This window comes from Aeromonas sp. Lyrl_2, from assembly GCF_051948815.1.
Lineage (GTDB): Bacteria > Pseudomonadota > Gammaproteobacteria > Enterobacterales > Aeromonadaceae > Aeromonas > Aeromonas veronii.
Genome location: NZ_JAYJLJ010000007.1, coordinates 1 through 57,355 on the forward strand (window position 1 = coordinate 1; position 57,355 = coordinate 57,355).

51 protein-coding genes (1 of these 51 cut by a window edge) are annotated in these 57,355 nt (G+C 59.2%); 21 read left to right on the forward strand and 30 right to left on the reverse strand.

Annotated features, from left to right (window positions below):
• Positions 1-251: 251 nt before the first annotated feature.
• The gene (gene nifJ / locus VF684_RS07735; RefSeq protein WP_376899888.1) at positions 252-3,797 is read left to right on the forward strand and encodes a pyruvate:ferredoxin (flavodoxin) oxidoreductase; all 3,546 of its coding nucleotides are present in this window, start codon (positions 252-254) and stop codon (positions 3,795-3,797) included.
• A gap of 111 nt (positions 3,798-3,908) precedes the next feature.
• Here the strand turns inward: nifJ and VF684_RS07740 are convergent, their stop codons facing one another.
• The gene (locus VF684_RS07740; protein WP_193558154.1) at positions 3,909-5,285 is read right to left on the reverse strand and encodes an MDR family MFS transporter; all 1,377 of its coding nucleotides are present in this window, start codon (positions 5,283-5,285) and stop codon (positions 3,909-3,911) included.
• Positions 5,286-5,458: 173 nt separating this feature from the next.
• Here VF684_RS07740 and VF684_RS07745 point away from each other — a divergent pair, with 173 nt between their 5' ends.
• Positions 5,459-6,061, forward strand: coding sequence for an HAD family hydrolase (locus tag VF684_RS07745; protein WP_139441866.1), 603 nt, complete (start codon positions 5,459-5,461; stop codon positions 6,059-6,061).
• A gap of 84 nt (positions 6,062-6,145) precedes the next feature.
• On the opposite strand, the gene VF684_RS07750 is transcribed toward VF684_RS07745, so the two are convergent.
• The 19 genes from VF684_RS07750 to tapM all read right to left on the reverse strand — a co-directional run bounded on the left by VF684_RS07750 (position 6,146) and on the right by tapM (position 24,454).
• Complete coding sequence (locus VF684_RS07750) at positions 6,146-6,406, reverse strand: hypothetical protein (RefSeq protein ID WP_139441865.1); 261 nt, start codon at positions 6,404-6,406, stop codon at positions 6,146-6,148.
• Positions 6,407-6,640: 234 nt separating this feature from the next.
• Positions 6,641-7,438, reverse strand: a complete 798-nt coding sequence (locus VF684_RS07755; RefSeq protein ID WP_139731434.1) for a DUF1338 domain-containing protein — start codon at positions 7,436-7,438, stop codon at positions 6,641-6,643.
• Between the two features lie 59 nt (positions 7,439-7,497).
• A complete protein-coding gene (gene astD, locus VF684_RS07760) occupies positions 7,498-8,967 on the reverse strand; it encodes a succinylglutamate-semialdehyde dehydrogenase (protein ID WP_139441863.1) in 1,470 nt (489 codons plus the stop codon).
• 72 nt (positions 8,968-9,039) lie between these two features.
• A complete protein-coding gene (gene astA / locus VF684_RS07765; RefSeq protein ID WP_005334994.1) occupies positions 9,040-10,059 on the reverse strand; it encodes an arginine N-succinyltransferase in 1,020 nt (339 codons plus the stop codon).
• 76 nt (positions 10,060-10,135) lie between these two features.
• Complete coding sequence (locus VF684_RS07770; protein WP_139441862.1) at positions 10,136-11,353, reverse strand: aspartate aminotransferase family protein; 1,218 nt, start codon at positions 11,351-11,353, stop codon at positions 10,136-10,138.
• 276 nt (positions 11,354-11,629) lie between these two features.
• A complete protein-coding gene (locus VF684_RS07775) occupies positions 11,630-12,211 on the reverse strand; it encodes an aminodeoxychorismate synthase component II (RefSeq protein WP_139441861.1) in 582 nt (193 codons plus the stop codon).
• Between the two features lie 21 nt (positions 12,212-12,232).
• Positions 12,233-12,448, reverse strand: a complete 216-nt coding sequence (locus tag VF684_RS07780) for a hypothetical protein (RefSeq protein WP_005334997.1) — start codon at positions 12,446-12,448, stop codon at positions 12,233-12,235.
• 118 nt (positions 12,449-12,566) lie between these two features.
• Positions 12,567-13,571, reverse strand: a complete 1,005-nt coding sequence (gene trpS / locus VF684_RS07785; RefSeq protein WP_005362251.1) for a tryptophan--tRNA ligase — start codon at positions 13,569-13,571, stop codon at positions 12,567-12,569.
• Between the two features lie 42 nt (positions 13,572-13,613).
• Positions 13,614-14,282 (reverse strand): phosphoglycolate phosphatase, encoded by a 669-nt coding sequence (locus VF684_RS07790; protein ID WP_042082626.1) that lies wholly within the window; start codon positions 14,280-14,282, stop codon positions 13,614-13,616.
• A complete protein-coding gene (gene rpe, locus VF684_RS07795; protein WP_005335006.1) occupies positions 14,269-14,943 on the reverse strand; it encodes a ribulose-phosphate 3-epimerase in 675 nt (224 codons plus the stop codon). The genes VF684_RS07790 and rpe overlap by 14 nt, the downstream gene beginning before the upstream one ends.
• Positions 14,944-15,132: 189 nt before the next feature.
• Entirely contained in the window at positions 15,133-16,005 is an 873-nt protein-coding gene (locus VF684_RS07800; protein ID WP_005335008.1) for a Dam family site-specific DNA-(adenine-N6)-methyltransferase, read from the reverse strand.
• A 70-nt stretch (positions 16,006-16,075) separates the two neighbouring features.
• Positions 16,076-17,656, reverse strand: coding sequence for an SPOR domain-containing protein (locus VF684_RS07805; protein WP_139441860.1), 1,581 nt, complete (start codon positions 17,654-17,656; stop codon positions 16,076-16,078).
• Positions 17,646-18,728, reverse strand: a complete 1,083-nt coding sequence (gene aroB / locus VF684_RS07810) for a 3-dehydroquinate synthase (RefSeq protein WP_139441859.1) — start codon at positions 18,726-18,728, stop codon at positions 17,646-17,648. Before aroB ends, VF684_RS07805 begins: the two co-directional genes overlap by 11 nt.
• 14 nt (positions 18,729-18,742) lie before the next feature.
• Entirely contained in the window at positions 18,743-19,261 is a 519-nt protein-coding gene (gene aroK / locus VF684_RS07815) for a shikimate kinase AroK (protein ID WP_005335014.1), read from the reverse strand.
• A 191-nt stretch (positions 19,262-19,452) separates the two neighbouring features.
• Positions 19,453-21,684 carry a type IV pilus secretin PilQ gene (gene pilQ / locus VF684_RS07820; RefSeq protein WP_376899882.1) on the reverse strand — a complete coding sequence of 744 codons (2,232 nt, stop codon included), beginning with the start codon at positions 21,682-21,684 and terminating at the stop codon, positions 19,453-19,455.
• 16 nt (positions 21,685-21,700) lie between these two features.
• On the reverse strand, positions 21,701-22,234 hold the full coding sequence (locus VF684_RS07825; RefSeq protein ID WP_005335020.1) for a pilus assembly protein PilP: 534 nt from the start codon (positions 22,232-22,234) through the stop codon (positions 21,701-21,703).
• On the reverse strand, positions 22,231-22,830 hold the full coding sequence (gene tapO / locus VF684_RS07830) for a PilO family type IV pilus biogenesis protein TapO (RefSeq protein ID WP_019446350.1): 600 nt from the start codon (positions 22,828-22,830) through the stop codon (positions 22,231-22,233). Before tapO ends, VF684_RS07825 begins: the two co-directional genes overlap by 4 nt.
• Positions 22,827-23,405, reverse strand: coding sequence for a PilN family type IV pilus biogenesis protein TapN (tapN, locus tag VF684_RS07835; protein WP_376899880.1), 579 nt, complete (start codon positions 23,403-23,405; stop codon positions 22,827-22,829). Before tapN ends, tapO begins: the two co-directional genes overlap by 4 nt.
• Positions 23,393-24,454, reverse strand: a complete 1,062-nt coding sequence (gene tapM / locus VF684_RS07840; RefSeq protein WP_376899878.1) for a PilM family type IVa pilus assembly protein TapM — start codon at positions 24,452-24,454, stop codon at positions 23,393-23,395. Before tapM ends, tapN begins: the two co-directional genes overlap by 13 nt.
• 301 nt (positions 24,455-24,755) lie before the next feature.
• Between tapM and VF684_RS07845 the strand changes: the two genes are divergently transcribed.
• A complete protein-coding gene (locus VF684_RS07845; protein WP_376899876.1) occupies positions 24,756-27,227 on the forward strand; it encodes a penicillin-binding protein 1A in 2,472 nt (823 codons plus the stop codon).
• A 49-nt stretch (positions 27,228-27,276) separates the two neighbouring features.
• Here VF684_RS07845 and oxyR read toward each other — a convergent pair whose 3' ends face one another.
• The 4 genes from oxyR to VF684_RS07865 form a co-directional block, all read right to left on the reverse strand.
• Positions 27,277-28,176 carry a DNA-binding transcriptional regulator OxyR gene (gene oxyR, locus VF684_RS07850; RefSeq protein WP_047437957.1) on the reverse strand — a complete coding sequence of 300 codons (900 nt, stop codon included), beginning with the start codon at positions 28,174-28,176 and terminating at the stop codon, positions 27,277-27,279.
• Positions 28,177-28,332: 156 nt separating this feature from the next.
• Positions 28,333-29,973, reverse strand: coding sequence for a methyl-accepting chemotaxis protein (locus tag VF684_RS07855; protein ID WP_376899874.1), 1,641 nt, complete (start codon positions 29,971-29,973; stop codon positions 28,333-28,335).
• A gap of 172 nt (positions 29,974-30,145) precedes the next feature.
• Positions 30,146-30,790, reverse strand: a complete 645-nt coding sequence (locus VF684_RS07860) for a DsbA family protein (RefSeq protein ID WP_139441856.1) — start codon at positions 30,788-30,790, stop codon at positions 30,146-30,148.
• Between the two features lie 74 nt (positions 30,791-30,864).
• Positions 30,865-31,725 (reverse strand): Vmh family MBL fold metallo-hydrolase, encoded by an 861-nt coding sequence (locus VF684_RS07865; protein ID WP_110302660.1) that lies wholly within the window; start codon positions 31,723-31,725, stop codon positions 30,865-30,867.
• Between the two features lie 126 nt (positions 31,726-31,851).
• On the opposite strand from VF684_RS07865, the gene VF684_RS07870 reads away from it, so the two are divergent.
• Positions 31,852-32,751 carry a LysR family transcriptional regulator gene (locus VF684_RS07870; RefSeq protein ID WP_128835130.1) on the forward strand — a complete coding sequence of 300 codons (900 nt, stop codon included), beginning with the start codon at positions 31,852-31,854 and terminating at the stop codon, positions 32,749-32,751.
• Between the two features lie 66 nt (positions 32,752-32,817).
• Here the strand turns inward: VF684_RS07870 and VF684_RS07875 are convergent, their stop codons facing one another.
• Positions 32,818-33,597 (reverse strand): BPSS1780 family membrane protein, encoded by a 780-nt coding sequence (locus tag VF684_RS07875; RefSeq protein WP_376899869.1) that lies wholly within the window; start codon positions 33,595-33,597, stop codon positions 32,818-32,820.
• 303 nt (positions 33,598-33,900) lie between these two features.
• Here VF684_RS07875 and VF684_RS07880 point away from each other — a divergent pair, with 303 nt between their 5' ends.
• Entirely contained in the window at positions 33,901-34,722 is an 822-nt protein-coding gene (locus VF684_RS07880; RefSeq protein ID WP_376899867.1) for a peptidoglycan DD-metalloendopeptidase family protein, read from the forward strand.
• 88 nt (positions 34,723-34,810) lie between these two features.
• Here the strand turns inward: VF684_RS07880 and VF684_RS07885 are convergent, their stop codons facing one another.
• Positions 34,811-36,148 carry an MATE family efflux transporter gene (locus VF684_RS07885; protein ID WP_335833857.1) on the reverse strand — a complete coding sequence of 446 codons (1,338 nt, stop codon included), beginning with the start codon at positions 36,146-36,148 and terminating at the stop codon, positions 34,811-34,813.
• Positions 36,149-36,303: 155 nt separating this feature from the next.
• Here VF684_RS07885 and mscM point away from each other — a divergent pair, with 155 nt between their 5' ends.
• The 10 genes from mscM (at position 36,304) to VF684_RS07935 (ending at position 48,722) form a co-directional block, all read left to right on the forward strand.
• Positions 36,304-39,585, forward strand: a complete 3,282-nt coding sequence (mscM, locus tag VF684_RS07890; protein WP_376899864.1) for a miniconductance mechanosensitive channel MscM — start codon at positions 36,304-36,306, stop codon at positions 39,583-39,585.
• 24 nt (positions 39,586-39,609) lie between these two features.
• Positions 39,610-40,293, forward strand: coding sequence for a glycerophosphodiester phosphodiesterase (locus tag VF684_RS07895; RefSeq protein WP_376899862.1), 684 nt, complete (start codon positions 39,610-39,612; stop codon positions 40,291-40,293).
• Positions 40,294-40,447: 154 nt separating this feature from the next.
• Positions 40,448-42,325 (forward strand): methyl-accepting chemotaxis protein, encoded by a 1,878-nt coding sequence (locus tag VF684_RS07900; protein ID WP_106842805.1) that lies wholly within the window; start codon positions 40,448-40,450, stop codon positions 42,323-42,325.
• Positions 42,326-42,834: 509 nt separating this feature from the next.
• Entirely contained in the window at positions 42,835-44,619 is a 1,785-nt protein-coding gene (frdA, locus tag VF684_RS07905) for a fumarate reductase (quinol) flavoprotein subunit (RefSeq protein ID WP_047437968.1), read from the forward strand.
• Positions 44,612-45,346, forward strand: a complete 735-nt coding sequence (locus VF684_RS07910; RefSeq protein ID WP_005335057.1) for a succinate dehydrogenase/fumarate reductase iron-sulfur subunit — start codon at positions 44,612-44,614, stop codon at positions 45,344-45,346. The genes frdA and VF684_RS07910 overlap by 8 nt, the downstream gene beginning before the upstream one ends.
• A gap of 16 nt (positions 45,347-45,362) precedes the next feature.
• On the forward strand, positions 45,363-45,761 hold the full coding sequence (locus tag VF684_RS07915) for a fumarate reductase subunit C (protein WP_139441849.1): 399 nt from the start codon (positions 45,363-45,365) through the stop codon (positions 45,759-45,761).
• A 10-nt stretch (positions 45,762-45,771) separates the two neighbouring features.
• Positions 45,772-46,128 carry a fumarate reductase subunit FrdD gene (gene frdD, locus VF684_RS07920; RefSeq protein WP_005335059.1) on the forward strand — a complete coding sequence of 119 codons (357 nt, stop codon included), beginning with the start codon at positions 45,772-45,774 and terminating at the stop codon, positions 46,126-46,128.
• Between the two features lie 251 nt (positions 46,129-46,379).
• Positions 46,380-47,108 carry a nucleoside recognition domain-containing protein gene (locus VF684_RS07925; protein ID WP_005335061.1) on the forward strand — a complete coding sequence of 243 codons (729 nt, stop codon included), beginning with the start codon at positions 46,380-46,382 and terminating at the stop codon, positions 47,106-47,108.
• Positions 47,105-47,572 (forward strand): YjiG family protein, encoded by a 468-nt coding sequence (locus tag VF684_RS07930; RefSeq protein WP_005335063.1) that lies wholly within the window; start codon positions 47,105-47,107, stop codon positions 47,570-47,572. Before VF684_RS07925 ends, VF684_RS07930 begins: the two co-directional genes overlap by 4 nt.
• A gap of 25 nt (positions 47,573-47,597) precedes the next feature.
• The gene (locus tag VF684_RS07935; RefSeq protein ID WP_139441848.1) at positions 47,598-48,722 is read left to right on the forward strand and encodes a M20 family metallopeptidase; all 1,125 of its coding nucleotides are present in this window, start codon (positions 47,598-47,600) and stop codon (positions 48,720-48,722) included.
• An 88-nt stretch (positions 48,723-48,810) separates the two neighbouring features.
• On the opposite strand, the gene VF684_RS07940 is transcribed toward VF684_RS07935, so the two are convergent.
• The 3 genes from VF684_RS07940 to VF684_RS07950 form a co-directional block, all read right to left on the reverse strand.
• On the reverse strand, positions 48,811-49,560 hold the full coding sequence (locus VF684_RS07940) for a substrate-binding periplasmic protein (RefSeq protein WP_103250772.1): 750 nt from the start codon (positions 49,558-49,560) through the stop codon (positions 48,811-48,813).
• A gap of 91 nt (positions 49,561-49,651) precedes the next feature.
• Positions 49,652-50,878, reverse strand: coding sequence for a winged helix-turn-helix domain-containing protein (locus VF684_RS07945; RefSeq protein WP_164536250.1), 1,227 nt, complete (start codon positions 50,876-50,878; stop codon positions 49,652-49,654).
• A gap of 106 nt (positions 50,879-50,984) precedes the next feature.
• Entirely contained in the window at positions 50,985-51,578 is a 594-nt protein-coding gene (locus VF684_RS07950; protein ID WP_139441847.1) for a TetR/AcrR family transcriptional regulator, read from the reverse strand.
• Positions 51,579-51,685: 107 nt separating this feature from the next.
• Between VF684_RS07950 and VF684_RS07955 the strand changes: the two genes are divergently transcribed.
• From VF684_RS07955 to VF684_RS07965, 3 genes are all read left to right on the forward strand, one after another.
• Entirely contained in the window at positions 51,686-52,351 is a 666-nt protein-coding gene (locus VF684_RS07955; RefSeq protein WP_376899858.1) for an ABC transporter six-transmembrane domain-containing protein, read from the forward strand.
• Between the two features lie 87 nt (positions 52,352-52,438).
• Positions 52,439-52,609 (forward strand): hypothetical protein, encoded by a 171-nt coding sequence (locus VF684_RS07960; RefSeq protein ID WP_376899856.1) that lies wholly within the window; start codon positions 52,439-52,441, stop codon positions 52,607-52,609.
• 28 nt (positions 52,610-52,637) lie between these two features.
• On the forward strand, positions 52,638-54,026 hold the full coding sequence (locus tag VF684_RS07965; protein WP_139441845.1) for an NAD(P)/FAD-dependent oxidoreductase: 1,389 nt from the start codon (positions 52,638-52,640) through the stop codon (positions 54,024-54,026).
• Positions 54,027-54,067: 41 nt separating this feature from the next.
• Here the strand turns inward: VF684_RS07965 and VF684_RS07970 are convergent, their stop codons facing one another.
• Positions 54,068-54,715, reverse strand: coding sequence for a class I SAM-dependent methyltransferase (locus tag VF684_RS07970; protein ID WP_139441844.1), 648 nt, complete (start codon positions 54,713-54,715; stop codon positions 54,068-54,070).
• Between the two features lie 144 nt (positions 54,716-54,859).
• Between VF684_RS07970 and VF684_RS07975 the strand changes: the two genes are divergently transcribed.
• The 3 genes in view from VF684_RS07975 to VF684_RS07985 are tightly spaced (each overlapping or abutting the next) and all read left to right on the forward strand, a layout consistent with a single transcriptional unit that may run on beyond the window.
• On the forward strand, positions 54,860-55,534 hold the full coding sequence (locus VF684_RS07975; RefSeq protein ID WP_139410765.1) for a thermostable hemolysin: 675 nt from the start codon (positions 54,860-54,862) through the stop codon (positions 55,532-55,534).
• Entirely contained in the window at positions 55,531-56,997 is a 1,467-nt protein-coding gene (locus tag VF684_RS07980) for an AMP-dependent synthetase/ligase (RefSeq protein ID WP_139441843.1), read from the forward strand. The genes VF684_RS07975 and VF684_RS07980 overlap by 4 nt, the downstream gene beginning before the upstream one ends.
• A protein-coding gene (locus VF684_RS07985; protein ID WP_005362310.1) for a TenA family transcriptional regulator crosses the window boundary here: on the forward strand, positions 56,994-57,355 show its 5' portion. It continues 292 nt past the right edge of the window; the window shows 362 of its 654 coding nt (coding positions 1-362); its start codon is at positions 56,994-56,996; its stop codon lies beyond the right edge, outside the window. The genes VF684_RS07980 and VF684_RS07985 overlap by 4 nt, the downstream gene beginning before the upstream one ends.

The window sequence follows — 57,355 nt, forward strand, 5'->3', positions numbered from 1 at the left end:
GCTGCAAGTGGAGCAGGGTTAACCCCGTGTTGACGGGCCATAGCAATGGCCCGTCAATCGCCACCCCACCGGCTACTAGCAGAAAATCACGTCCCCACGTAACGGGATTAAATTAACCACTATTACTGACTTATTAATTGATTATTTATCCCGTTTGATACGCTCTTATTGCCCCTCTTACTATGCCTGCGACCTATCCATTGCCGATGCAACTATCGGCCTTCAAACTGGCATAGCAAAGTGGAAAACAGATGATCACCACAGACGGGAATAACGCAGTCGCCTCGGTGGCGTACCGCACCAGCGAAGTCATCGCCATCTACCCCATCACCCCCAGCTCGGCCATGGCTGAGCAGTCGTCGGCCTGGTCGAGCGAGCGGGGCAAGAACCTCTGGGGGGATGTGCCCCGGGTTGTCGAGATGCAGTCGGAAGGGGGCGCCATCGCCGCCGTCCACGGCGCCCTGCAGACCGGCGCGCTGGCAACCTCGTTTACCTCATCGCAGGGGTTGCTGCTGATGATCCCCAACCTCTACAAGCTGGCGGGTCAGCTCATCCCCTTCGTGCTGCATGTGGCGGCGCGCACCGTGGCGACCCATGCGCTATCGATCTTTGGCGATCACTCGGACGTGATGGGGGTGCGCCAGACCGGCTGCGCCATGCTCTGTGCCAGCAATGTGCAGGAGGCGCAGGACTTTGCCCTGATCTCCCAGATAGCGAGCCTCAACAGCCGCCTCCCCTTTATCCACTTCTTCGACGGCTTTCGTACCTCTCACGAGATCGCCAAGATAGCGCCGCTCGCTGACGACACCCTGCGTGCCCTGCTGCCGGCAGATGCCATCCGTGCCCATCGTGACCGGGCACTCACCCCCGACAAACCGGTCATTCGCGGCACCGCCACCAACCCGGACACCTACTTCCAGTGCAGGGAGGCGAGCAATCCCTGGTATGACGCCGCCTATGGCCATGTGAGCGAGGCGATGCAAGCTTTTGGCAAACAGACCGGCCGCCACTACCGGCCGTTTGAATATGTCGGCCACCCGCAGGCGGAGCGGATTGTGGTGCTGATGGGCTCGGCCATCGGCACCTGTGAAGAGGTGATCGAGCGCCTGCTGGCCCAAGGGGAGAAGGTAGGTCTGGTGAAGGTGCGGCTGTTCCGCCCCTTCTCGGCCGAGCACCTGTTGGCCGCGATTCCCGAGAGTGCCCGCACCATCGCCGTGCTGGATCGCACCAAGGAGCCGGGCGCACAGGCCGAGCCCCTCTATCTCGACGTGATGACAGCGCTGGCCGAAGCGGTCAGCCGGGGCGAGCGGGCAAGCCTGCCGCGTGTCATCGGCGGCCGCTACGGCCTCTCCTCCAAAGAGTTCGGCCCCGCCTGCGCGCTGGCGGTGTTTGCTGAACTGGCACAAGAGAACCCGCGCCCGCGCTTTACCGTCGGCATCTTCGATGACATCACTGGTCTCTCGCTACCGCTGGCCGCGCTGAATTCGCAAAGCCTCATCCACGGCCAGCAACACAAGCTGGAGGCACTCTTCTACGGCCTTGGCAGCGATGGCACCGTCTCGGCGGCCAAGAACAGCATCAAGATCCTCGGCAACCACACCGACCTCTATCCGCAGGGCTATTTCGTCTACGACTCCAAGAAGGCGGGCGGCCTCACCGTCTCTCACCTGCGGGTGGGCGAGCGGCCGCTGCAATCGGCCTATCTGGTGGAAGAGGCGGACTTTATCGGCTGCCATCAGTGGCAGTTTGTCGACAAGTACCGGATGGCGGAGCGCTTGAAAGCGGATGGCATCGTCCTGCTCAACACCCCCTACAGCGAAGCGGAGATCTGGCAACGACTACCCAGCGAGGTACAGCATGCCCTGCGCGAGAAAGAGGCGCGCTTCTACATCATCAACGCCGCCAAAATTGCCCGCGACTGCCAGCTCGGCAACCGCATCAATACCGTGATGCAGATGGCCTTCTTCCAGCTCAGCGCCATCATTCCCCCCGCAGAGGCGACCAGCCTGCTGAAGCAGGCCATCGCCACCAGCTATGGCAGCAAGGGGCAGACACTGGTCGAGCGCAACTGGATGGCACTGGAGGCAACCTGCGCCGCCCTGACCCGGGTGCCGCTGGGGGAGCTGGATCCCGCCAGCCACCCCCGCCCGCCGGTGGTTTCCGCCAAAGCCCCCGATTTTGTCCAGACCGTCACCGCCGCCATGCTGGCGGGGCTGGGTGATAGCCTGCCTGTCTCCGCCTTCCCGCCGGATGGCACCTGGCCGGTCGGCACCACCCGCTGGGAGAAGCGCAACATCGCCAAGGAGATCCCCATCTGGGAGGCGAAGCTCTGTACCCGGTGCAACTACTGCGTCGCCGCCTGTCCCCACTCGGCCATTCGCGCCAAGGTGGTAGAACCCGATGCGCTGGCCGCAGCTCCCGCCACCCTCGATGCGCTGGATGTGAAATCCCGCGACATGCGCGGCCAGCAGTACGTGCTGCAGGTAGCGCCGGAGGATTGCACCGGCTGCAACCTCTGCGTCGAGGTGTGCCCGGCCAAGGATCGCAGCAACCCGGACCGCAAGGCGATCAATATGGCTTCACGCCTCGATCACCTCGACGAGCAGAAGGCCAACTACGATTTCTTCCTCGACCTGCCAGAGCGCAGCGCCGAGCAGCTGGAACGCATCGACATCCGCACCTCCCAACTCATCTCGCCGCTGTTTGAATACTCGGGCGCCTGCTCCGGCTGTGGCGAGACCCCCTACATCAAGCTGCTGACCCAGCTCTATGGCGATCGGCTACTGATTGCCAACGCTACCGGTTGCTCGTCCATTTATGGCGGTAACCTGCCTACTACCCCCTATACCACCAACGCCGAGGGGCGCGGTCCAGCCTGGGCCAACTCGCTGTTTGAAGACAACGCCGAGTTCGGACTGGGCTTCCGTCTTACCGTCGATCAGCACAGGGAGCGGGTGCGCCGTCTGCTGGCGAGCCTAGGCGACACCATACCGGCAGCGCTGCGCGAGGCGCTCGGCGATGCCACCCTGCCGGTTTCCGAGCAGCGGGCCCATATCCAGCAGTTGCGGGAGCTGCTGCAACAGAGCAAGGCTCCGGCAGCCCACGAGCTGGCTCGCGATGCGGACTATCTGGTGGAAAAATCGGTCTGGCTCATCGGCGGCGATGGCTGGGCCTACGACATCGGCTTTGGCGGACTCGACCATGTGCTGAGTCTGGGGGAGAACATCAATGTGCTGGTGCTCGATACCCAGTGCTACTCCAACACCGGCGGCCAGCAGTCGAAGGCAACCCCGCTTGGGGCCATCACCAAGTTTGGCGAGCAGGGCAAACGCAAGGCACGCAAGGATCTCGGGGCCAGCGTGATGATGTATGGTCACGTCTATGTGGCGCAGATCTCCCTCGGCGCCCAGATGAACCAGACTGTGAAGGCGATTCAGGAGGCTGAAGCCTATCCGGGGCCGTCGCTCATCATCGCCTACAGCCCCTGCGAGGAGCATGGCTACGACATGGCCGAGAGCCATGAGCAGATGAAACAGCTGACCGCCACCGGTTTCTGGCCCCTCTACCGCTTCGACCCGCGCCGCGCTGACGAGGGCAAACTGCCGCTGGCGCTCGACTCGCGGGCGCCCAGCGCCTCGCTGGCCGAGACCTTGCGCCACGAGCCCCGCTTCCAGCGGCTGGAACGCCAGCTGCCGGAGGTGGCCAGCCAGCTCTATGAAGAGGCGGAGCAGGAGGCCAATCGCCGCTTCGCCTGGCTGAGCCAACTGGCGGGCAAGGAGAGTCCAGTGCAGGAGTAACTTACGCATGGCTTGATGGCAGCAGCCACTCTATTCGCCAAATAACGATCAGGGCTCCCCGCGGGGAGCCCTGATGCTATCTATGGTGAGCCAATGTCGGCACAGACCAAATCAGGCGCTGATAGAGGCCAGCTCGTGGCGTTTCAACGCCAGCAGGGTGATGAGCAGCGCCAGCGTGGCGATCAGTGCCATGCCGATATAGGTTGCGCTAAAGCCCGGGGCCAGCAGATCGGGGGCAAGTCGGCTCAGATCGCCATCGCTGCCGGCTGGCAGGCGGAAGTGGAACAGCATGGAACAGATGGCCACGCCGACGGCACCGCCAAGCTCCCGCCCGAAGTTGAACAGCGACATGCCGATGCCGCGATCCTGCCGTAGCAGGGCATTCTGTACCACCACCGAGAGGGCGGGCAGCACCAGACCCAGACCGATACCGGCAAACCCGAGCGCCAGTCTGACCCAGGCATCGAAGTGGATCTGCCACAGCGCCACCGCCGCGAGGCCAAAGCCCACCGCGACAAAACTCTTGTAGTGACCGGTGCGCCCGATGAGCTTGCCGCCGACAAAAGCCCCGGCGGTGATGCAGATCATGAAGATGACCATGATGGCGCCGCTCTCGCTGGCGCTCATCCCCTTCTGCCACTGCATCTGCAACGGCAGATAGACCAGCACGGCAAACATCAGCAGCTGGGAGAGCATCACCAGCAGCACGCTCACCAGATAGCCGGGCAGCCGTGCCAGATGGGCGGGCAATATGGGGTCGTGGGCACGCCGTTCAATCAGAATGAGCAGCAGCAGTGCAACGCCCAGCGCCGCCGAGAGCCAGACGGCGGGCAGCGCCGCCTCCGGCGAGAGCAGCAACAGGGTGAGCGTGGTGACGGTAATCAGCAGACCCGCCCCCTTCCAGTCGAAGCGACTGTGGCGACGGACGTTGAGCTGCTTGAGGTTGCGGTTGATGAGAAAGACCGCCAGCGCCCCGAGCGGCAGATTGATCCAGAAGATCCAGCGCCAGCTGAGCTGCTCGGTGAAATAACCGCCAAGCAAGGGGCCAGCGATGCTGGAGACCGCATAGACCGCCGAAATGTAGCCCTGATACTTGCCCACCTCTCGCGGCGGAATGGTATCGGCAATCACGGTAAACGCGAGGGCAATCAGACCGCCGCCCCCCAGCCCTTGCAGCACCCGTGCTGCCAGCAGGGTCGGCAGATCCTGGGAGAGCGCACAGGCCACCGAGCCCGCCAGAAACAGGCCGATGCCGATATTGAGCATCCGCACCCGGCCAAAGAGATCGCTCAGCTTGCCGTAGAGGGGCAGCACGGCGGTGGCCGCCAGCAGGTAGGCGGTGACCACCCAAGTGAGGGCGGCCCCAGCGTGCAGCTCGGCGCCAATCATGGGCAGCGGGGTGGTGACTATGCTCTTTTCCAGTGAACCGAGCGCGATCACCAGCGCCACACTGGAGAAAATAGTTTTGGGGGATATTTTCGAGGTCATAAGCGGACTCGCTGATCTGATATGCCAAAGTATCCGGCAATGAACGGATTATTGTCTCACAAATCAGCAAGAGATAGAAAAAACGGCGGCCACAATCTGCCCAACCATGAGGCCGATCCCACAAAACGCCGACCGTTTCTGCTAGCCTGCTCTATTTGATTCGAGGAGCCCCCATGAGCGAGCGTGAGCAGTACGGGTTTGATCACTACGATGCCCTGATTTTCGATATGGATGGCACTTTGGTAGATTCCATGCCCCTCCATCTGGATGCCTGGGAGCTCACCTGCGCCGAGTTCGGCATCCCCTTCGAGCGGGATCAGCTCTATCAGTACGGCGGCATTCCCACCCGCAAGATCATCGCCATGCTGGCCGAGCAGCAGGGGCTGACGGTGGATGTCGAGGCTTTTACCCGTCGCAAGATTGCCCTCTATATGGCACACATCGACAAGGTCAGCATCTTTCCCAAGATGTGGGAGCTGGTCAGGCACTATCACGGCAAGGTCAAGATGGGGATTGGCACCGGCTCACCGCGCAATCAGGCGGACTCCATCCTCAAAAGCACCGGACTCGACGCCTATATCTCGGTGGTGGTGAGCGCCGATGATGTCACCAACCACAAGCCGCACCCTGATACCTTCTTGCAGGTGGCCGAATTGCTCGGCGCCAATCCGGCCAACTGTCTGGTGTTTGAAGATACCCGCATCGGGCTTGAGGCTGGCAAGGCGGCAGGGATGGATACCGTGCTGGTTATCGAAGGTGACCTGCACCAGCGGTAAAGTACTCAGGGCAAGCAGGCAAACCGATAAAATGGTGTCACGACAGTGGCACCATTTTTTATTCAGGTGAGCATGGCGGCAGCGTCAGTGCCCGGACAGAGTTGCGATCGCAGCCGGAATAGCGGCAACCGTCAGACAAAGGGCGTTGGCCTGCGCCTCATCCTGTAGTGCCTGATGAGTGCGAAGCAGCTCAAGAGCTTCGGCCGGGGTATCTGCAAAGGTGGGGGCGGCGATGGCGGCAAATCCCTGTTCGACCAGTTGACGACGCTCATCGCTATAGCTGGGCGCATTGGCATCTAGATAGGTAAGCACCTGACCCTGCTTGAAAAAGTGATAGTTAGGCATCGATTGGCCCCGCAAAAATAAAGCGCCATTCTACTCCTTTTTGCTCCACCGCCAGCGTCAATCTGTGTCGTCTCAAGTGATCTATTTCACATTTTTATCAACACACCTTTACCGGTTGGGCGCCGTACAAATCCCCTTCCCACGCGGCGTCAGACAACACCCGATACCGTCACTCGGCGCCAAACAAAACGCCTCCACAGAGGAGGCGTTGCGACTGAAACAGGGTGGCTCCCGTTACATGGCATTCGTCGATTCGAAGATCTTGTCCGCCGAGGCCTCGACGAAGCCCGGATAGAGCACGCCATCGGCTTGCGGATAGCGCAGGGCAAACTCGTAGAAGCAGCTCGGGATGGTACGCACCCCATCGCTGAACGGCACCTCTGCTTTGTCCGCCATGGTGGAGGATTGCTCCAGCATCACCTGCGGGTCCCCTTTCACCTCGCCACCCACGCTGTTGAGGACGAAACCCGCCGCTTTCAGCGCAGCATTGACCTGATGGATGGTGTCGAAATCCTTCAACTTGTTGATATTGACCGTGAAGTGGTTGGCACGATAGCCCCATGCTGCCATCCATGCCGCGTACTCGCTCTCCGCCAGCAGAGTCTGATAATCGGCATAGGAGACCTGCCAGGGGGCGCCGGTGTAGAGAAATGCCGGGGTATCGGTCAGATGATCGGGCACCTGATCCGCCAGCTTGTGGATGATGGCCTGGGCAGCCGAAGAGAGCTCTTCCACCTTCAGCTCACTGATAAACACCTTGGGAGCGTCCGGATCTGTATGCTCGAAGTGCTTGGCGTAGAGCTTCTTGGCCTTGAAGACATACTCGCCCTTCTGCTCGTAACCGAGCGCCAGAAAGTGGGCTGCCAGCTTCTCCAGCCCCAGCTTGGGCAGGTTGTAGGTACGAAACGCCACGTGATCGTTGACGATGGGCTCGCCGCCACCCAGCAGGGTGTGCACCTTGAGGGCGCTCGGGGTCACCTTGATGTAGTTGTCCCACAGATGGCTGAACAGGGTGTCGATATCCTTTTGCATCTCTCTTTCCTTTGATTGCGGGTACAGATGGGGGCACCGCTGGATGCCCCGTGTCGTTATTAGAAGCGCAGGCCGGGCGACAGTTGATCCGGCATGGCGGCCTTGCTGTCTTCAACGGAGGCAACCGGGTAAGCACAGTAGTCAGCAGCGTAGTAGGCGCTCGCTCTGTGGTTGCCGGAAGCGCCGATACCACCAAACGGCGCGGCACTGGATGCACCGGTAATGGGCTTGTTCCAATTGACGATGCCGGCGCGGATCCGCTTGAAGAAGTGATTCCAGTCCGCCTCCTTGTCACCCAGCAGACCGGCCGAGAGACCATAACGGGTAGCATTGCCCTGATCGATGGCGACATCGAAATCGTCATAGCGAATGAGTTGCAGCAGCGGGCCAAAGTACTCTTCGTCCGGCAGCGCGCTGACTGAGGTCACGTCGATAATACCCGGGGAGACAAAGCCGGTACCCGCTTCCAGGTGCTTGAGGGTAAGCAGGTTCTCACCACCGAGGCGCTGCAGGTTGGCTTGTGCTTCGACCATGCCAATCGCAGCCTTCTCGCTTATCATCGAGCCCATGAACGGCTGTTCGGCGGCGTCATAGAGGCCGACCTTGATCTGGCTGACCACCTCGACCAGTCGCTTGACCAAGGCATCGCCCCGCTCGCCGCGCTCGACAAACAGGCGGCGCGAGCAAGTACAGCGCTGACCGGAAGTGATGAACGCCGACTGGACGATGGCATGGACGGCGCCGTCGATGTCGCTCACATCTTTCACAATCAGCGGGTTGTTGCCGCCCATCTCCAGCGCCAGAATTTTGCCCGGCTGACCGGCAAACTGCTGATGAAGGAAATGGCCGGTGCGGGAGGAGCCGGTGAAGAAGAGGCCGTCGATATCGGGGTTGCCCGCCAGCGCCTTGCCAGTCTCGACCTCCCCTTGCACCAGATTGAGCACCCCCTTGGGCAATCCGGCCTGCTGCCACACCTTGACCATGGCCTCGGCCACCATGGGGGTCAGCTCGGAGGGTTTGAACACCACGGCGTTACCCGCGATCAGTGCTGGTACGATATGGCCGTTGGGCAGATGACCCGGGAAGTTGTAGGGGCCGAACACCGCCACCACACCGTGGGGCTTGTGACGGACAAACGCCTTGGCGCCCGGCATGGCATTTTCAACTGTGCCGGTGCGCTCGTCGTGGGCACGGATGGAAATGGCAATCTTGCCCTGCATGGCGGCCACTTCGGTACGGGTCTCCCACAGCGGTTTGCCGGTTTCGCGGGCGATAGTCAGGGCCAGCGCCTCTTTCTGCTCGCCGAGCAGATCGGCATAACGACGCACTATGGCCAGGCGATCCTCAAGGCTCATATCCGCCCAGTGGTAGAAGGCGGCGCGGGCGGCCTTGACGGCGGCATCCACTTGCGCCGTGCTGGCGGCAGCCCCCTGCCAGATCACCTCGTTCTTGGCCGGATCGGTTGACTCGAACGGCTTGCCTTCACCGGCAAGCCACTGACCGTCGATAAATTGCACTAACTGGCTCATCCATTCACTCCCTGTCGCTGGCAGGCAGCCGAGGCTGCCTGTCTGATAATCGGTTTGCTTGTCCTGTTTGCCTCAGTCGAGGTCGACTACCCGCACCATGTCGCCATCCTGCACCTTGAGTGCCGCCGCCATCTTGGGCGGGATGATGGCTTCGTGCTTGTCGAGATCAACCCGGATATTGCCGTAGCAGGCGCGGTAATGTTCGAAACGGCTGTTGCAGATAAGGTGGGTCTTGCCACCGATGGGCTCGCCCACCAGCACCCGCAGTTTCTTGCTGCGGCGCACGCTGCGGATATTCTTCACGTCGCACTCGACGGTGGGGCCCGCATCGAAAATATCGACGTAGCCACGGTTCACGAAGCCCTCGTCCTGCAGCATCTTGATGGCTGGACGGGTCTTCTCGTGGGTCTGGCCGATAACGGCCCGCGCCTCTTTGCTCAGCAAATTGACGTAGATGGGGTACTTGGGCATCAGCTCGGCGATAAAGCGCTTCTTGCCGATCCCAGTAAGGTAGTCGACGGTGGGAAAATCCATCGAGAAGAAGTGGGTTTGCAGCCACTCGTAGAAAGGGCTGTGGCCGTTGGCATCGGAGACGCCACGCATCTCGGCGAAGACGGTCTCGTCAAACAACTCGGGGTGCTCGGCCATAAACAGAAAGCGGTGCTTGGAGAGCAGGCGGCCGTTGAGCCCCTCGCGGGCACATTCGCGCAAGAACAGGGTGCAAAGCTCGGAGTTGCCGGTGTAGTCATTGGAGAGGGTCAGGGTTTCAACGACGTTGTAGATGCCAAGCTTGGGAGAAGAGTGCACCACCTTGCCGATGTGGTAGTTGTAAAACGGCTGGGAGAGGCCAACCGCGGCATCGATGGCACAGGTGCCGACCATCTCGCCGGTCTCCAGATCCTCGGCCACGAAGAAGTAGAGGCAATCCCCCTTGCCGGCGGGCTTGTCGGAAAAAGTCTGGGTAGAGGCGTCAATCTTGCGCTGCAGCAGCTCATCGTTGACGGGCAACGAGGTCATGCCGGTGCCGGACTCGATGGCGCAGGTCTTGAGCCCGGCAAAATCTTTTTGCTCGATGGGACGGATAACCAACATAAATGACAACTCCCTTTCATTGATGACAGGTGGGGTCCCGGCTCCTGCCGGGAGAGCTCCCCACCTCAATTTGGAATCAGGCGTTAACCACCTGGGCAACCGCCTTCTCGAAGCGGGCCAACCCTTCCTTGATGTCCGCTTCCGGGATCACCAGTGAAGGGGCAAAACGAACCACGTTGGTACCAGCCACCAGTGCCATCAGCCCCTGATCGATGGAGGCCAGCAGGAAGTCGCGGGAGCGCCCCTTGTAGGCATCGCTCAGGGCCGCGCCCAGCAGCAGACCCTTGCCGCGGATCTCGCTGAAGCAGTGGTATTTGGCGTTGATTGCTTCAAGGCCATCGCGGAACAGCTGCTCGCGCAGCTTGATGCCAGCCAGCACAGCCGGGGTATTGATCACATCGATCACCGCCTCTGCTACCGCACAGGCCAGCGGGTTGCCGCCGTAAGTAGAGCCGTGAGTACCCACTTTCAGGTAAGAGGCGATTTCGTTGGTTGTCAGCATGGCGCCGATGGGGAAACCGCCCCCCAGCGCCTTGGCGCTGGTGAGGATGTCCGGCGTGACGCCCAGACCCATATAGGCATAGAGATCACCGGTCCGGCCGACGCCGGACTGCACTTCGTCATACACCAGCAGGGCATTGTGTTTGTCGCACAGCTCGCGTACCCCTTTGGCAAACTCGTCGGTAGGACGAATGATGCCCCCCTCCCCTTGCAACGGCTCCATCACCACGGCGCAGGTGTTGTCGGAGATCACCTCGGCCAGCGCCGCCAGATCGTTGTAGGGTACGTGGGTAATGTCACCGGGCTTGGGACCGAAGCCATCGGAGTAGGCTGCCTGGCCACCGACGCTGACGGTAAAGAAGGTACGACCGTGGAAGCCCTGATTGAAGGCGATGATCTGGGTCTTCTGCTCACCAAACTTCTCGATGGCGTAGCGGCGAGCCAGCTTGAGGGCCGCTTCATTTGCCTCGGCGCCGGAGTTGCAGAAGTAGACCTTGTCGGCAAAGGTGGCGGCGACCAGCTTCTTGGCCAGACGCAGGGCCGGCTCGTTGGTCATGACGTTGGAGAGGTGCCACAGCTTCTCGCCCTGGGTTTTCAGAGCCTCGACCAGCTTGGGATGACAGTGACCCAAACCGTTGACGGCGATGCCACCGGCGAAGTCGACATACTCGCGCCCTTCCTGATCCCAGACACGTGACCCTTCACCACGCACCGGGATGATCTTGGCGGGCGCATAGTTGGGAACCATCACTTCATCAAACACTTCACGTGTCACTGCCAACAACTCTGACATATAGCTCTCCTTCGATTCGGCGACAGAATAATCCACCGCCCAAAAGTTAAATCCGTGTAAACGTGACGGGATTATCACAGAAATAAAGTAAAAAGTCTGTAACAAGACGGCCTATAAGGAACAATGTTCGATTGCTCTTGAGATTTTAGGCAACCGCATTGCATAACGACTCAGGGGGGCTTGGCAAGAGATAATTTGGGCAGGAGAGGGGGTGAATAAAGTGTCAGGGAAATTTTTTTTGCCTTCTCTCGAACTTGAGAAGGCGATCACAACTTTTTATGAACGCGCCAGAAAGTTGGCCAGCAACTGATGGCCCTGCTCGCTCAAAATACTCTCCGGATGGAACTGAACACCCTCGACAGGGAGCGTCTTGTGGCGCAGCCCCATGATCTCGTCAAACGAGCCATCGGCATGCTCGCTCCAGGCGGTGACCTCGAAGCAGTCGGGCAGCGTGTCGCGCTCCACCACCAGTGAATGGTAGCGGGTCACCCGCAGCGGGTTGTTGAGCCCTTTGAACACCCCCTCATTGCGATGGCGGATGAGCGAGGTTTTGCCGTGCATTACCTGACGGGCACGCACTACGCGGGCGCCGAAGGCCTGCGCCAGCGACTGATGACCGAGACAGACGCCAAGAATGGGCAACTTGCCAGCAAAGTGGCTGATGGCATCGAGAGAGATCCCCGCCTCATTGGGCGTACAGGGACCGGGAGAGATCACCAGAAAACGGGGGGAGAGCTGCGCTATGGCATCAAGCGTCAGTTCATCATTGCGCTTGACCACAACCTCTTGTCCCAGGGCACCGAAATATTGCACCAGGTTCCAGGTAAAAGAGTCGTAGTTATCGATCAACAACAGCATGAGATAACCAACAGCGGAGAATTAACGATCGAGATAACGACCCTGTTCCATTTCCCGTTCACGCTGACACTCGGCCAGATAGATGGCGGCAGCAACGGCAGGGGTTTTATGGTGCTTGTCGATGGCATTGGAGACCATCAACTGCAGGGTATTGAGGTTTTTCGCCTTGCGAAATTTACGTAGCCAGTGACCTTTGTCACTCAGCTCTTCAGCAGAAATAGTTGGTTGAACAGGCATGCTTTCTCTTGGGGATATTACCCAGGTTGAAATAAAGAAATTAAACAAAATAGCCGGGCAGAAAATAAAGAAAGCCAGGCAAATACCCAGCTCTCTTCTACTACACCTTCCCAGTATGTCAGGCTCGAGGAACGAAGCCGACTACATCATATACGCTGGTCAGGGTTTTTTCAGCTCTTTCGCGCGCCTTTTGTGCGCCTTCTGCCAGAATCGCGATCAGATGGGCCTCATCCTGACGCAACTCGTGGAAACGGGCCTGGATCGGTTCCAGCAGCGCAACCACGGCTTCGGCGGTTTCGGTCTTGAGGTGACCGTACATCTTGCCTTCGAAGTGCTGCTCCAGCTCGGGGATGGAGCGACCCGTCACCCCGGACATCAGGGTCAGCAGGTTGGAGACACCCGGTTTGTTTTCCGGATCGAAACGCACCACCGCCGGCTCGTCGGAGTCGGTCACCGCACGCTTGATCTTCTTGACGATCTGTTTGGGATCTTCCAGCAGGCCGATGAAGTTGGCTTCGTTGTCATCCGACTTGGACATCTTCTTGGTCGGATCCTGCAGGCTCATCACCCGTGCCCCTTCGGTCGGAATGAAGGGCTCCGGCATGGTGAATACCTCACCATAGAGGTTGTTGAAACGGGTGCAGATGTCGCGGGTCAGCTCCAGATGCTGCTTCTGGTCGTTGCCGACCGGCACCTGATTGGCCTGATAGAGCAGAATATCAGCGGCCATCAGCACCGGATAACCGAACAGGCCGACGTTGACGTTGTTCTCGAAACGGGCGGACTTGTCCTTGAACTGGGTCATGCGCGACAGCTCACCCATCTGGGTATAGCAGTTGAGGATCCAGCCCAGCTCGGCGTGCTGCGGCACGTGAGACTGGATGAATACGGTGCTCTTCTTGGGATCGATACCGACCGCCAGATAGAGGGCGGCTGCGTCCAGACAAGCCTTGCGCAGGGCCGCCGGGTCCTGGCGAGTGGTGATGGCGTGCAGGTCGACGATGCAGTAGAGGCAGTCGAACTCATCCTGCATGTTGACCCACTGACGCAGGGCCCCCATGTAGTTGCCGATGGTCAGTTGACCGGAGGGTTGCGCTCCGCTCAATACGATTGGTTTAGTCATGAGAGTGTTAATCCTTGTTATTCAGCCAGCCCAGCTGCGCTATTAGACCAAAAGTGCATCGAGCTGGGCAAACTGCTCGAATACCCAGTCTGGATGGGAGTCGGCGATGGGACGGCCATAGTTGTAGCCGTATGTAAGACCCACCACCTTCATGCCAGCCGCCTTGGCCGCCAGCACGTCATTTTCTGAGTCGCCCACCATTAGAGTGCGAGCCGGGCTCACCCCCAACTCCTGGCAAGCGTGCAGCAAGGGCTCCGGGCTCGGCTTCTTGACCGGCACGCAGTTGCCACCGAGCCAGAGTTCGAAACAATCGCTGATGCCGAGGGCATCGAGGATAGGGGCTACGAAATCGCTCGGCTTGTTGGTGACGATCGCCTGCTTGTAGCCCAGGCTTTGCAGACGGCGCAGACTCTGTGCCACCCCGTCATACATAGCCAGCCCTTGCAGCAGGCATGCGTTGTAGTGCTGGAAAAAGATCGGTCTGGCCTTGGCAAACAGCTCGGGATCGGCCTCGCGATAGGCGAGCGCCCGCTGGATCAGCTTGTCAGCCCCGTTGCCGACCCAAGTACGGATCACCGCTTCATCAGCCTGCGCCAGACCGAGGTCTGCCAGAGTCAGATTGACCGCCAGCGCCAACTGGGCGGCGCTGTCAATCAGGGTGCCGTCCAGATCGAACAGCACCAAATCAAATGCGCGCTCAGCGTGTGACATGAGCCAGCTCCGCACGCATCTTGTCGATCACCGCTTTATAGTCAGGCTGGCTGAAAATGGCAGAGCCGGCGACAAACATGTCGGCGCCCGCTTCGGCGATCTCGCGAATGTTGTCGACCTTCACCCCGCCATCGATCTCGAGGCGAATATCGCGGCCGCTCTCGTCGATCAGACGACGCACCTGACGCAGCTTGTCGAGGGTGCCGGGGATGAAGCTCTGGCCACCGAAGCCCGGGTTGACCGACATCAGCAGGATCACGTCCAACTTGTCCATCACATACTCGAGGCAGGAGAGCGAGGTAGCAGGATTCAGCACCAGACCGGCCTGGCAGCCCATCTCCTTGATGAGGCCCAAAGAGCGATCAACGTGATCGGACGCTTCCGGATGGAAGGTAATGAGGGAAGCACCGGCCTTGGCAAAATCAGGAATGATGCGATCCACCGGCTTGACCATCAGGTGCACGTCGATGGGGGCCTCGATACCGTAGTCACGCAGCGCCTGACAGACCATGGGGCCAATGGTCAGGTTGGGGACATAGTGGTTGTCCATCACGTCGAAGTGAACCACGTCGGCACCGGCAGCCAGTACCTTGGCTACATCGTCACCCAGACGGGCAAAATCGGCAGAGAGGATCGAGGGGGCAATCAGAAAGTCTTTCATCAGCATCATCCATTGGCAGCCAGGGAGAAAAAGCGGTGCAATTTTAACGTAAAAGGCGTGCGAAAACGACTCGAATGCGGGGTAAATGGGGCAATCACCTCCCCTCCCCCAGCCACCCGGGTTTTGGGGCATCGGCACGGGCGCGGACTCGCCCATAAAAAACGGCGCCCTTGGGCGCCGCATGGTCTGTTACGTCAGTGGCAGCAGTTCACTGTCGCTGGGATAGTAGCCCTGCTCCGGTTCGATTCCGGGCGGATAGAGCGCCAGCAACTCGGCCACCTTGTTGCGGGTGCCGCCATTGCGGCTGATGGTGCGCTTGACCAGGATCTCGTCGAGGCGGGCACCGCGATAAAGCTCACGAGTCAGCTCGATATCATGGTTGCTGATCAGCACCGGCACCCCTTTGTGAGCGGCTGTGTGGCGGGCCAGTCGCGCCAGGATCGCCTGATCATCCAGGGTAAACCCACCGGAGGCATAGGTGGTGAAGCTCGCCGTAGTGGAGAGCGGCGCATAGGGTGGATCACAATAGATAACCCAATCCTCTTCGGCACGCTTGATGGCATCGGCGTAGCTCTCGCAGATAAAGGTCGCCTTCTGCGCCTTTTCGGCAAAGGCCCACAGCTCTTTTTCCGGGAAATAGGGTTTCTTGTAGGAACCGAACGGCACATTGAAGCCGCCCTTCTTGTTGTAGCGGCACAGTCCGTTGAAACCGTGACGGTTGAGAAACAGGAACAAGAGTGCCCGCTCGAAGGTGGTCTCGGTCTGATTGAACTGGGTACGCAGCCGGTAATAGGCCGCCTTGTGGTTGTGCTCTGCCACAAACAGCTTGCGCGCCTCGGCAATGAAACTGTCCGGCGTCAGCTTGAGGTGGTTGTACAGGCAGATCAGATCCGGATTGATGTCGTTGAGCACATACGCGTCGTAGTCGGTGTTGAGAAACACTGACCCGGCCCCGACGAAGGGCTCCAGCAACACACGCCCGGCCGGCAGGCGCTCGGCAATCTCTTCAACCAGGGAGTATTTTCCCCCGGCCCATTTTAAAAAAGCGCGTGTTTTTTTCATGGAAATCCGGTGTGTAAGAAGGCAAGACCCAAAAAGGGGGACGATTCTACCCCCTTATCCGGTATCAAGGCTATTGCTTCAGCTCTTTTTGTACCTGTGCAAACGACTTGGGCCAGGGCTGACCTTTCAGCAAGGCTGGCGGAAGCTTGCGAATGGCACTCTTGGCCTGGGTCAGACCGGCATAATCCCCTTGCAGCACAACGTACCAAGGGCTGCCACGGAATTTGGTCTGATAGACCCAGACCTTGCCCGCCAGACCATGCTCGGCGACAAATTGATCCACCGCCTTGGTGTTGCTCGCCCCCATCAACTGAACGCTGTAGTGGTTGCGCGGCTTCTTGTTCAAGGTGGCGACCGGTGTCAGGGCCACTTTGGGTGCTGGCGCGGCAACCGGCTCGTTGCTGGCGGTTTTGGTGGTAGCAGCAGGCGTTGTGGTTGTCGCCGGATTCAGTGCTTTGGAGGTACTGGCCAGCGCCGTGGTTGCGATTGCACCACTGGGGGCTGTGCCACTCGGGTTCTTGCCGGTCAGCTCGTCCACCACGTCAGTAGGCAGAGCGCCGCTCACCTTGGGTTCGGTCATCAGCTTTTGCACGACCTCGTCAGAGATCACCACCCGACGCCCTTCGTAATTGGTTGATTCGGTGGTCACAGTTTCGCTCTCCACCGATTTGGGCAACACTTTCGCCTCCGGCTGCCAATCTTTCACAACCCCATTGGGATTGCTGGCTGCATCGCTGTTTTGCGCGCCTTGTGCAGCGGTATCGGTATTCGAATCGCCTGCGGTGAGGGGATCGCCTCCCGCTACCGGGATCGGCAATGCCGTGTTCTGCGCAGGATCCTGCAGCGCCGGTTTGCTTTCATTGTCAAACAGCGCAGGCAGCAGGTAGCTCAGCGCCAGCAGGCCGCCAGCGACCAGCGCGATAGCAGTGGCAATCTTCTTGACAGGCAACTCCGCCTGACGCTTCTTGGGCCTTCTGTCGGTCATGATATCCTCCAGTAACTGCATGATGGTGGACGGATGTCCGTTCGCCATTTTCAGGATCTCCTCCACTTGCGGCTTGGGCAAGAGGGTCGCCGGGATCTTGAGCTCTTTGGCTTTCTCATACAAGAAGATGCGCTGCTCGGGCGGGCTCAGTGGCGGCACTTCCAGCTCAAGGGCTGGCATGGCACGCCCTTTGAGCTGCGGTCGTTGCGTACGACACCAGACGTCACTGCCCGAGACGATAATGGCCAGCTGATGGGGCGCCACCAGGGTATCGTTATGACGGATGATCGCCCACAACTCTCCCAGCAGTTCGGCTGGCAACTGATCGGCCCGCTCTATCAGCAGCAGCAGAGTGGCAGGCTTGCTCCCCTCCAGCATGCGAAAGAAGCTCTCCGCCAGCGCATCCTGTGGATTGAACAGCGGGCGCGCCACCACCTGTGGCAGCAACAGCTGGCGTACATCCACCATCTTCATGGCAGGTGTACCAATCAGGCTTACCACCCGCACTTTTTCCGGCAACACGCCGAGCAGGGATTCGCACAGGGTACCGCGACCACAACCGGGTTTACCGGAGAGAAAAATGAAAGGGTGATTGAATTCAATCAGATGCAGCAGCCGGTCAACCAGCTGCCGCTGGGAAGGAAGTTTTAGCAGTTTATTCGTCACGACCAGACTCGATCACCGCCAGCAACTCGGCATCGGACACATCCCCCACCACCTGCGCATGGCCGATGCCAACCGGCAACACCAGACGCAGCTTGCCTTCCAGCACCTTCTTGTCACGGCGCATATGGCGAATAAAGGCGGCGAAATCCATCTCGGCAGGCGCATGAATGGGCAGATTGGCGGCCAGCAGCAGAGCGCGCACACGCGCAACGTCCGCTTCGCTCATATCGCCACGGGCCTGCGCAGCCCAGGCAGCCAGCATGGTGCCGGCGGATACCGCTTCACCATGCAGCCAGTTGCCATACCCCTGCTCGGCCTCAATGGCATGACCAAAGGTGTGGCCCAAATTGAGCAGCGCACGGACGCCGTGCTCGGTCTCATCCTGACCGACCACATCGGCTTTGATCTCGCAGCAGCGTTTGATGGCGTAGGCCAGCGCGGCAGGTTCCAGCTGTTGCAGACGCACCATGTTCTGCTCCAGCCAGCTGAAGAAATCAGCATCCCAAATGATGCCGTACTTGATCACCTCGGCCATCCCTGCGGCAAATTCGCGGGCGGGCAAGGTACTCAGACATTCGGTATCGATAACAACTTGTTTGGGCTGATAAAAAGCCCCAATCATGTTCTTGCCGAGGGGGTGGTTGACAGCGGTTTTACCGCCAACAGAGGAGTCAACCTGGGAGAGCAGGGTGGTCGGGATCTGGATAAAAGGAATGCCACGTTGATAGCTTGCTGCCGCAAAGCCCACCACATCCCCGATCACGCCGCCCCCCAGAGCGATCAGTGTCGTATCGCGCCCATGGTTGGTTTCAAGCAGAGCAGACATGATCTGCTCAAAGGTCGCCAGGTTCTTGTATGCCTCACCGTCAGGCAGGATCAGGTGTTCAACCTGAAAACCCGACAGCAGAGCGGTTACCCGTTCAAGATAAAGCGGAGCAACGACCGTGTTGGTCACTATCATCACCCGCTTGCCCTTGATGGTCGAGACCAGCGCCTCGGGGCGCTGCAACAACCCTGCAGCTATCTCGATGGGATAGCTGCGTTCACCCAGTTCGACCTTCAACCGTTCCATGGACGTCCTCTAGATTACATACCGATCAGCTTTACAATTTGATTGGCAACGATTTTTGCGCTCTGGTCATCGGTGTGCACAACAAAGTCGGCAACCTCTTCATACAGAGCATTGCGCTCTTGTGCCAGACGTTCCAGCACTTCGCGTGCCGGTTCTTCGGTCTGTAGCAGAGGGCGGCGTTTGTCTCGCTGTGTGCGCGCCAGCTGCTTTTCGATAGTGGTTTCGAGGTAGACCACGATGCCGCGAGCAGACAACTTGTTGCGGGTTTCGCGACTCTTGATGGCACCGCCACCCGTCGCCAGCACGATACCCTGCTGCTCTGACAATTCGCCGATCACCTTCTCTTCGCGAATCCGGAAACCTTCTTCGCCTTCAACATCGAACACCCAGCCGATATCAGCACCACTGCGGCGCTCAATCTCATGATCTGAGTCGAAAAACTCCATATGCAGTTGTTCTGCCAGATGTCTACCTATGGTGCTCTTGCCCGCACCCATGGGACCTATCAGGAAAATATTGCGTTTCTCAGCCATGTCTTTTCGTTAGTAATTACAAACTGTACGACCCCGATGAATACTGGATCGGGGTACCTATGAACCTTATCTTGCGATGGATCAGGAGGGGGATTATCTCAATAGATATCGGGACTGGCAACCGCAGCCCTTACGCCCCAGCCTCATTGGGGCGTAAGGTTATATGTGTTTTACCCTCACATGTAAAGCATTCAGAAGGCGTCGGTAACTATCTTGGGCGTCACGAAAATCAGCAACTCCCGCTTTTTGTTCTCGCTGGTGGTCTTGCGGAACAAGGCCCCCAACCCGGGAATATCACCCAGCAGCGGCACCTTGGTCACATCGCTCTTGATGGTCTGCTGATAAATGCCGCCCAACACCAGTGTCTCGCCATTGTTCACCAGCACCTGAGTGGTGATGGACTGGGCGTTGATGGAAACCGCATCACCGGTACCGGTCGGTACCGTTTCACCCTTGGTATCCTGGGTCACGGTCAGGTCGAGAATCACCCGATTGTCAGGGGTGATCTGCGGAGTAACCTTCAGGCTCAATACCGCCTTCTTGAAGGTAACCGAGGTAGCGCCACTGGAAGAGGACTCCACATAGGGGATCTCGGTACCCTGTTCGATCAACGCCGGTTTCTGGTTCGCAGTGGTCACGCGCGGACTGGCTATAATCTCGGCTTTGCTCTCTTTTTCCAGCGCCGACAACTCGAGATCCAGCAAGGTGCCATCAGCCAGACGAGCGACCTGAAATGCCAGGGTGCCAGCAGCATTGGTTACCGGTAGATTGACATTGAGACGCTGATCCAACGCAGCCGGATCCCGGGTTATGGCAGAGTTACCATTATCATTACCAGATGAATCATTGCCTTCGATAGAACCGGACGTACTGTTGCCATGACCATCGTTTTTGGTCACTCCCCACCGCACCCCGAGCGCTTCATCAAAGCCGTCATCAATGGTCACCATCCGCGCCTCGATAACCACCTGCTTGACCGGAATATCGAGAATATCGAGCATCCGTTTGATGCTGCTGATGACATCGGCGGTATCCTTGACCACCAGCACGTTGGTTCGCTCGTCCACGCTCACCGCACCACGGGGTGACAGCAACTTGGTACTTTCGGAAGAGAGCAGTGCAGCCACTTCCGAGGCCTTGGCATAGTTTATCTGCAGATATTCGGTATAGAGCTGCGCCAAATCTGCAACCTGATTGCGGCTCTCAAGTTGCTGCTTCTCGCGTGTTGCGATCTCTTCCGCCGGTGCCACCAGCAGAATGTTGTTGTCCAGTCGTTTATCAAGACCCCGCACTTTCAAAATAATGTCGAGCGCCTGCTCCCACGGCACCCCATCCAGACGCAGGGTAATATTGCCTGCTACCGAATCTGTGGTTACCAAGTTAAGGTTGTTGAAATCGGCGATCAGCTGCAACACGGTACGGACTGGAATATCCTGGAAGTTCAATGAGATGGGCTTGCCCTGATACTGCTTGGATGCCGTGGCCGTCGTCCGCTTTTTCACCTCGATAATGAAGAGCTTGTCTGCCTGATCGTAACGGTAATCAAACTGACCATTGATCGACAGTTCAAACAGGGTATCGCTCCCCTGCCGGGATACTTCAACCTGTGAGACCGGCGTTGCAAAATCCTGCACATTGATCAGATTAAGCAAACCATCCGGTACCCGAGTGCCATGAAACTTGGCCAGTACGGTCTGGCCGCGGCTGCTCACATCAACAGCGGCCGAGCTGTTATCCAGCGTGACCAGAAACTCCCCCTGGCCATCTTTGCCACGACGAAAATCCACACCGGTAACCGAGTTGAAATAGGCGCCGCCCCCACTGCTTTGATAGTTGTTGAGCACCGGCTTGCTGGCAGGCTGTGTGGCTACCGGCGTTGTCACGGGCGCAACAGGCATAGACCGGGCAACGACTTGAGGATTGAGCAGCGCCGAGGGAGAGGGTGTGGCCACCATCGCAGAGGGCGCTGGCACAGGAGTAGCCGAGGTTGCGGGTGCAATCAGGGCGCTCTCACCATTGATGAGCCCGGAAGAGGCCCCCTCGCCCAATGACACCAGTAATTTGTTCCCCTGTTGCTGCACCTGATAGGGAGCAAGCTGATCGAGTGCGATCTTGATATCCAGACCTGCGCCCTTACCCTCAACCTTGATATTATCTACCCCCAGGCGCTGGATCGGCAGCGGGTTCACTTTCAGCGCCCCTACCGCACCGGGAACATGCAACAACAGCTGATTGGGCTGGTAAGAGAGACGATCGGTAAAGCCCGTGACCGGCTCACTGAAACTGAGCTCCACCAGCAATTGATCGGCAAGCAGCGGATTGACCTTGATCTCCTGCAGGGTTGCCACTGCCCACGCCTGACTGAGGGCGCTGGCGCAAAACAGCAAAGCCACTTTGGATACACTCTCTATTGTTGTTCTCATTGCTGTTCGTCCCTGATTATTGTTTTTCTTGCACATTGGCCATCGCCAACTGGGTTTCTCTTGTTACCCAGCACCCCTTCCCGTCCGGAATGGTTTCCAGCAAATCCACGGCAGTGTCAGTGATCTTGATGACTCGACCCTGATCAAGCCCCATATACTGGTTGAGTCCGACCCGCATCGATTTGCCATCCGGGGTGCTGATCAAGGCCCACAACTGACCTGCCTTACCCAAAGAACCATGCATCGACAGACTGGCCAGCGAATAATTTTCCAGCACCTCTTTCTCACGATCCATCAGGGTCTGAGCACAATCCGGCTGGGCCTTGGCAGTGCTTGTACTTCCGACTGTCGCCTCAGGCTGGGGAACCATGAAGGGGCTGCGCAACTCGCGTTGCTGGTAGTGCATGGGGGCAAAAGGCTTCAGCTCGGGCAAGGGCTCGATAGGTATGGGCGGCCTTGCTTTGGTCTGGGCGACATAGCTATCCATATCCTCCTGGCCACCACACGCCGCCAGCAAGAGAGCAGGCAACAACCAGCAGATGCGTCTCATTGTTTCGGCTCCACTGTTTTACCGTTGTACTTGTAGGTCTTGGCCAGCATCGACATCGAAATCAGCTCCCCTTCATCCTTGCTCTGACCCAGAGTGAAGGAGTCAAGAATGACGATACGGGGCAAGGCGGCCATGTCAGCGGTGAACTTGCCAATTTCATGGTAAGTGCCCACGACTTCGATACGCATTGGTAGCTCGGTTGAAAACTCGTGCTTTACCTCGGGTTCCCAGTTGATCCGGTTCAATTTCAAGCCGTTGTCGGTAGCAATAAAGCTGATATCGTCCAGCAGACCGGCGACCTCATGGGTATTGGGCAACTGCTTGAGCTGGGTATCGACCAGTTGCTCAAGCTGAACCATTTGCGCCTTGTATGCCCCCAGGTTGGCAGCCAACATCGCCTTGCTTTCAAACTGGGCTTTCAGTTCGGTCTCCTTACCCGCTTCCTGAGTCAAACTGGTCAGTGAGTTGGCAATCACGTAGTAGTAGATGGCGCCACCGGTCAACACGCAGCAGAAAAAGATGAAGACCCCTTTTGCCCATTTTGGCCAGCTTGCTATGTCATTGATATCCAACTCGTTGAGTTGCTGAAGATTCATTGTTGCTCCTTGGCCACATTCCCTGCAGCCGCAGCATTGTTGGCGATCAGGAACATCATGGAAAACTGGCTCAATGACACTGGCGCAACATCAGCCGCAAAAATAGTGCTTATCTTTGCCTGCCCCAACCAACCGGAACCATCAATCCGCCGCATCATGCTGGCCACCCGACCATAGGCTTCGGTCTTGCCATTTACATCAATAATATTGTTCTGCATCGAGAGGGTGTTCAGGTAAACCCCGTTGGGCACCAGTGAAGGAAGCTGATTGAAGAGGCGGACGGGCACATTGCGTCGCATCTGCAACTGCTCGATGAGCTGCATCCGATCGATCAGTTCCTTGCGACGCTCTTTGAGCAGACGGATCTCCCCCAGCTGGGCATCGAGAATAGTCATCTCCTGAACCAGCCGCTGGTTGCGCTGCTGCTGGGCGACGATCTGGCGATCAACGAGCCAGTTGGCAAAAAATCCCAGCGCGACCGTGGCCAGCACAAAAATCCCCAGCAAGGCCCCGAACTGTTTCTTTTGGCGATGGGCCCGGGCTTCACGCCAGGGCAGAAGGTTTATATTTGACATGGTGTGAAACTCCTCAGAGCCAACCCGAATGCCGTCATATATTTAGCACCATGTACCAGCTCGGCTTCCCCTTTCGGCTTGCCAAACAGGGCGAACAGATCCGGGTGCAACACCTCGCAATTGACCTCTTCTTTTACCTGTACCAACAAACCGGGTAGCAGACTGCCTCCCCCCGTCAGCACCAGTTTTGCGATGTCGCGATAACCGGATGAACTGCAAAACAGCTGGATATTGCGCCGCACTTGCTGCAGCAGCGAGTTGATGTGGGGCATCAGCACATCCAGCTCATGGTCAACAGGCAAGGTACCTTTGGTTTTAGCCTGCTCAGCTTCATCCAGCGTCATGCCATAAAAGGAAGAGAGCGCCTGGCTGTACTGATCGCCACCGAAGTTCTGCAAGCGGGAGTAGATCACCTCCCCCTTGACCAGCGCCGCAAAGGTCATGGCACTGGCGCCAATGTCGATCACCCCGATCGGCCGTTCACTCTCCTGCAATTCGGGCAGACAGGCCACCACGGCCCGGCCCAGCGCATGGGCGCCCACATCCACCACCTTGACGGCAATACCGGCTTCGGCAAGGGCGCTGACCCGGCCGTTGACACTCTCGGTGCGGGCTGCGCTCAGCAGCACATCTTGACGATCTTCGCTATTGTTGGTGCTCAGCACCTCAAAATCGAGACTCACTTCATCGAGGGGGAAGGGAATGATCTGCTCGGCCTCCAGCTGCACCTGACTCTCCAGCTCCTTGTCGCTGAGGCGGGCATCAATCTGGATCACCTTGGTTATCACGTTGGAGCCGGTCACCGCAGTGGCGGCATAGTCGCTGTGAGCTGGGATCAGGCGCTTGAGAGTCTTGAGAGATTGGCTGACGCGCTCGATATCCTGCAATTGATAGTCAACCAGCGTCCCTTTCGGGGTGGCAATATCGGCGACAGATTCGAGATGAAGCTTGCCAGGTCGGCCACTGAGGGTAACGGACTTGATGGTCTGGCTGCCGAAATCAATGCCCACCAGAGGGAGGAGGGATCCCTTGTTAAAAAGCCCAAACATATACACATCCATGCGTTATTTGGTTTTATTCCTGAACAGAGTGTAGGACACCCGATCAGAGGAGTGCTTCACTCATCCTAAATGCTCTAACTATCAATGTCATAAAGTTTATGTCGAAAAGTGACCCATCTCGCTTTCTTCATGGCAAGTGGCCCTCCTTGGTAATTGCTCCCTGTAGTGCTAACCTCTCGCATCCTTTTTGAGGTGGGTGGCTCGCCACAGGAAAACCTCGAATTCCCGATGGCAAAAGGGCTATACTCTGCGCCCGTTGGCTAATTTTAAGACGATTGGTAGTTCTTCCATGCTGAAATGGCTCGTTCGCCTGTTTATTGTCATGATGCTGGGTGCTGTGCTGGGTGTTGCCAGCCTCATCGGTATCTACTTCTATATCAAACCCCAACTGCCCGATGTCACCGCACTGCGTGACGTCAAGCTGGCAACCCCGATGCGGGTTTACAGCCGGGATGGGGAGTTGATCGCCCAATATGGCGAAATTCGTCGCATTCCGCTGCGTCTGGACGAAATTCCGCAACCCATGATCGATGCCGTACTGGCGACCGAAGATGCACGTTTTTATGAGCACCCGGGCATTGACCCGATTGGTATCATTCGAGCTGCATCCGTCTGGGCTGTCTCCGGCCATGCCCGTCAGGGTGCCAGTACCATCACCCAGCAGGTTGCCCGCAACTTCTTCCTGAGCAATGAGAAGACCATCATCCGCAAGATCAAGGAGGTCTTCCTGGCCTGGCGGATCGAGCAGAATCTCTCAAAAGATGAGATCCTCGAACTCTACCTCAACAAGATCCCCCTCGGTTATCGCTCCTTCGGGATCGGTGCTGCGGCACAGGTTTACTTTGGTAAAGAGGTCAAGGATCTGGGACTGGACGAGATCGCCATTATTGCCGGTCTGCCGAAAGCCCCCTCCATGCTCAACCCCATTCGCTCCCCCGAGCGCGCCTTTGCGCGCCGCAACGTGGTGCTGGGCCGGATGCTGGAAACCGGCAAGATCACCCAGGCCCAGTTTGACGAAGCGTCCAAAATGCCGATCAAGGCCCGTTTTCACGGCGCCGAAGTGACCCTGCACGCCCCCTATCTCGGTGAAATGGTGCGCCAGAAGATGGTCGAGCAGTTCGGTGAAGATGCTTATACCATGGGCCTGCACGTCTACACTACCGTCTCTGCCGAGCGTCAGCGGGCAGCCAGACAGGCGCTGCTGGATGGCGTTTTTGCCTATGATATGCGCCACGGCTATCGCGGCCCGACGGCTCAGTTGTGGAAGGCTGGCGAGACAGCCTGGGATTACGAGCAGATCGTCGCTCACCTTGGCAAGCAGCCCACTTATGATCCGCTGATGGCGGCGGTCGTGACCAAGCTCGGTGATCGCAGCGCCACGCTGGTACTGAAAAATGGCAAGGAAGCAGAGCTCGGCTGGAATGGCATCAAATGGGCTCGCTCCTTTATTACCGACGACCGTCAGAGCTATGCCCCGAAATCGGCGCGCGATGTGCTGAAAGTCGGCGCCCAGATCTGGGTGCGGGAAGAGGGCGAAGAGTTGCTGCTGGCCCAAATCCCGGACGTCAACGCCGCGCTGGTTGCCATGAACCCGAAAAATGGGGCACTGGAAGCACTGGTCGGTGGTTTCAGCTTCGAACTATCCAAATTCAACCGGGTCGATCAGGCGCGTCGCCAGATCGGTTCCAATATAAAGCCCTTCCTCTATGCGACCGCGCTGGAGCATGGCTATACCCTGGCGTCGCTCATCAACGATGCGCCGATCAACCAGTGGGATCCATCAAAAGGGCCCATGTGGCAGCCCAAGAACTCCCCGGCCGTTTATGATGGCCCCACCCCGCTGCGTCTGGGTCTGGCCAAGTCCAAGAACGTGATGTCGGTTCGACTGATGCGCGCTATCGGTCTGGATACCTATATCGACGGTCTGACCCGCTTTGGCTTCCCCCGCGACTTCATCTCTCCCCATGAGTCGCTGGCGCTGGGTGCTGCCGAATTCACCCCCCTCGAGGTAGTGCGTGGTTACTCGGTTCTGGCCAACGGTGGCTTCCTGGTGACCCCATACTTCATCGACAAAGTGACCGACAGTCTGGAGAACACCCTCTATCAGGCCAACCCTGCTATTGCTTGCACCACCTGCGAACAGCAGGCCGCACCCGAGCAGAGCACACTGCCGCAGACAACTGTTGATGGAGCCGCACAAGATGGCACGCAGAGCCCTCTCGCGCCAACCATCGCCCCGCATACCATCAGTGCCCAGAGTGCATTCTTGATCACCGACACTCTGAGTACAGCCATCTGGGGGGGCAACGGCTGGCGTGGTACCGGCTGGCGTGCAGCCCGCGACCTGAAACGTCACGACATCTCCGGTAAAACCGGTACCACCAACGAATCGCGGGATGCCTGGTTCTCCGGCTACACCCCGGATATAGTTGCCACCTCTTGGATCGGTTTTGACAACCACCAGCGTGGCCTTGGCCGTGCCGAGTTTGGCGGTGGCGCCGCGCAGCCTATCTGGATCGACTTCATGAAAGTCGCCCTCAAAAAGCTGCCTGAGCACAAGATGCCGGTTCCCGAGGGGATCATGACGGTGAAGATTGATAGCGAAACCGGCCTGCTGGCAACCAGTGGCGGAACCGACGAATACTTCAAGGAAGGGACCGAGCCGACCCGCTACGCAGCACCGAGCTCGGATGGCAATCAGGTCTACGGCGGTGACAACCCCGATGTAGAAGGGCCTGTCTCAACCGACGATATCTTCTAAGCTGCTCTCGCGGCAGAAGCAAAACCGGCAGCCTTGGCTGCCGGTTTTTTTATTGGGCCAACTGCTTGGTCATCAGCGTGGCGATCGAGGCGGCCAGCTCGTTGAAACAGGGGCGACGCACCGAGTAGTGGCGATAGAGCAGCGAGATGGTACGCCCCGGCACAGGGTCAACCACAGGTCGATAGCTCACCCCGCCCTCATCATGATCGGCAGGTACGGCCAACTTTGGCACCAAAGTCATGCCACTACCGGCGGCCACCATGTTACGCAGCGTCTCGAGACTGGTCCCCTTAAAGCGTTGATCCTCACCTATCCCGCCGGCGAAACAGAATCCCATCGCCTGATCCCGCAAACAGTGGCCATCGGCCAGCATCAGCAATTTCTTGCCCTTGAGATTACCGAGTGGCACCTGTTTGGCCTGTGCTTCGGGGTGATGGCAAGGCACCGCCAACCACATCGGCTCATGATAGAGCTGGATTGAACCAAACCCCTCCATCCCAGGCATCTCGGCCAGAATGACGCAATCCAGCTCCCCCTCTTCCAGCCGTTTGAGCAGGGTTTGGGTCTGCTCCTCATAGAGGTAAAACTCCAGCTGGGGAAAACGCTCACGCAGGGTCTGGATAATGCGGGGCAACAGGTAGGGGCCCACGGTCGGAATAAAACCGATATGGATCTCCCCGGACATCGGTTCGGAGAAGTGCTGACCGATGCTCTTGAGCTCGCGCACCTCCTTGAGCACCCGACGCGCCTGATGGGCCATGGCATCGCCAGCAGGCGTAAACAGCACCTTGCGCGAGGTACGTTCGATCAGAATGACCCCGAGTTCATCCTCCAGCTTGCGCAGCTGGCCGCTCAGGGTGGGTTGACTGACAAAGCAGCGTTCAGCAGCTTTACGAAAATGTTTTTCCTCATCCAGCGCCACCAGATATTCGAGATCGCGAAGATTCATACAGCAAGAGTCCTGCCTGGAAAATGGGCCATCAGCATGCACAATATCGTCCGGCGGGACAAGTCATCCACTTGCAGTGAGCCTCTCTGGCTGCCCCTCCAAAACAGAAAAGCCCGACCACCTTGCGGTAATCGGGCTGTTTGACTCGCCGATGGATTACACCCTGAAACGGCGCACCATATCCTGCAGTTGGGTAGCCAGGTGGTTCAACTCGTTGCACGCCTGAGCCATCTGGGTGGCACCGGCGGCCACCTCTTCGGAAGCATGACTGATATTGACCACGTTACGGTTGAGCTCCTCGCTCACCGCGCCCTGCTCTTCCGTGGCCGTTGCAATCTGGATGTTCATGTGGGAGATGCTGCTGACTGAGCCACTGATCTGGGAGATAGACTCGCCAGCTTCCCGCGCGGTAGCAACCGTGGTGTTCATCAGCTCCTGACTCTGTTGCATGGTACTGCCGGCCTGTTCGGCACGCTGCTGTAACTCGGCAATAATGGTGTTGATCTGGGAGGTGGAATCCTGAGTGCGCTTGGCCAGAGTACGCACCTCATCGGCCACCACCGCAAAACCCCGCCCCTGCTCACCGGCACGGGCCGCTTCAATGGCTGCGTTCAATGCCAGCAGGTTGGTCTGTTCGGCAATGCCACGGATCACCTCTAGCACCATACCGATATTGCGGCTGTCATCGCCCAGTTGGCGTATCACCACCGCAGTGCTCTCGATAGCACCGGCGACCCGCTCGATGCGCAGAATGGAGTCATTCACCGTTTGCGCACCAATCTCTGCCGTTTCGCTGGCCGAGGTGGCGGCACTGGCCGCATCGCTGGTGTTGCGAGAGACCTCCTGCACCGTAGCCTGCATCTCGTTCATCGCCGTCGCCAGCTGGTTCAGCTCATGTTGCTGAGCATTCATATTGTTGGCTGACTGGCTGGCAACAGAGCTGATCTCCTCCGCAGCGGAACTCAGTTGAACCACAGAGCCCGACACTTCACTCACCAGAGTGCGCAGATTGGTCTGCATCTCACCAAACCCTTTGGCAAGGGTTCCCAGTTCATCATTGTTGAACTGCTGCATATCGATACGGGAGGTGAGATCACCAGAGGAGACACGACGGGTCTGTTCCAGTAACGCCATCACGGGGTTGCGGATCTGACCAGTCAGCAGCCAGGCAATTGCCACCACAAAACCCAGCGTCACCAGACTGACGATGACGCTCATGGTTCTGGCACTGCTGTAGAGCGCCTCCACATTTTTTGTCATCTGGGCCGCAATCTCGTTATTGATTTCCCGCAAGCGGAAGGATTTTGCTCCCACCTCCTCCAGCGCGACCCGGGTTTCGTTTTTGCGCAGACTTCTGACTCGCTCCAGATCGCCAGCAGCGAAGGCGCTCAACAGTTGGTCATGCACCGCAAAATACTTGGCCCCCGCCGCAACCACCTGCTCATAAACCTGTTTCTCTTCACCTGTAGTGAAAGCTAAAGCACCGTATTTTTGGGCTGCTTGCTCAAATTCCTGCCTGGCCTTATTGAAGGTCAGGGTGCGATCGCTTACCTCTTGATCATCCTTGTTCAGACCACCGATGACCTGGGCCAGCTCTGAGCGGCGCGCATCCAGAATGGCAACATGCATCTGGCTGGCATAGCGGGTTGACGGCAGCAGGTTGTCAGTGATGGTTTCGGTATCACCATAGAGCTTTGCCAACTGGCTGATGGAAAACCAGGCCAAGCCCAGTACCAGCAGTGCCAGGATGGCAAATCCGGCACTCAGTTTCTGGCCGATAGACATGTTTTTGAACATATGGGGGCTTCCTTGAAATGAGTCTGCACTCCCGCAACATCCGCCGGGAATGGTCACATAGAGCATAGTCTGCAAGCAGAAAGTCGAAGGCTTTCATATCGCTTCTGCATACAGGAATATCGGCCCGTTCACTCCACTTCTAAAGAGACCTTGTCCGTCCACATTCTAATAACTATTCCATCAACTCAAGAAGATGCTGACGCAACCCGGCAGGATCGCCCAAAAAGTCAGCCACTCGCACAGTACTCACCTTACCGTTGTGCATCAACCCAAGGGTGGGATAACCCTGACCGCCCAGCCGTTTCATCCAGCCTTGGCTATCTGCCAGATGTTGCAGCAAGGGCGCCTGCAGATAGGATTGCTGGAATGCCTCGGCTGCAATCCCCTGCTCTGCCGCCAGCGTGGCGAGAAATGCCGGCTCACCAATCCAGATCCCGTCCCGATAGTGGGATTGCTGGATCCGGTGCAACATGACCAGCCCATCGCCCCCCAACGCCGTGACGGCCAAAACCGCACGGATCGGCGGCTCGGAGTCCAGCAGACAGCCTTCCCGCAGCAGCAGTTCGTTAAAGTAGCGTTCGCCAAAATGCTGGCCGGTCAGCGCTTCGATCCGCTGATCATGGGGGCGCACATAATCACGCAATGCCTCGCCCATCGGCTGACGGCGACTACCCATCCAGAGACCGCCCGCATGCAGCTCGATCTTGAGCCCAGCAATGGTGGCTGCCGCCTGCAACAGGGGGGCGGCACCGTAGCACCAGCCACAGAGCGGGTCATAGACATAATAGAGGGTGGTTTGTTGTTCGCTCATCTTCATTCTCACTTCAATCTCGGATAAAAAACCGGGCCCTTAGGCCCGGTAAAAAACACAGGGAAAGCAGGCTCAGTGGCTTACCACTTCATCTCGCCGGTATTGACCTTGGCACCGATGGCCAGACCATCGTCAACCGGCAGTGCCGGATAGGCCTTCTTCAGAGCCTCAATCAGCTCACCGGAGTTTTTCGCCTTGGCCAGCTCCTGTTCGAAACGCTCTACATAGTCACGGGTAAAGGTCACAGCGGCAGTGCCTTTGGGAGCAGAGCCCAGGAAGTGGCCCGGTACCACACGCTCGGGTTTCAGGGCCAGCAGGTTATCCAGCGCCTTGACCCAGTTGCTGCGAGCCGCTTTGGTCTGGCTGTCGGCCATCCAGACATGCACCCCGTGGTAGACCGGCACACCACCAAAAGCAGTCTTGATGGAAGGGGCCCAGAGGTAAGCATTCGGGGTGTTCATCTCTTTGATTTCAATCTTCTCACCATCCAGCGTCAGGTGACTGGCGGTCATCACTTGCGGCACGGTCAGGCTCTTCGGTGCGCCCTTGCCGAGGATCGGGCTCCAGTAGCTCAGCTTGGCATCCTTGGTCTGGTTGATGTGGTCAACCACATGCTGATCGGCCAGCACTTTGACATCCGGGAACGCCGCCATGACCGGCTCCAGACCGAAATAGAAGTCGGGGTCACCGGCACTGATATAGACAGTGGTCAGCTTCTTGCCGCTCTTCTTGATCATGTCGACCAGCGCCTGACCATTTTGCACATCGAACTGGGCATCGATCAGGATGGCCTCTTTGTCACCGGTCACCAGTGAGGAGGAGACCGGGAAGATCGCCTTCTCGCCAGGGTTGTAGACGGTCACGCTCAGGGGGGCGGCCAGTGCGGCGCCACTCAGCAGGGTGGTCGCCAGAGTCAGGTTGCGGATCAGGGTGTTGTTCATCATCTATTCCTCATTAAGTATTCGGGGGTTCATTTGATGGACACAGTGTATTGGATCACTTAAGGTGCAAATACAGCATAAAAAGCGCATCACTGTTGCACATATCGAACATATAGAGAGCCGTACATGGATCGACTGACCGCCTTGCGGGTCTTTGTCAGCGTAGTCGAACAAGGGAGCCTGAGCGGCGCCGGAGAGAAACTGGATATGTCGCGCGCCATGGTGTCGCGCTATCTGGCCGAGCTGGAGAGCTGGATGGGCGCCCGCCTGCTGCACCGTACTACCCGTCGTCTGAGTCTGACCGGGCCAGGAGAGGAGGCACTGAACCGGGCCCGCGCCATGCTGGCGCTCGGCGAAGAGATGGAGCAGATCGCCGTGAAGGGGGATGACGCCCCCAAGGGGCAACTGCGGATCACCAGCAGCTACTCCCTGTCAGAAGCGCTGCTGGTCGGGGCTGCCAACGACTATCTCGCCCAATACCCGGGGACGGCCATCGACATTCTGCTGCTCGACAGAACCGTCAATCTGGTAGAGGAGCGGATCGATCTGGCGGTGCGCATCACCAACGACCTAGACCCCAATCTGGTGGCGCGTCGTCTCGGCACCTGCCACTCGGTAGTCTGCGCCAGCCCGGCCTATCTGGCCCGTCATCCGATGCCACACAAGGTGCAGGATTTGGCGCTGCACAACTGCCTCACCTACACCTACTTTGGCAAGAGCCTGTGGGAGTTCAATGGACCGGACGGTCCCGAGTCAGTGCCGGTTAGCGGTAACCTGAGTGCCAATATTTCCAACCTGCTGCTGGAAGCAACGCTGGAAGGCGCCGGGATCAGCCTGCAACCCCGCTACTCGGCACAACCCTATCTGGAGCGCGGGGAACTGGTGCCCCTGCTGACCGACTGGCAGCCCAAGCGCCTCGGGGTCTACGGGGTGTATGCCACCCGCAAACAGATGTCGCCACTGCTGCGCAGCTTCCTCGATTTTCTGCTGGCCCGCATGGCGACGGATCCCATCTGGCAGGAGTAAGCACACCTCAAACCCGATCATGAAGAAGGGGCCGCTGCGGGCCCCTTCTTCACTCTGATCCCTTGATCAGGCTTCAAATCCGAATGGTTCTGAGTGCGGCGCTTCCGGCTGCGCACTCTCGTCCAGGAAAATATCCCGATAAGCCACATAGATGGAGTAGTTGAGCGCCGGGATCACCACCAGCAGACCTACCAGTAACAGCACAGCGCCAAACAGCAATAACATGGCTGAGAGCAGCCCCCACCAGAAGAAGGGAAAAATATTGTGCCAGCAGCCGAAGAAGCTCAGCCGTACCGCCTGGATGATGCCGATATCGTGGTGGTAGATCAGCGCCGGAGCAAAGGTGACCCCCATCAGCACGGGAATGATGAGCAGCATCCCCACCAGCAATACCAGCAGTAGTTGCTGCAACTGGCTCGCAGAGACCACCATGCTCTCGGGATCCTGCGTCAGCAGCGGGAGCAGCCCCCACATGGAGAGCAGACCGAGACAGACGAGGCCCACCAGGCTAAACAGCAGCAACACCAGCAGACCGCCTAGCATCAGCGGGGTCAACTTGTGGCGAAAACCGGCGAAGAGATCGGCAAACTGCAGCGGCTCCCCCCGATAACCCCGAGCGGCGACCGCCACCCAACCCGCGCCCCACACCATGTAGAGCAGCTGGGAGATAAGGCCCCCTGCCGGCAGTTGCTCCAGCAGCATGCCCACCATCAACCAGACCAGCACCATGGCTACGCTGATCCCCATCCCCTTGTTGAAGATATCGAACCCGCTGCGAACCCAGAGCCAGCCACGACCTGTCGTGTACCGGGCCGGTGTGGTGCGCAAAGGGGGTAATCCGTTCATATCGTCTCCTCGGAGTGTCGGTGGCATCAGTGCCGGAAGCCGATTCTAGAGCCAGGGCGGGGGGCGACTCAATGGCGAAGCGGCCCGACCACGACATAAAACCTGACGCAGCGATGCACAAAATGGGCGTCAGCCACGCCCCGCCTCTGGCTGCCTCGACCATAACGAGGCACAATCTGTCCCCTCCTCCAGCCGCGCCTGTCGTGGCCAGCATGTCGTGATCACCCTTTAGTGATCGGCGACTGCCGGACAGGAGGCTGTCATCCCGCCATCCCGGGCGTTTTAACATCGAGTGGTATCGTCATGAGAGTTGTGTGTTGTCTGTTGTTGTTACTGGCCAGCCAGTCGGCCCTGGCCGAGGGTTTTATCAGCCGTCTGCTCAACCATCCGGTGCCAGGTGGCGTTGCGGTGATCCCTCTTGGCGCGTCACCCACTGCCCCCACGGCCCGCTATCACGACAAACCCGTGCTGGTGGTGCGCGAAGACAACCAGTGGATCGCCATCGTCGGCATCTCTCTCAAAAACCCGCCCGGTGCCCAGCAACTGAGCACAGGTGATGGCCGTATTCTCGGCTTCACCGTGACCCCCAAGCACTACCGCGAGCAGCACATCAAGCTCAAGAACAGCCGTCAGGTCAATCCGCTCGCCGAGGATATGACCCGTATCAACCGCGAGCTGGCGGAGCAGACCCGGGCTTACCAGACCTTCAGCCCCAACCAGCCGAGCAACCTGATGTTCGACAAGCCGGTCAACGGCCCCCTCTCCAGCCCGTTTGGCCTGCGTCGTTTCTTCAATGGCGAGGAGCGCAATCCCCACTCCGGCCTCGACTTCGCCGTGGGCGCCGGCACCCCGATCAAGTCCCCCGCCGCCGGCAAGGTGATCCTGATCGGCAACTACTTCTTCAATGGCAATACCGTCTTTGTCGACCACGGTCAGGGGCTCATCAGCATGTTCTGCCACATGTCGAAGATCGATGTGAAGCTCGGCCAGAGCCTGCCGCGTGGCGGTATCGTCGGGCGAGTCGGTTCGACCGGCCGCGCTACCGGCCCCCATATGCACTGGAACGTCAGCCTCAACGACACCCGGGTCGATCCCGCTATCTTTATCGGCGCCTTCAAGCCCTGAATCGGCAGAGCCCGTTAACAAAACATCCTCTAACAAAACAGGCAGCCCATGGCTGCCTGTCTGCTATCTGCACGTCGAACCTGATTACCTATCCGGCCAGCGCGTGGGCACCGGACTCCCGACGCATCGCCCGCCACATTACCAGCACCAGCAGCGAGCTGCACGTTGGCAATGCCAGCCAGACGCCGGGCACGCCCCACAGGGTCGAGAATCCCCACAAGAAACCGCCGATCAGCACCAGCTTGCCGCCGGTGAGCAGGGAGGCGATGCGGGCCCGATTGATGGCCTGGAAGTAAGTGGCCCCCACCAGCAGCAAACCCTCCATCGGCAGCCCCCAGAAGTAGAGCCAGATCCCGAGGCTCGCCACCGGCAGCAAGGTGGCGTTGTCGCCGGCAAACAGATAGACCGCCGCCTCCGGCCACAGATAAAGCGGGAACATGGCGCACAGGGCGATCCCCAACGTCACTCCGAGTGCCAGATTGCGGATCCGCAGCACCCGCCGCCAGTGACCGGCGCCCGCGTTAAAGCTGGCGATGGGCTGGATACCCATGGCGATCCCCTCAAACACCAGATAGAAGAAGGCCTCGGTGTAACTGATCACCCCGTAGGCCGCCACGTGCAGCGAAGTGCCGACCGCCAGCAACGCCTTGTTGTGCAGCGCCAGCACCACAGAGAGATAGAGGTACATCAGAAAACTGGAGATCCCGAGGCGCACCGTCTCACCCATCAGCCGCAGATCGGGGCGCAAGGTGTCCCAGCTTATCCGCAGTTGGCTGCGCGGCGTGAAGAAGTGCCACAGGCAGGCTAGGCCCGTCACTGCCTGGGAGAGCATGGTGGCCGTCGCCACCCCGGCCAGTCCAAACGGAAACACTACCATCAGCAGATAATCGAGCAGCACGTTAAGCAGGCCCCCGACTACCATGATGAGGGTGACAAACCCGGGGCGGCCATCGTTGCGCAGCAGAGAGCTGAACGCCATCGACAGCACCGCAAAGACGCCCAGCCAGGCGTAGGCCTGCAGGTAGGAGAGCCCGGAGGTGAAGATCTCCCCCTCCGCCCCCATCCAGGCCAGCATGGGCTCGCCATAACGGATCCCGATAAAACTGAGCAGTGCCGAGGCAAGCAACACCATCACCAGGGCATTGCCGACGATATGGCGGGCTTTGGCCGGGTTGCCCTGCCCCAGATAGAAGGAGACCAGCGACGAGGCCCCCATGCCGATCAGGGCCCCCACCGCATAGAGCACGGCGCAGATGGGATAAGCCAGCATCAGACCGGCCATGCCATCCTGACCCAGCACATGGCCAACGAAGATGCCATCGATGGTGACATAGATGCCGGTGATCAGCATGGCCGCCACGGTCGGGGTTACGTAACGCCAGAAAAGGCGAGATAGCGGGGCTGTGCCCAGATCAACAGCTGACATATTCGACTCGGTGGAGAGAAAGCGGCCGGGATCATAGCGAAACGGCAGCACGACTTCCTGTTATTTGTGTTATGAATCATTAATATAGACTGCTTTACCCGCCTCCCTGCCCTGTTTTAGGCTAGGGCCACCTCTTCTGAACGGAAACGAGCCTCATGTTGCAACGCCTGCTCACCCTCTTGCTGCTCTCCCTTATCTTGTTGCCGCCAGCCGTGCGCGCCGACGATGCCATTGCCCAGGCCGAATCCCTGTTGCAGAGCGTGCCCAAGAGCGATACCCCGGAAAACCAGAAGCTGCGGGAGAGCTACCAGCAGGCGCTGCAATTTGCCAGAGAGGCCGAGCGCTATCGGGAGCAGAGCAAAGCCTATCAGCAGATCCTTATCGATTACCCCAAGGAGTCGGCACGCCTCAAGGAGAGCCTGCACAACTATCAGCCCGCCGCTCGCCCGCCGCTGGCGAGCCTTAAGGAGGAGGCGCTGCGCCAGGCCATAGGCCTGAGCAGCAACCGTCAGCTCAACCTGCGCAAGGAGCGGCAGGGGGTGATGGACAGCCTCAACCAGCTGGAGAGCACCGGTCAGGAGTATCACCTGCGGGTGGACGATCTGCGCAAACAGCTGCAACTGACCCGCAGCCAGCTGGAGCGACTGAGCTTCAGCAGCGAATCGGATCGCCAGCAGGAGGCACAACTGCTGCTGACCAGAATGAAGGAGCAGAGCCTCTCCGACCGGATCCAGATGCTGGAGCTGGAGCAACTCTCGGCCCAGCAGCGCAACGATCTCGGCAAGCTGAAGCTGCAGGAGCTCAATCTGGCCATCGCCGACGAGGATGAGTGGCAAGCCAGCCTGCTGACCCAGCAGAACCAGCTGCGGCGGGAGAAGACCGAGCAGGCGCTGGAGGAGAGCGAACGGCTGCGCAAACAGCTCACCACCGACATGCCGCTGCTGCTGGAGCAGCAACAGCAGAATCAGGCGCTCTCCATCCAGCTCGGCACACTGGAAGATCAGATTGAGCGGGTGCAGGACGAACAGCGCACTGTCGACAAGAATCTGTTTGAACTGAATGAGCTGGTCAACTCGGTACGCGAACAGCTGGAGTGGCTGCAGATCAGTAATGCCTATGGCGAGAACCTGCGTAGCAAACTCTCCGATCTGCCTCCCCAGTTCCCCCTCGACAAGCTGGAGTCAGCCATCGTCAGCGCCCGCATGGCCAAGTACCAGTACGAGAGCGAGCAGGATGGGCTCAAGGATACCCGCCAGCTGCGCGACAAGCTGATGGCCGAAGAGGAGGTGACGCTCGATCGGCCGCAGCAAGCGGTGCTCGACAACCTGCTCAAGGCCCGGCGCCAGTTGCTGACCCGGCTCAACGACGCCTCCGACACCCTCATTCAGGAGCAGACCCGTCTCAAGCTGCTCTACAGCCGCCAGAACAGCAAGATCGACGAGATCCGTGAAATAAGCGCCAGCCACCTGTTCTGGATGCCCGATGTGCGCCCCTTTACCCCACAGGTGATGCTCGGTATTCCCGCCGCGCTGACCCTGGCCTTCAACCCGGACAACTGGTTGCAACTGCCCTACGCCATCGCCGAGAACAGCCCGCTGAGCCTCACGCTGGCCGGTATTGGTCTGCTGGTGCTGGCCTGGAGCTGGTTCAAGCTGGCCCGTCATCTGAGCCTCTATTGCGACCATATTGCGCCGCGGATCGGCAAGGTGACCCAGGACAAATTCAGCCTCACCAGCCGCTTGCTGCTGCGCTCCCTGCTTGCCGCACTCCCCTTGCCCGCCATGGTGCTGATGGTACGCGGCCTGCTCGAAGGGGCCTGGCAATACCCGTTTACGGTTGCGGTGGCGCGCGGTCTTGGCGAGATCTGGTTTCTGCTGCTGGCGCTGGTGATGGCCCGCCATCTGACACTGGAGAGGGGGATTTTGATCCACCACTTCCGCTGGCCTCGGGAACAGGTGCAAAAGGTGTGGGGGCAGTTTCGCACCCTGCTGCTGGTGCTGATCCCGAGTTTCTTCGTGCAGGGGATGGCCAACAGCTATCAGGAGCACGCCTTCTACGACTCCCTCGGCCGGATGGCCTTCATGATCGGTGCACTCTGGCTGCTGCTTTTCTTTGCCCGTCTCAACCGGGAGCGATTGCCGCTCACCTGGGGCCAGACCGACATGACCAAGCCCCATCTGCTGCACCACTTCATCTGGAACAGCCTGATGCTGGCGCCGCTGCTGGCGGTGTTCGGCGCCCTGTTTGGCTACTTCTATACCTCGCGCACCCTGCTGCGCCAGCTGGAACTTAGCCTGCTGATGGGGCTGGGTTGCCTGCTGGTCTACTATCTGGCCAGACGCTGGATGCTGATCCAGCGCCGCCGCCTCGCCTTCGAGCGCGCCAAGAGCAAGCGGGCCGAGATCCTGGCCCAGCGCGGCCGGGAAGAGGGGCATGACGAGCTCAGCTCCGAGACCCCGGACGTGGTGGAAGAGACTGAGCTGGATCTCGATACCATCAGCGCCCAGTCGCTGGGACTGGTGCGCACCCTGCTGATGCTGGGCTTCACCATGCTGGTGGTGGTGCAATGGTCGGATCTCAACTCCGCCTTCAGCTTCCTCAGCAATATCGAGGTATGGCAGGTGAGCAGCAAGATTGGCGGCATCGAGCAGCTCTCGGCCATCACCTTGCAGGATCTGATGCTGACCGCCTTCGTCTTCATTCTGACCGTGGTGACAGCCCGCAACCTGCCGGGGCTGATGGAGCTGACCCTGCTGCAACACCTCAGCCTCTCCCCGGGTACCGGCTTTGCCCTCACGACCACCAGCAAGTATCTGGTGATCCTGATCGGCGCCCTCACCGGCTTCTCCATGCTCGGCATCGACTGGTCGAAGACCCAGTGGCTGGTCGCCGCTCTCTCGGTGGGGCTGGGTTTCGGTCTGCAGGAGATCTTCGCCAACTTTGTCTCCGGCCTCATCATCCTGTTCGAGAAGCCGATCCGGCTCGGTGACACCGTCACCATCCGCGATCTCACCGGCACCGTCACCAAGATCAAAACCCGGGCCACCACCATAGTGGATTGGGATCGCAAGGAGATAATCGTGCCCAACAAGGCCTTCATCACCGAACAGTTCATCAACTGGTCGCTCTCCGATGCCATCACCCGGGTCAAACTGCGGATCCGGATCGGCCTGACCCGGGATCCAAAACTGGTGCAGCGCATTCTGGAGGAGTCCATCCAGGCATCGACCCTGGTATTGGAGACGCCGACGCCCGAGGTCTTCCTGATCGAATTCACCGACTCGGCACTGATCTACGAGATCCGCCTCTACGTCAACAACATGGATCACCGGATGCCCATCACTCACGAGGTTCACTCGCTGGTGCTGGAGAAGATGCAGCAGCAGGGACTTACCCTGCCCCATCAACAGATCGACATTCACCTGAGCCGCGGCTGATCCGCGAGGTAAAAGGAGCAGAACATGCAGATTATTGCCCACCGTGGAGCCAGCGGTCTGGCACCGGAGAACACCCTCAAGGCGATGGCCAAAGCGCTGGAACTGGGAGCATCAGCCATCGAGATCGACGTGCAGGCGGCCGATGGCGAGTTGTGGGTCTTCCACGACCGGCGGCTGGAGCGCTGCACCAATGGCAAGGGGGTGCTGACCGAACAATCCCGCTCCTATCTGGAGCAGCTCGATGCCAGTGAAGGAGAGGTGATCCCGACCCTGTGGCAGGTGATGGAGATCATCGCCGGACGCTGCGAGCTGCATATCGAGCTCAAGGGGACTCATACCGCCGATGCGGTGGCAGCCCTGACCCGACGGGCAGAGGCCGAGCTGGGCTTTACTCCCGGCCAGTGGGTGGTCTCCTCCTTCCATCACCCGGAGCTGGCCCGATTTGCCGCCTTGCGGCCCGATATCCGCCTCGGCGCCCTGACCGCCAACCTGCCGCTCAACCTGGCGCAGTTTGCCGACGAGCTGGGGGCCTGGTCCATCAATTGCGATGTTGATTTCATCGACGCCGCGCTAGTCGATGATGCACATCGCCGGGGGCTCAAAGTTCTGGTTTATACCGTTGATTATCCCGAAGATTATGAAACGCTCTCTAGCATGGGGGTCGATGGAATCTTCACCAATCGACCAGATCGCTTTATCTCACCATGATGGGACGATACGCGTATGGATAAGCCCCCATTTAGGCACTAACTTTAATTTGTTGACCGGGGTAAAAAAAGTTCGACTACGGCCGATAGTAACAAGGCTATAACAATAATCAGATGCCACACACTTCAGACTGACGCTCATCAAGGATGTAACTATGAACTTATCCATTAAAAACAAGCTTGTTCTGGCTATCGGGGTCATCATTCTGGTGATCACCGGCCTGCAGGTCTGGTACAACACCTCGCAACTGCGCAGCGAGACCCAGCGACTGGTCTGGAACATCATCGACGAAAGCTCCATGGCCAACGTCAAGGGGATCTCCCGCTGGGTCGACGCCCGGATCAGCATGGTCAGCACCACCAAGGAAGCATTCGCCAAAGAAGATGAGCCCATCAGTCATCTGGCCCAGTCCATGAATGCCGGTGGCTTCGACCTGGTCTATGCCGGTACCGCTGACGGCAAAATGATCCAGAGCAAACCGACTGACTTGCCCGCCGGTTATGACCCCCGTCAACGCCCCTGGTACAAAGACGCAATGGCTGCTGGCAAGATGACCATCACCTCCCCTTATGCCGACATCTCCACCGGCCAGCTGATTGTCACCATTGCCGAGCCGTTCCAGCGTGGCAATACCCAGGGGGTCATCGCCGGTGACGTCTCCATCAGCTCACTGATCTCGGACATTCTTGCGGTCACCACCGAGGGCACCTACGCCATGCTGGTGGACAGCAATGGCACCATCATCGCGCACCCCGATGCCTCCCTGAGCCTGAAATCCGCCACCGCTCTGGCACCGGAGCTGACTGCGGCCTACATCAATCAGGTCGCCCATGACGGCATGATCAACGAGCTGGTGATCAGCGGCAAGAAAGAGGTCTACGACTTTAATGCCATTCCCAATACCAACTGGTATTACGGCATGATGGTGGATGAAGAGATCGCCTACCAATCGGTACGCCGCATGGTTACCTCCTCCCTCATTCAGGGGCTTATCACCATACTGATCGTGGCAGGCTTCTCCTATGTCGCCATCAACGGCTCGCTGGCCCCTCTGAAAACCCTGGGCGAAGCGATTGCCGATCTCTCCCGTGGCAACGGCGATCTGACCCGCCGCATCAAGATTGAACGTGAGGATGAAGTAGGCGCGGTTGCCAAACACGTCAACACCTTCATCGAGCGGATCCATGTGATGGTGCAGGATATCTCCAACTCCTCCGGCCAACTCAACCAGCAGGCCAAGTCCTCCCACAGCATGGCGGAGAAGGCCAATCAGGGGCTGGCACGCCAGCAAAACGAGATCTCCCAGATCGCCACTGCGGTACACGAGATGTCGGCCACTGCGGTCGAGGTTGCCAGCAACGCGGAGCAAACCGCCGAAGCGGCCCGCAGCTCCTCCAGCAGCTGCGAGCATGGCAAGCAGGTGATCGCCCGCAACCAGCGCTCCATCACAGATCTGGCCACCCAGGTGGAACAGGCCTCCAACATCATTCAGGAACTGGAGAAAAACGCCCAGGAGATCAACACCATCCTATCCACCATTCAGGGCATCGCCGAGCAGACCAACCTGCTGGCACTCAACGCCGCCATCGAAGCGGCACGTGCCGGTGAACAGGGCCGCGGCTTTGCGGTGGTAGCCGACGAGGTGCGCGTCCTGTCACAGCGTACCCACAGCTCCACCGTCGAGATCCGCAATATGATCGAAACCCTGCAACGCAATACCCAAGGGGCGGTCAGCACCATGCACGAAGGCCAGCTGCTGGCCCAGAACAGCGTGGATGACGCCAACAACGCCACCCACGCGCTGGAGCAGATCACCACCTCGATCAACCAGATCTCCGACATGGCGACCCAGATCTCCAGCGCGGCTGAAGAGCAGCGGGCCGTCACCGACGAGGTAAGCCGCAACATTCAGGCAGTGAAAGATGTCTCGGACGAACTGGCAGTGGATGCAGACAGCTCACGCCATCTCTCTGAACAACTTAAAAATATTTCGGGTGAACTGAGCAATCAGGTCGGCATGTTCCGCATTTGAGCATGAGCAAAAGGGGCCGTACAGGCCCCTTTTATTTTTCTAAATAGCGCTTAATTTTCAGTGAGTAATCTCACATTACCCGCCAAATACCCCGCCTTGAAATCCTTGTAATTCGTCTGGAATTATCAGATCACCGCCGTGGTTACCGCCGCATTTCGGATTACATATTTCTATCCGAATAGATAAATGCCAATAATTCTCATTAAAAAATTACAATAAAAAACTTAAAATTTTTTTCGCGAGTACCTAAAAAGAGAGGTGATTCGCATTTTATTGAAAGAAAACTACGTACAATCCAGAAGTTAAAGTGCTCGTAGCTAGGTGTTCAACTGCTCAGTAACACCAAAAAATGACGATAATAACGACATTTTCATCCAGGGATTTGGGTGTTTTATAGAAAAATAACCAATAAAAAGGGAATAAAACCTAGCAGTTTGACTTGCATCAAGCCTGAATTTTTTTCATAGAGCAAAATCGTGCCCAGCAAATCTATCCCTAAGGAGGCAGATGTGGATATTATCAAGACCGATGTGGCCATCATCGGTGCTGGCGGTACCGGCTTACGCGCCGCTATCGCTATAGCCGAATCACAGCCAGACCTGGACATCGCCCTGATTTCCAAGGTTTACCCGATGCGCAGCCACACGGTTGCTGCCGAAGGCGGCGCCGCCGGTGTCGTCCGTGATGACGACTCCCTCGAAAACCACTTCAACGACACCGTCTCCGGTGGTGACTGGCTGTGCGAGCAGGACGTTGTGGAATACTTCGTCAACAACGCGACCAAAGAGATGATCCAGCTGGAGCACTGGGGTTGCCCCTGGAGCCGCAAGCCGGATGGCAAAGCCAACGTGCGTCCGTTTGGTGGCATGAAGGTTCCGCGTACCTGGTTCGCCGCAGACAAGTCCGGTTTCCATATTCTGCACACCCTGTTCCAGACCTCCGTCAAATACCCGAGCATCAAGCGCTTCGACGAGCATTTCTGCCTTGATCTGATCGTGGACGACGGCCGTGTCCAGGGCGTACTGACCTTCGACATCCAGAACGGTATCACCCGCTTCATCCAGGCCAAATCCGTGATCGTGGCAACCGGCGGTGCTGGCCGTGTCTATCGCTACAACACCAACGGTGGCATCGTCACCGGCGACGGCATGGCACTGGCCTACCGTCACGGCGTACCGCTGCGTGATATGGAGTTCGTCCAGTATCACCCGACCGGCCTGCCGGGCACCGGCATCCTGATGACCGAAGGTTGTCGTGGTGAGGGTGGCGTCCTGCTGAACAAGGATGGCTACCGCTACCTGCAAGACTACGGCTTGGGCCCGGAAACCCCGATTGGCCAGCCGAAGAGCAAATACATGGAGCTGGGTCCGCGCGACCGCGTTTCCCAGGCATTCTGGCAAGAGCAGCAGAAAGGCCGCGTCATTCAGGGCCCGATGGGCGATGTGGTTCACCTCGACCTGCGTCACCTTGGCGAGAAGTACCTGAAAGAGCGTCTGCCGTTCATCTGCGAACTGGCCAAAGCCTACGTCAACGTGGATCCGGCCAAAGAGCCTATCCCGGTACGTCCGACTGCCCACTACACCATGGGTGGTATCGAGACTGACAACAAGTGTGCCACCCGTCTGCCCGGCCTCTACGCCGCGGGCGAATGTGCCTCCGTCGGTCTGCACGGTGCCAACCGTCTGGGTTCCAACTCCCTGTCCGAGATCGTGGTATTCGGCAAGCTGGCCGGTGAGCAGGCAGGTGAATTTGCCAAGACTCAGAAGCATGGCAATACCGAAGCCCTGGCCGCCAAGGCCGAGGCGCTCATCAAGCAACACCTCTCCCTGATGGACATAGACGGTACCGAAAACCCGGCCGATATCCGCAACGAGCTGGGCATGTCCATGGAAGCCGGTGTCGGTATCTACCGTACCGAAGAGCTGATGCAGGGCACCATCGACAAGATCAACGAGCTGAAAGCCCGTTACAAAAAGGTCAAAATCAACGACAAGTCCTCTGTCTTCAACACCGATCTGCTGTACGCCATCGAACTGGGCTACATGCTGGACGTGGCTGAAGCCATGGCGCACTCCGCCATCAATCGTAAAGAGTCCCGCGGTTCCCACCAGCGTCTGGATGGTTACGAAGAGCGCGATGACGTGAACTTCCTCAAGCACACGCTCTCGTTCTACAAAAATGGCGAAACGCCCTCCATCGATTACTCCGATGTGAAGATCACTAAGTCCCAGCCGGCAAAACGCGTGTACGGCTCCGAGGGTGAGAAACAAGACGAGGCTAAGAAGAATGGCTGAGATGATTGAAATTGAGATCCTGCGCTACCGTCCGGAACAGGATAACGAGCCCTGGATGCAAACCTTCCAGGTGCCATACCAGAGAGAGATGTCTCTGCTGGACGCCCTGCAGTACATCAAGGATCACCTGGACTCTACCCTGAGCTTCCGCTGGTCCTGCCGGATGGCGATCTGCGGCTCCTGCGGCATGATGGTCAACGGTGTGCCCAAGCTGGGTTGCAAGGCGTTCCTGCGCGACTATCTGCCGGGCAAGATGACCGTCGAGCCGCTCAACAACTTCCCGATCGAGCGCGATCTGGTGGTCGACATGTCCGACTTCATCGAGAAGCTGGAGAGCATCAAGCCGTACATCATCCCGAGCGAGCCGCGCAGCCTGTGTGATGGCGAGTACATCCAGACTCCGGCCCAGATGGCGCAGTACAAGCAGTTCTCCCAGTGCATCAACTGTGGTCTCTGCTACGCGGCCTGCCCGCAGTACGGCATCAACAAGAAGTTCACCGGTCCGGCGGCACTGGCTCTGGCCTATCGCTACAACGTCGACAACCGTGATGCCGGCGCCAAAGAGCGTATGCGCATCATCAGCCAGGACGAAGGCGTCTGGGGCTGTACCTTCGTGGGCTACTGCTCCGAAGTGTGCCCGAAAGGCGTCGATCCGGCAGCGGCCATCCAGCTTGGCAAGGTCGAAAGCGCCAAGGACTACATGATCGCCATGTTCAAGCCAGATTGAGAGCAGGATTGAGACCATGAACAACACTGATAGCAAACGTAAACCTTACGTCCGCGAAATGAAGAAAGACTGGTGGCTGAAGAACGCCTTCTACACCGGTTACATGATCCGTGAAGGCACCAGTATCTTCGTCTCCATCTACGCCGTTGTGCTGATGTGGGGCCTGATGCGCCTGGTTCAGGGTCAGGAAGCGTTCAACGGCTGGCTGGAATCCCTGCAAAGCCCGATCGCCATCCTGTTCCATGTCGTCGCTCTGGCGGCGTGCCTGTTCCATGCCAAAACCTGGTTCGCCCTGGCGCCGAAAGCCATGCGTATCTTCCGTGGTGAAGACCTGGTACCGGAGAAGCCGATCGTTCTCGCCCAGTATGTGGCGCTGGCGCTGGTGTCCCTGCTTGTCCTGATCATCGTGGCCTGAGGAGAAAACAATGAGACGTTCTGACGAACCAATTTACTGGGGTCTGTTTGGTGCGGGTGGCATGGTCGTTGCCATGCTGCTGCCGGTCATTGTCCTCATCACCGGTCTGCTGGTGCCCATGGGCATCATGGACGTGGAAACCATGAGCTATGACCGCGTGCACGCGTTCGCCAGCTCCTGGTGGGGTGCCTGCATCCTGCTGGTGATCATCGCCCTGCCAGTCTGGCACGGTATGCACCGTATCTACCACGGTCTGCACGATCTGGGGATCCACACCACCAAGCTGCACCACTATGTGTTCTATGGCTTTGCCTTCCTGGTATCTGCCATTAGCGTCGGCCTGCTGATGGTGCTGGTACTCCAGTAATCACATCTGACTGATTGACCAAACCGGGCCTCGTGCCCGGTTTTTTTTGCCCCGCTATCCCGCCCCTGCTTTTTATTCACTCAAACAATTCGATAAAAACCAGATTATCGTCCAATCATATGGCGATCACAGTCACATAACCCCAATACATTCGTCATTTGTAGCAAACCATTTTGACCACCATCAATTTAGTGACATCCATATCAATTATAATTATTCAGATTAAATAATTATTCATATGGAGCTAGCTAATGACAGACAAAACACGCTCGGTGAGCATAGGCAGTTACCTGGCACTGGCCTTCGCCGTGGTCTTCTTCTCCGGGCTGTTGCAATCCGGCGAGTGGTACGGGGTATTCGATTTCACCACGCTGAACGGTTCGTTCGGTACCATGGTCCAGAGCGTCAGCGAGAATGGTGACGGCATCAAGACCGCCATGACCGACATGCGCGGCAAGGGGGGCAACGGGGCGCGAGATGGCTTTCTGTTCGCCCTGACCCTGATCCCCACCGTGATGTTTGCCCTCGGTATGATCAATGTGCTGGAACACTACGGCGCGTTGGAAGCGGCCCGCAAGTTGCTGACCCCACTGCTGCGTCCGCTGATGGGGATCCCGGGCAATACCGGTCTGGCACTGATCGCCTCCCTGCAGAGTACCGATGCCGGTGCCGCCATGACTCGTCAGCTCAAGGATGAAGGGCTCATCACCAAGCGTGAAACCGACGTGTTCACCATGTTCCAGTTCTCCGCTGGCGCCACCATCGTCAACTTCTTCTCCTCCGGCGCCGTGCTGTTCACCCTGACGCTGGCGGATGGCAGCCCGGCGGTCAGCTCCTCCATCGGTCTGGCTGTCATCGTGATGTTCGCCTTCAAATTTGTCGGGGCCAACCTGTTCCGGGTCTACCTCAATATGAGCGAAGGCAAGCAGACCGATAACAACACCCAGCAGACCCTCAACACTCAGGAGCAAGCCAAATGAGCCAGGCCAACATCAAGAAACCCATCGTCACCGATATCTTCGTCGAAGGGGCCAAGAAGGGCTGGGTCATCGCCACCACCTCCACCGTACCCAACGTACTGATGGCCTTTGTCATCATCAAGGCGCTGCAGATCACCGGCGCGCTGGATGCCATGGGCGCCATTTTCTCCCCCGTCATGGCCATCTTCGGGTTGCCCGGTGAGGCGGCAGCCGTGCTGATCGGCGCCTGGATGTCGATGGGCGGTGCAGTCGGTGTGGTCATCACCCTGTTCGATCAGGGGATCCTCAACGGCACCCACATCGCCATTCTGGCGCCAGCCATCTACCTGATGGGCTCCCAGGTGCAGTACATGGGCCGCATCCTCGGCTGCATCGGTACCGAAGGGCGTTACATCCCCATCATGGTCGCCATCTCGGTACTCAACGCCTTCGGCGCCATGCTGGTGATGAACATCCTTCTCTGACCCGAACCTGATAGTGGAGCAAGCAATGACTTTTTCTCTGGATCAATACCTGACCGAACTGGCCCCGCTGATCAATCTGGATTGCGGATCCCTGCACCAGCCAGGCATTGCGGCAGTGGCCGACCTGATGGCTGCCAAATATGAGGCGATGGGCGGCTGGCAGATCAAGCGGGTCGACTGTGGCGCAGCCGGGGTGGGACTGGAGATCCGCAACCAGCCTGATGCGGCGCAGATCGATGTAATGCTGATCGGCCATATGGATACCGTCTTCCCCCTCGGCACCGCCGCCGCCCGCCCGATGAGCATCGATGGCGAGCGCGCTTACGGTCCCGGTGTCTCCGACATGAAATCCGGCCTGCTCAACATCGTCTATGCCCTGCGTGAACTGCCACGCGAGGTGCGCGATCGCCTGAGCATCTGCGTCTGCATGAACCCGGATGAGGAGATCGGCTCCCTCCACTCCAGCGACTGGCTGGCCACGGTGGCCAAACAGGCAAAGCAGGTGCTGGTGGCCGAAGCGGCCCGCGCCGATGGCTCGCTGGTCAAGGCGCGCAAGGGGATGGCCCGTTATCGCATCGACTTCACTGGCAAGGCGGCTCACGCGGGCAACGAACCGCAGAAGGGGCGCAGCGCCATCACCGAGCTGGGCCACTGGATCCTGGCCATCAACGCCCTGACCAACTTCGAGAGCGGCACCACCCTCAACATTGGCATTGTCGAGGGGGGCAATGGCGCCAACATAGTGCCGGCCCATGCCAGCGCTGTGGTAGACGTCCGCTTCTGGGACAATCAGGAGTACCACCAGATCAACGATCATCTGCTGACCCTGGCCGAGCGGCCGCATCTGGACGGCGTCACCATCCAGCTGACCCGCGAGGCCCACAAACCGGCCATGGTGCCATCAGAAGGCACTCTGGCGCTGATGCAGCTGGTGGAGGAGTGTGGCGCCGAACTGGGACTGCCAATCAGCTGGCAGGAGGTGGGGGGCGGCTCCGATGCCAACCTGACCGCCGCCCTCGGCATTCCCACTCTGGATGGTCTGGGCCCCATCGGTGCCGGCTTCCACAGTGACGAGGAGTATCTGGATCTGGCCAGCATTGCCCCGCGCATCGAGCTGCTGGTGAAGGTACTGACCCGTCTGGCAGACTGACAAGCTCTCACGTAAAAAAGGGCCAGCCGGTTTGCACCGGCTGGCCCTCTGTTTATCTGCTCCCCAGAATGACAGCCCCTCTTCGCTATTACTCCATTGGTGGCAAGAAGCGGCGCATCACCTCATCCGTGTGCCCCCCTTCCTGAAATGCCACCAGCGACTGATTGAGGATGTTCACCAGCTGGTGACCGCGGGGGGAGCCCTTGCTCACCAGCAGATAGAATCCCTTGCGGCTGGGCAGGGCGAGATTGAGCAACCCGCTCTCGCTGCGGTAGATGCCAAGGCTGATGCCAGCCACCAGAGGTTCGATTTCGCTCGGCAGAAAGTCGCAGCGATCCCGCTCCAGCATATCGAGCGCCTGCTGCAACTGTTTGACCCGGCGTGGCTCCTGCGCAAGCCCGTAGGGTGTGTAGTTGTAGCCAATCACCCCGCACACCCGGGAGCGATTGACCGTCTGCAGATCCGGCGGTTCGGGGTAGCGGCGCTTGAGATAGAAGAAACCGAGGTGGGTGTAGTAGAGGGGAACGCTGTAGAAGGCAAACTCGGCCCGCTCCGGCTTGTAGCTGGCATCCCAGGTCAGCTCGCACAGACCATTCTGGCGATAATCCGCCAGCTCCTGCTGCACCCGCGCCCAGGGCAGATAGCGGATCTGGTGCGAGAGCCCGCTCTGTTGCAATGCATCGAGCACCAGCGTCGTCGCCGAACCGGTCAGGCGGCTGGTATCGGGCACACCGTCCTTGCGCTCCCAGTAGGTAAAGGGGGCCCACTCGTTGCCCTCCCCCAGACAGATCTTCACTGGTGGCTCTTGCCCCCATAGCGCGGGGGACAAGATAGCCATCGCCAATCCCGCCCACCATGTTGCCGCTCGTCTCATCTCCCGCTCCCGAACTGTTTATCCCTCTTGCAGCTTAGCCCAGAAGAGATAGTGCTCACTTTGCAGGGGCGCTTTCATGCCACAACGTCAGCAAATTGGCCGGAATGGCACCATAACGAAGCTGCGGCGTCTGGTGCCAGTCAGCCAGCTTTTGCAGGGCTTTCGCCAGATCCTGTGCAAGGGTGCGGGTCACTCTCACACCAGCTTCCAGATAGAGGCTCTTGATCTCGAAGATCCCCTGCTGGCGATGGGCCTTGGCATCCATCCTGCCCACCAGCTTGCCACGATGCAGCAAGGGCAACACGAAGTAGCCATACTGGCGCTTGGGGGCCGGGGTATAGCATTCGATGCGATAGTCAAAATTGAACAGTTCACTGGCCCGTTTGCGATCCCACACCAGCGGATCGAACGGCGACAAGGCGGTGGTATGGGTCGCCTTGAGGGTGCCCGCCTGTGCCCTTGCCAGCTCATCGGCCAGCGAGGCGTGCACAAAAGCGCCGTGCTGCCCCCCCTCCACCCGTACCGGCAGCAGCTCACCCTCGTCCGCCAGCTGATGGAGCAAGGCGTCATATTTGCCGCGCCGCAGCCGATAGTAGTCAGCGACCCAGCCAGTTTTGACCAGCCCCAATGCCCGGCAACTGGCGCGCACCATATCCCGCTGGGCCTGCTCGACGCTCGGCAGATCCCGCTCGTCACGCCACTCGGGGATGACCCGCTCGGCCAGGTCATAGACCCGCTGAAAGTTGCGCCGCTCCCGCACCATCAGCTGACCTGTGGTAAAGAGCACCTCCAGATGGCGTTTCTCCGGCTTCCAGTCCCACCAGCCGTTCCCCTTGCCGGTTGTGCGTTCAAAGTCAGCCGCCCGCACCGGGCCATGGTGGCGAATACGCTCGATCAGCTGGCCAATCTCCTGCTGATGAGTGGCTAGCCAGTTGGCCGAAAACTTCCAGCCCATGGCGACGGGGTCGAGCATCCGATGGCGCAACAGCCGGTAATCCTCGCGGGGCACAAAGCAGGCCTCGTGGGCCCAATATTCGAAGATCTCGCCGTCGGCCAGCAGCTGCTCCAGCCAACGCGGTTCGTACTGGCCAAGGCGGCTAAAGAGCACCAGATAGGGGCTGCGCGCCACCACCGAGATGGTATCGATCTGCAGCAGCGCCATGCGGCGAATGGTGGCCAACAGATCGGCCGGAGTCGCCTTGCTGCGACGGGGGGCGAGCAGCCCTTGCGCCGCCAGTTGCAGATGACGGGCATCTTGCAGTGACAAATGGGTAATCGACATCAACAACCGCTCCCTGGTATCTGGCCATCGCACGCCCGGCGGATAGCCAACAAAACCGGGGGAGGCACCACGCTGGTATGCCTCCCCTCCCTGTGTGCCAGCGCCGCTATGAATGGGCCGGGGGCAAGACCAGCTGATTCACCACCAGCATGATCTCTTGATAAGTGGCCTCGACCGTCTCGGGGGTCGGCTCCAGAATAAGGTCATCGGCATAGCCGTTGATGAGGGAGGTGATCTGGCGCGCCAGTCGCCGGGCATCGCCCACCACAAACTCGCCACTGTCGATCCCCTTTTGCAGGATCTGCTCCAGCACCTCGCGCCACGCCAGAATGATTTTGCGGTAGCTCTCGGCAAACACAGGGTCGCGCAGTGACTCGTTCCAGGCATCCAGATAGATGGCCCAGGAGGCATCCTGACTGGTCGGCAGGTTGTCCCGTACAAAGAGCGGCAACGCTTCACGGGCTGGCAGCGGCAACAGCCACTCCCGCTGCTCGGCTATCTCCTGACTGGTGAAACGCTCCACGGCGCAGAGGCAGAGCTCCTTCCAATCCTTGAAGTAGTGGTAGACGTGACTGCGCGCCAGACCGGTGCGCTCGGCAATATCACGGGTTGACGATGCCGCCATTCCCTTCTCCCGAAACAGGGCCAGTACGGCCTCGATGATCATCTCTTTGCGCTGTTCTGCTGATGGGCGTGCCATCTGACCTCCTGCGATATCCATCGATCTGCTTGACTTTGAGCAGTCGCTCAAACAAACTTTGAGCACTCGCTCAAACTTAGCGTTTCCGACATCTTAGGAGATAACCCATGACAACACCAACCACTTCGGCAGCCAGTTGCGACGAGCAGGCCACGCCGTTGCCACACTCGGCCGGTCGTTCGCTGGGGGCGATTGCGCGGGCCAATCCCCTCAAGCTGGCGGGTACCTTCTCGCTGGTGGCCCTCGAAAATATCCTGCTGGTGATCTATCCCCTGTTCGCCGGCTTTGCCATTGACGCCATCGTCAAGGGCCAGTGGCTGCAGGCCTCGAGCTATGCCCTGATCGTGCTGCTGTTCTGGCTCATCGGCGCCCTGCGCCGGGCGGTCGATACCCGCACCTTTACCCATATCTATGCGGCACTGGCGGTGCCGGTGATCCTGACCCAGCGCCAGCAGCAGGAGGGGCAATCTACCATAGTGGCGCGGGTCACCCTGGCGCGGGAGTTTGTCGACTTCTTCGAGAAACATATCCCGATCCTGGCCACCAGCCTGATCTCCATCGTCGGGGCGGCCGTGATGCTGATGGTGATCGAGTTCTGGGTCGGCATCGCCTGCATGGGGGTATTGCTGCTGTTCGGCCTGCTGCTGCCCGGCTTTTCGCGCAAGAACCAGCTGCTGCACGAGCGGCTCAACGATCGGCTGGAACACGAGGTCAAGCTGGTCACCCATGCCCAGTCAGCCAACCTCGCCCGCCACTACCGCGCGCTGGCCTAGATCCGCATCCGGATTTCGGATCGGGAGGCGCTCGCTTTTCTGGCGGTCGGCATCAGCGCCTCCCTGCTGTTCCTGCTGGCCATCACCATGCTGATGGCCCAGCCCCAGGTCTCGGCAGGCCATGTCTATGCTGTGATGACCTACCTCTGGAACTTTGTCACCAGCCTGGATGAGGGGCCTGGTCTTGCCGATCAGCTGGCCCGGCTGCGAGACATAGGCCGCCGGGTCAACACCGCCCAACCCGATGAACTGATTTGACATTTTGTATCTGTAACCGGAGTAGAAGATGAATCCGCCCCCCCTTTACCAACGAGCGTTGACCATGTGCATCAGCTGTTTTTTCCTCGCCGCCTGCGGCCCCAAGATGAGCGACTTTGAGCCCAACACCAGCTACTGGTTCAAAGAGAAACCGGCAGAGGAGAGTGCCCCGCTGGCGCAAGACATGAAGGTGGATATCGCCATCATAGGTGGCGGCTACAGCGGCCTCTCCAGTGCCTGGCATCTGGCCAAGGCTAACCCGTCGCTCAAGATCGCCATCTACGAAGCCAAGCAGGTGGGCAGCGGCGCCTCGGGCCGCAATGGCGGCATGGTGCTGCCGAGCTCCGAGGTGATGGATCTCTACGAAGAGGGGGAAGCGAGCAAGCGCCACTACGATCTCACCGTCGCCAGCATGCGCAAGCTGCAGGCGCTGGTGGCCTCAACCGGCGTCGAGGCCGACCTCAAGCTCAATGGCTATGTGGAGGCGATCCTCGATGAGGAGGATATCGCCGAGTACCGCGACTATGTGAAAACCGCCAATCGCCTCGGCATCCCGCTGCAGTACTGGAACGCCGATACCACCGAAGAGAAACTGGGCACCGACCGCTACGTGGGGGCGGTCTACGACCCCAATGGCGGTCAGGTACACGCCATGAAACTGGTCAATGCCCTGCGCAAGGCGGTGGAGCAGTCGGGCGTTACCATCTACGAGCAGAGCCCGGTGCTGGGTATCAAGGAGGGCAAGCAGATCGAGCTGAATGTAGCCGACAAGTACAAGGTGACCGCCGACAGCATAGTGCTGGCGACCAACGGCTATACCTCAAAACTTGGCTACTTCAGCGGGCGGGTCATTCCGGTACACGCCCAGAGCGCCGTCACCGAGCAGCTCAGCAAAAAGCAGCTGGCCGCCATCCAGTGGCAGAGTCGGGTGCCCTACTACGACACCCGCAACATCCTGTTCCATCTGGTATTGACCCCGGATAACCGCATCGTCATCGGTGGCGGCAATGCCGAGTACGTCTTCAACGACGGCCTCAACTACAAGGGCGATCTTAACCGGGTCAGCGAGATGATGATGAGCGAGCTGGTGACTCTCTATCCGGCCCTCAAGGGGATCAAATTTGAGCAGGTGTGGGACGGGGTTCTCGGCATGACCGGCGACAGCACTGAAGCGGTGGGGGTAATGGGGGAGCACAAGAACATCTACTACGCCCTCGGCTACAACGGCCACGGCATCAACCTCTCCTTCCTGTTTGGCGACATTGTGGCCAGCCTCTATCAAGGCAAGGATCACCCCTGGTTCAACCACGCGGAGCAGAGTCTGCCGATGTGGCTGCCGCCAGAGCCGTTCAAGTCAATCGGCGTCAAATCTGCCCTGATGTACTACCAGTGGCAGGACAAGGGCTACAAGGAGTAGCGCCGAGCAAGAACTCGACGAGTAACAGACGAAGGCACGCCTCAGGGCGTGCCTTTCTGCAATACCGCCACATCGGCGTGGGGGAAGCTGAGTTCGGCCTGCCAGCGAGCGGCCAACACCTGAAACGATGCCTCGGCAAAGAAGACGATGTGGGTCGGGTCGTGGCGATAGCGCCAGTTTTTAAACCGCTCGTCACTGAGCACCCGCTGGGTTTGCAGCACCAGCAGGCCACCAGGCTTGAGGCAATCCCACAACTGCGCCAGCACCGTGCGCGGCTCAGCAATATGCTCGATCACCTCGGTACTGGTGATGAAGTCATACTGACGCGTCAGCAACTCGGGAAAATCTGCGTAGAACTTGTCATACCCCGCCATCTGGTAACCCGCCTCGCGCCCCATCGCCACCAGCGCCGGCCCCGGGCCACAGCCAAAGTCGAGGCCACTGGCAGGGGTTGGCACCCGCGCCAGCACCTCACCAAAAGCCCGCATCAGAAAGCTGCGATAACGGGGATCATCCACCCGGTTGTCGTGACCGTCATAGACCGCCTTCTCCGCCGCCTCATCCAGATGATCCGCCTCATCCAGCCAGACCAGCTCGCACGCGAGGCAGCGATGATAGCGCTTGCCCGCCACCGGCAGGGGATAACTGCGATGGCTGGCACACAGGGGGCAGCTGACGGTGGATGACATGGCGGTTCCTCTTGGGGGCTTCCTGTTGGATAACAGCGGCGCAGATTGCCTGCCCGCTGCCTCGCTGACAACTTTTTTTGCTCCTTAAGGGTTTCTTAAGTTTGCCCTTTTACTCTCAAACCATCGCAAGAGAAGGAGTCACCCATGACCATCGAGATCCAGGCCCCCTACCGATTGCTGCTAGCCAAGTCCCCGCAGCAGGTCATGGCGCTGCAAACCTATATCCAGGCCGCCTACACCCTCGAGTTCAACGCCCGCATCCCCCATTTTCTCCCCTGCCTGCTGGGGCTCTATCGGGCGGACGGGACGCTGGTCGGTGCCTGTGGTCTCAATCATGCCAGTGAGGGGCCTCTCTATCTGGAACAGTATCTGGAGCAACCCATCGAGGCCGCCATCAACACCCGCCTCGGGGTCTATCCGGCACGCAACCGCATTATCGAAGTGGGCAATCTGGCCTGCAGCGAGCCGGGCAATGCCCGACTGATGTTCGCAGCCCTGTGTCGTCTGCTATGTGAAAACGCCCTCGACTACGTGGTCTTTACCGGCACTGCCAAGCTGCGCAACAGCTTTGCCCGCCTGCAACTCAATCCGGTGGAGCTGGCCCCCGCACAGGCCCATCAGGTGGGAGCCGACGCCGACGCCTGGGGTGAGTACTACCGCTGCCAACCCAAGGTGATGGTGGGTGACATCAATCAGGGGCGCGAGGTGCTGGCCCAGCGCAGCCTGCTGCTCAATCTGCTGGCCCCCATGCCGACCCTGTTTGAGGATGCCGGCAAAAGCAGTGATAACCAGCCCCATCAAAAAAGGTGCGCCCAATGAGCCTGTTCGACGCCATCGCCAAGCATGCCCACGAGGATCCGCAATCTCCTGCGTTGCTGAGCAGCCAGCAGCGTCTCGATTACCAGACCCTGTGGCAACAGATCCAGCGTCTGGCCAGCCAGCTGCAACAGCTCGACATCAGCCGTCTGGCGCTGCAACTGGACAACGGCCTGCCCTGGGCGCTGCTGGATCTCGCCTGCACCCGCGCCGATATCGTGGTCATTCCGGTGCCCCACTTCTTCAGTCAGGCCCAGCAGGCCTGGTTGCTGGAGAGCAGCGGCGCCGATGCGCTGGTGGGCCCACATCATCAGGGGTGGCATGCCGCCGAGCCGCTCTCGCTGATCACCGGCGAGCTGCCATTATGGCGCCATACCCCGACCAATCGACCGGCGCTGCCCAAGGGCACCGCCAAGATCACCTACACCTCCGGTACCACGGGCCAGCCCAAGGGCGTCTGCCTGTCACTGACCCAGATGATGGCGGTGAGCCATGCGCTGGCCGAGCGAGTCGCGCCAGCCAAGGTGGAAAAACACCTGACCCTGCTGCCGCTGGCGACCCTGCTTGAGAACATCACCGGCCTTTATGTGCCGCTGCTGACCGGTGCCTGCAGCCGCATTCCGTCCCTCGGGGAGCTCGGTTTCACCGGCTCCAGCTCGCTCAACCCTGCCATGCTGGGGGAGACCCTGCTGCGCTGGTCGACCCACAGTCTGGTGCTGGTGCCCGAACTGCTGCGCCTGCTGCTGGCGCTCTGCACCAGCACCCCGACGCTGGCCCAACAGCTCAAGAGCCTGCGCTTTATTGCCGTCGGTGGCGGCAAGGTGGCCCCCGACCTGATCAAACACGCCCGCCAGCTCGGCCTGCCGGTATACGAAGGTTATGGCCTCTCGGAGTGCAGCTCCGTGGTGGCGCTCAACAGCCTGGATGCTGACAAGCCCGGCAGCGTCGGCCGCCCCCTGCCCCACGGTCAGGTCACCATCGCCAGCGACGGCGAAATTATGGTGAGCGGCAGTGCCATGCTGGGCTATCTCGGCAGCAACGAACCGACTCCCGAACAGATTGCCACAGGCGATCTGGGTCATCTGGATGATGAGGGCTACCTCCATATCACCGGGCGCAAGAAGAATGTCCAGATCACCGCCTTTGGCCGCAACTTCTCACCGGAGTGGGTGGAAGCCGAGGCCCAGCTCTGCCCCGCCATCGCCCGCATCGTGGTTTTTGGCGATGGTCAGCCTGCCAACGTGGCGCTGATCCAGCCCCTGCCGGGCAAAGAGGCGGATCTGCCCCGCCAGATCGCCGGTCTGAACCAGCGGCTGCCCGATTATGCCCGGCTGCACCACTGGTTGCCGGTGGCACTCGACCAGCATCCCGGCCTGCTGACCGCCAACGGGCGCCCCCGTCGCAACGAGATTTACCAACACTTTTCCCGGCAAATCAGCCAATGCCTTACAGGAGAATCGTCATGAGCTTCTACCAGACTCTGCAACAAGCCACTGCCAGTGAGCGTGAACATCTGTTCAACGCACCCATCATCGAAGCCTGCCGCCGTGGCGATATCAGCCGTGACACCTATCTCGCCTTTCTGGCGCAGGCTTACTACCACGTGCGCCACACAGTTCCGCTGCTGATGGCCACCGGCGGCAAGCTGGGTCAGGAGTACGAGTGGGTGCGCGGGGCCATTGCCGAGTACATCGACGAGGAGTATGGCCATCAGGAGTGGATCCTCAACGATATCCGCGCCTGTGGCGGTGATGCCGAGGCGGTGCGCCACGGCCAGCCCGGGCTGCCCATCGAGCTGATGGTCGCCTTCCTATACGACCAGAT

Excerpts from the sequence above, each read along its gene's own strand:
- rpe (WP_005335006.1), bottom strand. The coding sequence starts at position 14,943 with ATGAAAGACTTTCTGATTGCCCCCTCGATCCTCTCTGCCGATTTTGCC.
- tapO (WP_019446350.1), bottom strand. The coding sequence starts at position 22,830 with ATGAATCTTCAGCAACTCAACGAGTTGGATATCAATGACATAGCAAGC.
- VF684_RS07750 (WP_139441865.1), bottom strand. The coding sequence starts at position 6,406 with ATGCCTAACTATCACTTTTTCAAGCAGGGTCAGGTGCTTACCTATCTA.
- VF684_RS07870 (WP_128835130.1), top strand. The coding sequence starts at position 31,852 with ATGGATCGACTGACCGCCTTGCGGGTCTTTGTCAGCGTAGTCGAACAA.
- VF684_RS07980 (WP_139441843.1), top strand. The coding sequence starts at position 55,531 with ATGAGCCTGTTCGACGCCATCGCCAAGCATGCCCACGAGGATCCGCAA.
- VF684_RS07770 (WP_139441862.1), bottom strand. The coding sequence starts at position 11,353 with ATGTCAGAGTTGTTGGCAGTGACACGTGAAGTGTTTGATGAAGTGATG.
- VF684_RS07965 (WP_139441845.1), top strand. The coding sequence starts at position 52,638 with ATGAATCCGCCCCCCCTTTACCAACGAGCGTTGACCATGTGCATCAGC.
- aroK (WP_005335014.1), bottom strand. The coding sequence starts at position 19,261 with ATGGCTGAGAAACGCAATATTTTCCTGATAGGTCCCATGGGTGCGGGC.
- VF684_RS07910 (WP_005335057.1), top strand. The coding sequence starts at position 44,612 with ATGGCTGAGATGATTGAAATTGAGATCCTGCGCTACCGTCCGGAACAG.
- VF684_RS07950 (WP_139441847.1), bottom strand. The coding sequence starts at position 51,578 with ATGGCACGCCCATCAGCAGAACAGCGCAAAGAGATGATCATCGAGGCC.
- VF684_RS07845 (WP_376899876.1), top strand. The coding sequence starts at position 24,756 with ATGCTGAAATGGCTCGTTCGCCTGTTTATTGTCATGATGCTGGGTGCT.
- tapN (WP_376899880.1), bottom strand. The coding sequence starts at position 23,405 with ATGTCAAATATAAACCTTCTGCCCTGGCGTGAAGCCCGGGCCCATCGC.
- VF684_RS07885 (WP_335833857.1), bottom strand. The coding sequence starts at position 36,148 with ATGTCAGCTGTTGATCTGGGCACAGCCCCGCTATCTCGCCTTTTCTGG.
- VF684_RS07800 (WP_005335008.1), bottom strand. The coding sequence starts at position 16,005 with ATGAAAAAAACACGCGCTTTTTTAAAATGGGCCGGGGGAAAATACTCC.
- VF684_RS07860 (WP_139441856.1), bottom strand. The coding sequence starts at position 30,790 with ATGAAGATGAGCGAACAACAAACCACCCTCTATTATGTCTATGACCCG.
- VF684_RS07775 (WP_139441861.1), bottom strand. The coding sequence starts at position 12,211 with ATGCTGTTGTTGATCGATAACTACGACTCTTTTACCTGGAACCTGGTG.
- aroB (WP_139441859.1), bottom strand. The coding sequence starts at position 18,728 with ATGGAACGGTTGAAGGTCGAACTGGGTGAACGCAGCTATCCCATCGAG.
- astA (WP_005334994.1), bottom strand. The coding sequence starts at position 10,059 with ATGTTGGTTATCCGTCCCATCGAGCAAAAAGATTTTGCCGGGCTCAAG.
- mscM (WP_376899864.1), top strand. The coding sequence starts at position 36,304 with ATGTTGCAACGCCTGCTCACCCTCTTGCTGCTCTCCCTTATCTTGTTG.
- VF684_RS07945 (WP_164536250.1), bottom strand. The coding sequence starts at position 50,878 with ATGTCGATTACCCATTTGTCACTGCAAGATGCCCGTCATCTGCAACTG.
- frdD (WP_005335059.1), top strand. The coding sequence starts at position 45,772 with ATGAGACGTTCTGACGAACCAATTTACTGGGGTCTGTTTGGTGCGGGT.
- pilQ (WP_376899882.1), bottom strand. The coding sequence starts at position 21,684 with ATGAGAACAACAATAGAGAGTGTATCCAAAGTGGCTTTGCTGTTTTGC.
- VF684_RS07790 (WP_042082626.1), bottom strand. The coding sequence starts at position 14,282 with ATGTCACACGCTGAGCGCGCATTTGATTTGGTGCTGTTCGATCTGGAC.
- VF684_RS07755 (WP_139731434.1), bottom strand. The coding sequence starts at position 7,438 with ATGCAAAAGGATATCGACACCCTGTTCAGCCATCTGTGGGACAACTAC.
- VF684_RS07935 (WP_139441848.1), top strand. The coding sequence starts at position 47,598 with ATGACTTTTTCTCTGGATCAATACCTGACCGAACTGGCCCCGCTGATC.
- VF684_RS07900 (WP_106842805.1), top strand. The coding sequence starts at position 40,448 with ATGAACTTATCCATTAAAAACAAGCTTGTTCTGGCTATCGGGGTCATC.
- VF684_RS07960 (WP_376899856.1), top strand. The coding sequence starts at position 52,439 with ATGCTGATGGCCCAGCCCCAGGTCTCGGCAGGCCATGTCTATGCTGTG.
- VF684_RS07855 (WP_376899874.1), bottom strand. The coding sequence starts at position 29,973 with ATGTTCAAAAACATGTCTATCGGCCAGAAACTGAGTGCCGGATTTGCC.
- VF684_RS07940 (WP_103250772.1), bottom strand. The coding sequence starts at position 49,560 with ATGGCTATCTTGTCCCCCGCGCTATGGGGGCAAGAGCCACCAGTGAAG.
- nifJ (WP_376899888.1), top strand. The coding sequence starts at position 252 with ATGATCACCACAGACGGGAATAACGCAGTCGCCTCGGTGGCGTACCGC.
- VF684_RS07875 (WP_376899869.1), bottom strand. The coding sequence starts at position 33,597 with ATGAACGGATTACCCCCTTTGCGCACCACACCGGCCCGGTACACGACA.
- VF684_RS07895 (WP_376899862.1), top strand. The coding sequence starts at position 39,610 with ATGCAGATTATTGCCCACCGTGGAGCCAGCGGTCTGGCACCGGAGAAC.
- VF684_RS07930 (WP_005335063.1), top strand. The coding sequence starts at position 47,105 with ATGAGCCAGGCCAACATCAAGAAACCCATCGTCACCGATATCTTCGTC.
- VF684_RS07865 (WP_110302660.1), bottom strand. The coding sequence starts at position 31,725 with ATGAACAACACCCTGATCCGCAACCTGACTCTGGCGACCACCCTGCTG.
- astD (WP_139441863.1), bottom strand. The coding sequence starts at position 8,967 with ATGAGCCAGTTAGTGCAATTTATCGACGGTCAGTGGCTTGCCGGTGAA.
- VF684_RS07915 (WP_139441849.1), top strand. The coding sequence starts at position 45,363 with ATGAACAACACTGATAGCAAACGTAAACCTTACGTCCGCGAAATGAAG.
- VF684_RS07925 (WP_005335061.1), top strand. The coding sequence starts at position 46,380 with ATGACAGACAAAACACGCTCGGTGAGCATAGGCAGTTACCTGGCACTG.
- VF684_RS07975 (WP_139410765.1), top strand. The coding sequence starts at position 54,860 with ATGACCATCGAGATCCAGGCCCCCTACCGATTGCTGCTAGCCAAGTCC.
- VF684_RS07825 (WP_005335020.1), bottom strand. The coding sequence starts at position 22,234 with ATGAGACGCATCTGCTGGTTGTTGCCTGCTCTCTTGCTGGCGGCGTGT.
- VF684_RS07955 (WP_376899858.1), top strand. The coding sequence starts at position 51,686 with ATGACAACACCAACCACTTCGGCAGCCAGTTGCGACGAGCAGGCCACG.
- VF684_RS07970 (WP_139441844.1), bottom strand. The coding sequence starts at position 54,715 with ATGTCATCCACCGTCAGCTGCCCCCTGTGTGCCAGCCATCGCAGTTAT.
- trpS (WP_005362251.1), bottom strand. The coding sequence starts at position 13,571 with ATGACTAAACCAATCGTATTGAGCGGAGCGCAACCCTCCGGTCAACTG.
- VF684_RS07780 (WP_005334997.1), bottom strand. The coding sequence starts at position 12,448 with ATGCCTGTTCAACCAACTATTTCTGCTGAAGAGCTGAGTGACAAAGGT.
- tapM (WP_376899878.1), bottom strand. The coding sequence starts at position 24,454 with ATGTTTGGGCTTTTTAACAAGGGATCCCTCCTCCCTCTGGTGGGCATT.
- VF684_RS07880 (WP_376899867.1), top strand. The coding sequence starts at position 33,901 with ATGAGAGTTGTGTGTTGTCTGTTGTTGTTACTGGCCAGCCAGTCGGCC.
- oxyR (WP_047437957.1), bottom strand. The coding sequence starts at position 28,176 with ATGAATCTTCGCGATCTCGAATATCTGGTGGCGCTGGATGAGGAAAAA.
- VF684_RS07740 (WP_193558154.1), bottom strand. The coding sequence starts at position 5,285 with ATGACCTCGAAAATATCCCCCAAAACTATTTTCTCCAGTGTGGCGCTG.
- VF684_RS07745 (WP_139441866.1), top strand. The coding sequence starts at position 5,459 with ATGAGCGAGCGTGAGCAGTACGGGTTTGATCACTACGATGCCCTGATT.